Source organism: Streptomyces sp. CB00316 (assembly GCF_001905595.1).
Lineage (GTDB): Bacteria > Actinomycetota > Actinomycetes > Streptomycetales > Streptomycetaceae > Streptomyces.
Window position 1 is genome coordinate 855,020 of the sequence record NZ_LIXI01000002.1, and the last position, 41,086, is coordinate 896,105.

The following is a 41,086-nucleotide window of genomic DNA, read 5'->3' on the forward strand; positions in this document are numbered from 1 at the left end:
TCGTCCTTGTTGTAGCGATCCGCGTACTGTGCGTACGGGTCATCTTCCTCGTCGTCGTCCTCGAACGGCTCGGCGTTCGGTGGCTGACTCGAAGGCGATGCGCCCAGCTCATTGGCCAGACGTGACAGGTCCGTCCCGCCGCTGCTGTACTTCAGCTGGCGGGCGACCTTGGTCTGCTTGGCCTTTGCCCGGCCGCGCCCCATGGCTCGACCCCCTCGGTGACGGGGCTCGACGGCCCCAGAGTCTTGACACGCGTTCATGTTTCAGGACGGACTCTCGACAGAGAGACCGCGCCCGTAGGGCTTTAACGGTACCTGCTTCCGTGGCCATACGGTACGCCGCCCGCGTCTTGCGCCCCGGTGCAGGGCCAGTGAGGAGCCCCGTCCCCGCTGGTCAACTGCGATTTTAACCTCTTCTGCACGCACGACCCGCCGACCGGCGTGAGCCTTGTCTCCCGCCGGCCCGCGAGTCGTGCGTGCGCGCCTCAGCGGCCGCGCGCCTCGGCCATGCGCTGCTCGGCGATCCGGTCGGCCGCAGCGGCGGGCGGAATCCCGTCTGCCTTCGCGCGTGCGAATATTTCCAGCGTGGTGTCGAAGATCTTCGCCGCCTTCGCCTTGCACCGGTCGAAGTCGAACCCGTGCAGCTCGTCGGCGACCTGAATCACGCCACCGGCGTTGACCACGTAGTCCGGGGCGTAGAGAACCGACCGGTCGGCCAGGTCCTTCTCGACGCCCGGGTGGGCCAGCTGGTTGTTGGCCGCGCCGCAGACCACCCTGGCGGTGAGCACCGGCACGGTCTCGTCGTTCAGGGCGCCGCCCAGCGCGCAGGGGGCGTAGATGTCGAGGCCCTCGGTGCGGATGAGCGCCTCGGTGTCCGGGGCCACGGTGACCTCGGGGTGCAGCTCGGTGATCCGGCGCACCGACTCCTCGCGGACATCGGTGATCACGACCTCGGCCCCGTCGGAGAGCAGGTGCTCGACCAGGTGGTGGCCCACCTTGCCGACCCCGGCGACACCGACCTTGCGGCCGCGCAGCGTCGGGTCGCCCCACAGGTGCTGGGCCGAGGCCCGCATGCCCTGGAAGACACCGAACGCGGTGAGGACGGAGGAGTCGCCGGCGCCGCCGTTCTCGGGGGAGCGGCCGGTGGTCCAGCGGCACTCCCGGGCGACGACGTCCATGTCGGCGACGTAGGTGCCGACATCGCAGGCGGTGACGTACCGGCCGCCGAGCGAGGCGACGAACCGGCCGTAGGCCAGGAGAAGTCCCTCCGTCTTGATCTTCTCCGGGTCGCCGATGATGACGGCCTTGCCGCCACCGTGGTCGAGCCCGGCCAGGGCGTTCTTGTACGACATCCCGCGCGACAGGTTCAGCGCGTCGGCGACGGCTTCGGCCTCGGTCGCGTACGGGTAGAAGCGGGTACCGCCGAGGCCGGGGCCGAGGGCGGTGTTGTGGAGGGCGATGACGGCCTTGAGGCCGGTGGCACGGTCCTGGCAGATCACGACTTGCTCGTGGCCCCCCTGATCCGAGTGGAACAGGGTGTGCAGGACGCCGTCAGTCACATCGGTCACTGTGGTGACTCCCAAGTACGAAGCGGCGGGAGGCCCTCCTAGGGGTGGGGAGGGCCCCGGGACCTGTCGTCGGACAGGCCTCGGACCGGCCGGCACGGCCGGTCCGATGGGCAAGAGCGTAAGTCCTCCGGCGGCGCGGATCTGCCCCCGTGCCGAGGATCACCCCAAGGGGGTGTACGCGCGTGGCACGATGCGCTGCATGTCGGTGGTGTCTTCGGTGCTCGTCCCTTACACGTCCTACCTCCGGGTGTACGAGCCGCTCGTCGCCTTCGCGGAGCCCGAGCGCAGTCACTGGGCCCGTTACGCGCAGCGCGCGGTGCTGCCCACCGCCCAGGACGAACTCCGCCGCTCGCTGGCCGACCTGGTGCCGACGCCGCCGGTCGGGGTGCCCGTGCACGAGAGCGGCGACGCGTTCGTGGTGGTGGTGGACGGGGTGGTGTGCGTCTGCCCGTGGCGGACCCGGCTGCGGGGGTGGCTCGCGCTGGAGGAACTGGAGGGGCCGGGCGGGCAGGGGGGAGTATTTCCGGCCAACGTGCTGGACGCCCTGCTGCCCGAGGTGGTGCGGGGGCAGGCGCGGGCGGACCGCGAGCGCTGGCAGCGCCGGAACCCGGACGCGCGGCCGTGGATCCGTACGACGGTGTGGCAGGTTCCGGTGCGGTGGTTCGTCCTCTTCCGGGACGCGGAGCGGGAGTACGCGGCGGCCGGCGGCGAGGGCGGGGAGCCGGTGCTGCGCTACCGGACGCCGATGGTGGAGGCCCGGCGCCGGCTGGCCCGGGGGCTGCGGACGCTGCGCGGACACGTCGCCGACGGCGCCCTCACCGAGGGGCTGGTGGACGTGGGGCGCTGGCTGGAGGAGTTCCATCCGCGCTCGCTCGTGGAGCTGGACTACGGGGGCCTGGTGCACGCGCTCCCCGCCGGGCACCTCGCCGGGGACCGGTCGGCCGCGGATGTGGCGGAGGGCCTCGCCGCGCTGGGGAACGGTGACAGCGAGCGCGCCGGGGAGGCGTACGCGCGCCTCGCGGAGCGGTGGCGGGCAGTGCGGGACCGCCAGTTCGCCAATTGACGTGAAAAGACCCACAGCGGCATCAACGTGATGGAACCGGGGCATCCTTCATCCAGGACGGACCGGAAGCACGAGCGGGCGGGAAGGGGGAGGAGCGGCAGCCCGGCGAGGAAGCCGGCCGGAGCGCCTGGGTGGGGGCCGTGAAGGGGAACTGACGGGTCGTGAACCTGCGTCCCGTGGGACACGTGGGGTGGGTGAGGCGGCAGCGTACGCCTTCTGACCCAGGACCTACGTCCCGAACCGGGCCTTTGCCTCAAGCGTGATGGATAGCACTAACGGGGCCCTTGCGCTCATCCCTACTCCTCGTGCCAAAATAGGACAAGGAGTCCGGGGAGGGCTCCTTCTGTCCAAGTAAGGGCGGAATACTCAGCATTGCACGCTATGGGGGGTCTGAGAACTCCTGATCGCTCTGTGACTGATCGTCACGGTGGTGTGACTGTCCGCTATGGCATGGTCCATCGGCTTCCGTCGCTGATGAACACCTGGGAGGGCAATTCCATCGGTTTGGCCGACGCGGCTGGACGGATGGTGTAGTTGTAGTGCCGAGGACAAGCCGTTCGTCCTATAACCGACTCGGCCCGCGTCCGCCATTTCGGGCAACGCGGGTCAAGGTGCAGAATTTAGAGGAAAGAACCGAGAAGGTTCGGTTCTCCCGAGGAGGCCGCTCATGACCGCTCGCACCCCTGATGCCGAGCCGCTGCTGACCCCGGCTGAGGTTGCCACGATGTTCCGCGTGGACCCGAAGACGGTCACCCGTTGGGCCAAGGCTGGCAAGCTCACGTCCATCCGCACGCTCGGTGGACATCGCCGGTACCGCGAGGCAGAGGTCCGCGCACTGCTTGCGGGGATTCCGCAGCAGCGCAGCGAGGCCTGACACACCCCTGCCGCGCAGCTCGACAGCAGCACAGCATCTCAACCGGGCAGCCGCCAGGTCCCCCAACCCCAGGCCGCCCATACATAGCTCCACTCGACGGACGCCTGCCCCAACGGGCGTCATACCTGTGTACGGGTGCGTCGTTTTTGATCGCGCTGGACTCCGCCGGGTCCAGCGCGATCTTTTTTTGTGGGGCACCCCTGTGCCGGCAGCGCTCCGCCGGGGCTCTCGTGCCCCGGTAGGCCGCTCCTACACCCTCTGAGCGGCTCCTGGACGGATGACCGAATAACCGGGTGGTCGGTCGGCTTCCGGGCCTTCCGTGGGCCGCCCGACGGACCACCCAGCCGTCCGTCCCGGCGCCCTTCGTGGGTCTGTGAGCGGGTCTGTGGGGGAGTGTGGGTGAGCGTCCCGGACTTGGTGGGACAGCCCCGGACGGAACGGTCCGGGCGAAGGGCCGACCCGGTGCAATTGCACATATTAAATTCGCCAGTTGTAGGGGAGGCGTAAAGTGCCCCGGTCTGAAAACTCTTTCGGTGACACCCGTCACACCGCCTGATGCTTGCCAACTCCGAGCTTGCCACTGTCCGGACGCGGAGTCATCCGGCCGATGGTCACGGAGCGGCGGGCCTTTCGTCCCCGTCCCCTTCCAGGGGTACGGCGGCGCTCTCCGGGTCCGCGGGGCTTCCGGCCCGGTTCCGGGGCTCCTGCGGCTCGTGCGGGGGCTCCGGGGCCGCTCCGGGCTCCCGCACCTCCCGCGCGCCGTCTCCCGGCTCCATGGCGAGGCGCAGCAGCCGGTGGCAGACCGGACAGTGGCGGGTGAGGTGTCCGTAGCCGTAGGCGGCCGCCAGATGGGCGCGGAGCAGTGCGCGGGTCTCGTGTCGTGCTGTGGACGCGGACATGTGAGCCACCTCCCGGTGGGCCCGGCCGCCCCTCGCCGAGGGAATCAGGGACAGCCTCGTCCCTACGGGGTACCCGCAGCGGAAGGCGCCGTCAAGACGCACGAAAGCCCGGATCGAAACGATCCGGGCTTTCGTCACTGCGGTCCTGACGGGATTTGAACCCGCGGCCTCCACCTTGACAGGGTGGCGAGCACTCCAAACTGCTCCACAGGACCAGGTTTTCGCTGCTGCCTTGCGGCTTGCTGCGAAACCAGACTGTACAGGAGGTGGGAGGCCCAGGTCGACTTCACTCCTGGTGGTGAGACCGTCACCGCCTCACCACCCCTGTTTCAGGGCGCCAGAGCGTCGATCGCCTTCACGATCCGCTTGTCCGAGACGGGGAACGCCGTGCCCAGCGCGTGCGCGAAGTAGCTGACCCGCAGCTCCTCGATCATCCAGCGGACGTCCAGCACCTCCTGCCCCACCGGCCGTCCCTGCGGGAGCTGTTCGAGCAGCCACGCGTACTCGTCCTGCATCTCGTGGACCTTCGCCATCCGCGTGGTGTCCCGCTGGACGGCCGTCGGCATCTGCTGGAGCCGCCGGTCGGCCGCCACCAGGTACCGCATCAGGTCGGGCAGCCGGCGCAGTCCGGTGGCCGTAACGAAACCGGGCGGTACGAGACGGGTCAGCTGCTCCCGTACGTCGGTGACGTTGGCGACCAGCGTCAGGCTGTTCGTGGACTTCAGCCGCCGCTCGCACGCCTGCCAGGCGGCCAGGATCTGCTGCACCTGGTCGATCGTGCGGACGGTCAGGTCCACCAGATCGGCGCGCACCTTGTCGTACAGCGTCCGGAACGCCTTCTCGTCCCATGCCGGCCCGCCGTGCGCGGCGATCAGCCGGTCGGCGGCGGCGGTGGCGCAGTCCTCGAAGAGGGCCTGGACCGAGCCGTGCGGATTGCGGGAGAGCGCGAGCTTCTGCTGGTTGGTGAGCCGGTCCGAGGCGAACTTCGCCGGGTTGACCGGGATGTTCAGCAGGATCAGCTTCCGCGTCCCGCGCCACATCGCCTGCTGCTGCTCGGCCTCGGTGTCGAAGAGGCGTACGGCGACGGTGTCGCCCTGGTCGACGAGGGCCGGATACGCCTTCACCGGCTGTCCGGCACGCCTGGTCTCGAAGACCTTGTTCAGCGTGCCGATCGTCCAGTCCGTGAGGCCCGAGCGCTCGATGGACTCGCCGGAGGGCCCGGCGGTCGCCGCGGCGGCCTGGGAGAGCGCCTGGCGGGCCTTCGGGCGCAGCTGGATCTTCAGCGCCTCCAGGTCCTTGTCCTCGGCCACCTTGCGGCGCCGCTCGTCGACGATCCGGAACGTGATCTTCAGGTGGTCCGGAACGCGGGAGAGGTCGAAGTCGTCGGCCGTGACCGGGACGCCGACCATCCGCTGGAGCTCCCGCGCCAGGGTGAACGGCAGCGGCTCCTGGAGCGGGACCGCCCGGTCCAGGAACTTGTCCGCGTAGTTCGGCGCGGGGACGTAGTGCCGTCGGATCGGCTTCGGCAGCGAGCGGATCAGCTCGGTGACGACCTCCTCGCGCAGCCCCGGGATCTGCCAGTCGAAGCCCTCGGACGTGACCTGGTTGAGCACCTGGAGCGGGATGTGGACGGTCACCCCGTCCGCGTCCGCGCCGGGCTCGAACTGGTACGTCACCTTGAACTTGAGCTTCCCCTGCCGCCAGGAGTCCGGGTAGTCGTCCTTGGTGACGGCCCCGGCCTTCTCGTTGATCAGCATGGAGCGCTCGAAGTCGAGCGCGTCCGGCTCCTCGCGCTTCTTGTTCTTCCACCAGGAGTCGAAGTGCGCCCCGGAGACGATGTGCTCCGGAATGCGCTGGTCGTAGAAGTCGAAGAGCGTCTCGTCGTCCACGAGGATGTCGCGGCGCCGGGCGCGGTGCTCCAACTCCTCGACCTCGCCGAGGAGTTTGCGGTTGTCGTGGAAGAACTGGTGGTGGGTGCGCCAGTCGCCCTCGACCAGGGCGTTGCGGATGAACAGGTCCCGCGAGGCCTCCTGGTCGATACGGCCGAAATTGATCTTGCGCTGGGCGATGATCGGCACCCCGTAGAGCGTGACCCGCTCGTACGCCATCACCGCGGCCTGGTCCTTCTCCCAGTGCGGCTCGCTGTAGGTGCGCTTCAGCAGGTGCTGGGCCAGCGGCTCGATCCACTCGGGCTCGACCTTGGCGTTGACCCGTGCCCAGAGGCGGGAGGTCTCCACCAGCTCGGCCGACATCACGAACCGCGGCTGCTTCTTGAAGAGCGCCGAACCGGGGAAGATCGCGAACTTGGCGCTGCGCGCGCCCAGGTACTCGTTCTTCTCGGTGTCCTTCAGCCCGACGTGCGAGAGCAGCCCGGCCAGCAGCGAGGTGTGCACCGCCTGCTCGGGGATGGAGGCGTCGCCCTTGGGCTCCTCGACGGCGATGCCCATCTGCTTCGCGACCGTACGCAGCTGCGCGTAGATGTCCTGCCATTCGCGGATGCGCAGGAAGTTCAGATACTCCTGCTTGCACATCCGGCGGAACGAGGACGAGCCACGCTCCTTCTGCTGCTCGCGGACGTAGGCCCAGAGGTTCAGGTACGCCAGGAAGTCGGATGTCTCGTCCTTGAACCGGGCGTGGTTCTGGTCGGCCTGCGTCTGCTTCTCCTGGGGCCGCTCACGCGGGTCCTGGATGGAGAGCGCTGCGGCGATGACCATGACCTCACGGGCGCAGCCGTTCTTGTCGGCCTCGATGACCATCCGGGCCAGGCGCGGGTCGACGGGCAGCTGGGAGAGCTTGCGGCCGAGGGGGGTGAGGCGCTTCTTCGGATCCTTCTCGCCGGGATCGAGCGCCCCGAGCTCCTGGAGGAGCTGCACACCGTCGCGGATGTTGCGGTGGTCCGGCGGGTCGATGAAGGGGAACTTCTCGATGTCGCCCAGCCCGGCCGCGGTCATCTGGAGGATGACGGAGGCCAGGTTGGTCCGCAGGATCTCCGGGTCGGTGAACTCCGGCCGGGTGACGAAGTCGTCCTCGGAGTAGAGCCGGACGCAGATGCCGTCCGACGTACGGCCGCAACGGCCCTTGCGCTGGTTGGCGCTGGCCTGGGAGATCCGCTCGATGGGCAGCCGCTGGACCTTGGTGCGGTGGCTGTAGCGGGAGATACGGGCGTTGCCGGGGTCGATGACGTACTTGATGCCGGGGACGGTCAGCGAGGTCTCGGCGACGTTGGTCGCGAGGACGATGCGGCGTCCGGTGTGGCGCTGGAACACGCGGTGCTGCTCGGCGTGCGAGAGGCGCGCGTAGAGGGGGAGCACCTCGGTATGTCGGAGGTTGCGCTTGTTCAGCGCGTCCGCCGTGTCCCGGATCTCGCGCTCGCCGGAGAGGAAGACCAGGACGTCACCGGGGGCCTCGTGGCTCAGCTCGTCGACGGCGTCGCAGATCGCGGTGATCTGGTCGCGGTCGGAGTCCGCTGTGTCTTCGTCGGCCCCCTCCAGTAGTGGCCGATACCGCACCTCGACGGGGTACGTCCGCCCGCTGACCTCCACGATCGGTGCCTCGCCGAAGTGGCGCGCGAACCGCTCCGGGTCGATGGTCGCCGAGGTGATGACGACCTTCAGGTCCGGACGCTTCGGCAGCAGCCGGGCCAGATAGCCGAGCAGGAAGTCGATGTTCAGCGACCGCTCGTGAGCCTCGTCGATGATGATCGTGTCGTACGCCAGCAGTTCGCGGTCCGTCTGGATCTCGGCGAGCAGGATGCCGTCCGTCATCAGCTTCAGATACGTCGACTCCGGGTTCACCTGATCGGTGAAGCGGACCTTCCAGCCGACCGTCTCGCCCAGCGGCGTCTTCAGCTCGTCCGCCACCCGCTCCGCGACTGTACGGGCGGCGATCCGACGGGGCTGGGTGTGCCCGATCATGCCCCGGACGCCGCGCCCCAGTTCCATACAGATCTTGGGGATCTGCGTGGTCTTCCCGGACCCCGTCTCACCGGCGACGATCACGACCTGGTGGTCGCGTATCGCCTCCAGGATCTCGTCCTTCTTCTGGCTGACCGGCAACTCTTCCGGGTACGACAGGGCCGGCAGCCGGGCCGCGCGCGTCGCGAGCCGTTCGGCCGCCTTGCCCGCCTCGGCCGCGATCTCGTCCAGCACGGACTGGCGGGCCTCGGGCTTGCGGATGCGGCGCGCGCCTTCGAGGCGCCGGCCGAGCCGGTTCGCGTCACGGAGCGAGAGCTGTCCGAGCTGGGACTGGAGATCGGCAAAGGAAGTAGACATACGGATCCCAGGATCTCACCCGGGCGTCAGGAGTGGCGACCTCATTTCGCGCGGACTGCGTCACGCGGAGGGAGCGGGGGTGGGGAGCGGAGGCGCGGGCGACCGGTGACCGATGCGGCGGGCGCGGTCACGGCACGTACCATTTCGGGCAGTCGAACGCTCAGCCCCATACTCCTTCGTGCCCTTGTGCCCTGTGCCGCTGTGAGAAAGGCCCGTCCCATGTCCCGTACGCAGTGGTGCTGCCTGACGGCGCTGCTCGCGATCGTGATGGGACTGCTGTGCGGGCCGGTGGGCGCGGCTCCTTCCTCTGCCGACGCGTCACCCTCAGAGGCTGCCACGGTCACTGTGGGGCAAGCCGTGACGACGACCGCCGCGGAGGCCGCCCCGCCCGCCGTCGTGGAGGCCTTCGACGCGGGCACCCCGGTCCCCGGCTGCGGGCAGCCCGGCGACCACGACAGCGAGCCCGCGGTCCCGACCCGGGCCCGCGCCGCGTACGACCAGGCCCCCGGCCTGGCCCCGTGGGGGCCGCCCGCCGCGACGGGCGCCCAGCCGGCCGAGCCGCCGTCGGGGATACGGGTCCGGGCCCCGAGGCCGGCCACACCGACCCCCGTAGAGCTCTCCGTGTTGCGGGTGTAGGCCGGGCCACCCGCCCGACCCGCACCTTTCCCCTGCCTTCCGCACCACCACCACCACGGAGTGCCGCATGCCCACGCCCCAGAAGCCCCTGCCCAAGAAGTCCACGTCCGGGTCGAAGAAGCCCCTCGTCTACGGCGCCGTGATCGTCGTCGCCGCCGGCCTCCTCGGCTTCGCCTCCTACAAGGCCACCGCCCCCGGCAGCTCCTCGACGAACACGTCCACGACTCCCGCCGCCGAGGTCTCCGCCGACCCGCAGGCGGGCATCTACCCCGAGCTCGCGAAGCTGGCCCGCCGCGACGCCGGAGACAAGCTGGCGGTCGGCCGCGCCGACGCGCCCGTCGTCCTGATCGAGTACGCCGACTTCAAGTGCGGCTACTGCGGGAAGTTCGCCCGGGACACCGAGCCCGAGCTGATCAAGGAGTACGTGGAGGACGGGACCCTGCGCATCGAGTGGCGCAACTTCCCGATCTTCGGCGAGGAGTCCGAGAACGCCGCACGCGGAGCCTGGGCCGCCGGGCAGCAGGACCGCTTCTGGGAGTTCCACGCGGCCGCCTACGCCGAAGGGGCGAAGGAGAAGGGGTTCGGCAAGGACCGGGTCAAGGCCCTCGCACAGCAGGCAGGGGTCAAGGACCTGGCCCGGTTCATGGAGGACCTGGACGGCGAGGCCGCCCGCGCCGCCGTCGCGAAGGACCAGGAGCAGGCGTACGGCATCGGCGCCACGTCCACCCCGTCGTTCCTGATCAACGGCCGCCCGATCGCGGGAGCCCAGCCGAAGGAGACGTTCACGCGGGCGATCGAGACGGCCGCGCGGCAGGCGAAGACCACCAGCGGCAAGGCGGGCAGCGACGCGACTGAGGGCGCCGGGGACTCCACGGGCTCCACGGGCTCCGCCAAGTGACCCCGGACATCGGCTACTTCGCCGCCTTCCTCGGCGGACTGCTCGCCCTGGTCAGCCCGTGCAGCGCGCTGCTGCTCCCGGCCTTCTTCGCGTACTCCATCGACTCCACCTCGCGTCTGCTCGCCCGAACCGGCATCTTCTACGCCGGGCTCGCCACCACCCTCGTCCCGCTCGGCGCCGCCGGCTCGTACGCGGGCCGCCTCTTCTACGGACACCGCGACGCCCTGGTGACGGGCGCGGGCTGGCTGATCATCGCGCTCGGTGTCGCGCAGATCGTCGGCCTCGGCTTCGCCTCCCGTCGTATGGCCGCGCTCAGCGGCCGCATCCGCCCGACCACCGCCTTCTCCGTCTATGCCCTGGGCGCGGTCTACGGCCTCGCGGGCTTCTGCGCGGGCCCGATCCTCGGCAGCGTCCTGACTGTGGCGGCGGTCAGCAGCAGCCCGGCCTACGGCGGGCTGCTGCTGGCGGTCTACGCGCTCGGGATGGCGGTCCCCCTCTTCGTACTCGCCGTGCTCTGGGAGCGGTTCGACCTCGGCCGCCGCACCTGGCTGCGCGGCCGGACCGTCCAGCTCGGCCGATTCCGGCTGCACACGACATCGCTGCTCTCGGGCCTGTTCTTCGTCGGCCTGGGCGCGCTCTTCCTCGTCTACGACGGGACGACCGCGCTGCCGGGCCTGCTCGGGGTCGACGCCTCGTTCGCGGTGGAGCAGTGGGCGCAGAAGCTGGGCGAGCGCGTGTCGGACGCGGTGCTGCTGGGGGCCGTGGTGCTGGTGGTGCTGCTGGCCCTCGGCGTACGGACCTGGCGGCGACGCGACACCGACGAGGAGGCCGACGAGGAGACGAGGGAGACCGAGAAAGTGTGAGAACGGCGAAGGCCCCGTCCACTGGACGGGGCCTTCGAGAGGTGGCTGGGGCCGGGATCGAACCGGCGACCTATCGCTTTTCAGGCGATCGCTCGTACCAACTGAGCTACCCAGCCACGCAGCCGCTGGGGCTGCAGCGGTCCTGACGGGATTTGAACCCGCGGCCTCCACCTTGACAGGGTGGCGAGCACTCCAAACTGCTCCACAGGACCAAGCAATGTGCGAAACAAGTCTCGCACACGGTGAAACGTGCCCCCAACGGGATTCGAACCCGTGCTACCGCCTTGAAAGGGCGGCGTCCTGGGCCACTAGACGATGAGGGCTATTGGCCCGCCTGTTCGCTTTGCAGCGCGTCGGGGACGTGAGAAGCATATGGGATGGGTGGAGCTATCGCCAAAACGGTTTACGGCGAGGGCGTCGGCCGCGTCGGAGAACCCGTCGGGGACGGGCTGGGAGAGGGCGAGGCCGGGGCGTCCTTCTTCAGGTTCTCCTCCGGGAGATGGCGGCTGACCTCGGCGGTCGTCAGTCCGAGACCGCCGAGCGTGATCTCGTCCCAGGCCTGGAGGCGGCGGGTCGAACGGTCCAGGTAGAGCACGGAGGCGCGTACCTTCTCGGGCTTGTCGTTCTGCACCGCGCGCAGCCCGCCGCCGCCCGTGGAGCCCTCCACCTTGAGCCGCGTACCGCCCTTCAGCTGTTCGTTGATCCGGTTGTGGAGGTGGCCCGCGAGGACCAGCGGGACGGTGCCGTCGGTCTGCCGGGCGGTGTTCGGGTCGTGGGCGACCGCGATGTCCACCGGGGTGCCGGCCTGCTCCTGGTCGCGGAGGGCGGACGCCAGGCGCATGCCCTCCAGCTCGGCGGCCGCCTTCCCGCCGACCGGCTTGGTGCGGTCCGGGGTGAACGAGACGTCGCCGGTGCCGGCGATCCGGAGTCCGGCCACGTTCACGGTCCGGCCGTTGTCCAGGACGCGCACGTTCCGGAACTTCTCCAGGTACGCCTGCGTGACCTTCGAGTCGTGGTTGCCGCGCACCCAGACGTACGGGGCCCCGAGGTCGCGGATCGGGTCGAGGAAGCCGTTCTCCGCGGCCGAGCCGTGGTCCATCGTGTCGCCGGAGTCGATGATCACGTCGATCTCGTACTGCTTCACGAGCGAGGCGATGATGTGCCAGGCCGCCGGGTTCAGGTGGATGTCGGAGACGTGCAGGGCGCGGATGGTCCCGGGGTCCGGCTGGTAGACGGGGAGCGTGGAGGTGGCGTCGTACAGCCGGGTGACGTTGGTGACCAGGCGGGCCAGCTCCTGCTGGTAGATGTCGAACTCGGTGACGATCGACCGGGCGTCGCCGACGAGGGACGGGGCGCTGGAGAGCAGCCCGGAGAACTTGGGCTCCAGGACGGACTTCGGGTTCCAGGTGGCGTACGCGCTGACGCCCGACGCGGCCAGCAGGGTGAGGGCGAGGCCGCCGGCGGCCAGGGCGCGGCGCGGGCGGCGGTAGACGACGAGGCCGAGCGCGGTCGCCCCGGAGATCACGGCGACGCAGGAGCGCACGGCCAGCTCCCGGGTGCCGGCGGCGACGTCCCGGGTGACCTCGTCCTGGAGGCCGGAGAACCGTTCCGGCTGGTCCACCAGGGCCTGCGAGCGCACGGGGTCGAGGCGGTCCACGTCCACGTCGAGGCGGAGCGGGGCGATGTGCGAGTCCAGCTCCAGGGCGCCGAGCGGGGACACGTTGATCTTGCTGCCGCCGGTGAGGGACGGGCGCAGGGTCATGTTGGTGTCCATGGGGCCGACCGGCGTACGGATGGACCCGACGGCGAGCAGCCCGAGCCAGGCCCCGAGCACGACGACGGCGAGCGTCGACAGGGCGCGTACGTACGGCTTCGGGGCGGTGGTGCCCATCAGGTCGCCGGAGGTACGGGTGGGGGTGCGGGCGGCGGACTTCGGGCGGGTGAACCGGGTGAGGCGGTGCCGGACGCGGTCGGCAGCGGCACGGAACGGGGCGCGGACCATTGGGCGCGTATGCCCCGGTACGGCTCCGCCCATGCGGGGTCTCGGCAGTGAAGTGGATCAGGGGCGGCCGCCACCTGCCCGTGGCGGGTCCCGGTGCGTGACAATGGCGGGGTGCTGGAGATGACGCGGGAGCAGTTCGAAGAGCTGGTGAGCCAGGCACTTGACCGGATTCCGCCGGAGCTGATGCGGCTGATGGACAACGTGGCGGTCTTCGTCGAGGACGAACCCGAGCCCGGCGACCCCGACCTGCTCGGGCTCTACGAGGGCACCCCGCTCACCGACCGCGGGGAGTGGTACGCCGGGGTGCTGCCGGACCGGATCACCATCTACCGCGGCCCGACGCTGCGGATGTGCGAGTCCCACGAGGACGTCGTGGCCGAGACCGAGATCACCGTCGTGCACGAGATCGCCCACCACTTCGGCATCGACGACGAACGGCTGCACGCCCTGGGCTACGGATGAGCGAGCAGGCGCCGGACGAGCTGCCGGAGCCGGGGCCGCCCGCCGCTCCGCAGGCGCGGGTGCTGGGCGCGGTCGCGGCGGGCGGCGCACTGGGAGCCGTCGCGCGGTACGGGGCCCTGGTGCTGTGGCCTGCCACCGAGGGCGGCTTCCCGTGGACGGTGGCCGTCGTCAATGTGAGCGGCTGCGCCCTGATCGGCGTCCTGATGGTGTTGACCGTCGAGCGGGGCCGGGTGACACACCCGCTGGTCCGGCCCTTCCTCGGGGTCGGCGTACTCGGCGGGTTCACGACCTTCTCGACGTACGCGGCCGATGTCTCGGGCCTGCTGGTGCGTCAGGAACTCCTCACGGCGGTGGCGTACATGGCGGTGACGGTCGTGGCGGCGTTGGCGGCTGTGTGGGCCGGGGCGGTGGTGACGCGGCGTCTGCTGGACCGGGGCGAGCGGTCCGTGGAGCGGGGGCGGGCCGCGTGAACTGGCTGCTGGTGGTCATCGGCGGGGCGGTGGGCGCGCCCCTGCGCTATGTGACGGACCGGGTGGTCCAGGCGCACCAGGGGCGGGGTGTCGCGTACGTCTTCCCGTGGGGCACGTTCACGGCCAACGCGGCGGGCAGCCTGATCCTCGGGGTGCTGACCGGGGCCGCGGTCTCCGCGCCGGCGCACGCCCTGCTGGCGACGGGGCTGTGCGGGGCGTTGACGACGTACTCGACGTTCTCCTACGAGACCCTGCGCCTCGCCGAGACGGGCCGGACCTTCCTCGCCGCGGCCAACGTGGTGGCGTCGCTGCTGGTGGGGCTGGGGGCGGTGTTCCTGGGGGCGGAGCTGGCGGGCGGGTTCGGGGGGTAGGGCGGGGGCTTCCGGAAGGGGCCTCCGGTCGGGGCCGAGGCGCGGGGCCGGGCTCGCCGGAAGGGGCCTACGGCCCGGGCCGAGGTGCCGGGCGGGGCGGGGCCGGCGGGTGCCTCGGGCCGGGGCGGCTCGGGCGGTCGGCGCTTCAGGCGTGTCTCCGGCGGGGTCCGGGGAGTTGGGCACGGCAACCGCCACCGCGTACGGCGTGCTCCGCGCCGTACAGCTCGCCCGGCTCCCCCCGCCCCCTCTCCGTCCCGCTCTCCCCGCCCCGGAGGTGCCACCCGTGCGCACACTGTCCGTCCCTGCCCGTTGGGCAGCCGTCACCGCGTTGACGATCGCCGCGTCCACCGGCTGTATGAGCGTCGGCGACGACGGCGCCAGGCCGGGGCCCTCGGGCTCCTCCGACTCGAAGGGCCGGGCCGTCGAGCCGAACGGTGAGACGGTGGCCGGATCCGGCGGCGCCGGGCACCGCGGCGGTGACGCCCACACCCACTCCGACGCCGCCGCGGACGCCGACCGGAAGAAGTCCAAAGGCACGCCGAGCCCGGAGGTGTCCGGCGCTGTGCCGTCGGCCACACCGAAGAGCGCCGGCCCCCGCCCCGAGCCCGGCGCCCCGCAGCCCTCCCGCCCTGGCCATCCGCCGGCCCCGACGCCCTCCACGCCGGGCCCGGGGGAGCCGCCGCCGCCGGTCGTCCCGGAACCGCCGGCCCCGCCGCCCGCCCCCGACCCGGACCCGGAACCCCAGCCGGAGCCCACCGAACCCCCCGAGCCGCCCCCCTCGGCGTCGCCCGCCGCGCAGCTGCGGACGCAGGCGATGGGCGGTGCGGAGGAGAGCCGACCGCTGCGGACGCCGGAGGCATCACCGCAGGTGGGGCCGGTGTAGCAGGGGGTTCGGAGGGGCCGGGTTGCGCAAAGTGGGCAGGAGTGCGTATGGTAGTAGATCGTTTGATCCCATTGCCCGGCGCCGACACAGAAGAGCGCCGTGTGGCGCGTACTCTCCCTTGCCGTGGCTGGACCGCATTGAGGCGGTCGAAATTGCGAATCACGGAGTTACGGGCGCGTGCCGAGACTCCGGAAGGTTTCGCATTTCGCATGTCAATTTCCAGTTCTGACCACACCGTCATGCCCGAGAACATCGACAACGCCGAGCTCACCGAGCTCGTCGAGGCCGCTGTGACCGAGGCCCCCGCCGGCGCCACCGCCGCAGCCGCCGTATCCGACGAGAAGGCTCCGGTGGCCGAGAAGTCCGTCGCCGACTTCATCGCCGAGGACAAGCCGGCCGATGCTCCCCAGGCTTCCGCCGAGGTCGAGACCGACGCGGCTCCCGAGGCCGGGGCCACGACCGAGGCTGCCGGGGCCACGACCGAGGCTGCGGACGAGGCCCCCGAGGCCGACGCCGAGCCGACCGTCACCTTCGGCTCGCTGGGCCTGCCCGACGGAATCGTCCGCAAGCTCGCGCAGAACGGTGTGACCGCCCCCTTCCCGATCCAGGCGGCGACCATCCCGGACGCCCTGGCCGGCAAGGACATCCTCGGCCGCGGCCGTACGGGCTCCGGCAAGACGCTCTCCTTCGGCCTGCCGCTGCTGGCCACGCTCTCCGGTGCCACCACCGAGAAGAAGAAGCCGCGCGGCATCATCCTCACCCCGACCCGTGAACTCGCGATGCAGGTCGCGGACGCGCTGCAGCCGTACGGCGACGTGCTCGGCCTCAAGATGAAGGTCGTCTGCGGCGGTACGTCGATGGGCAACCAGATCTACGCGCTGGAGCGCGGTGTCGACGTCCTCGTCGCCACCCCGGGCCGTCTGCGCGACATCATCAACCGCGGCGCCTGCTCGCTCGAGAACGTCCAGGTCGCCGTCCTCGACGAGGCCGACCAGATGTCCGACCTGGGCTTCCTGCCCGAGGTCACCGAGCTGCTCGACCAGATCCCCGGCGGCGGTCAGCGGATGCTCTTCTCCGCCACCATGGAGAACGAGATCGGCACGCTGGTCAAGCGCTACCTCTCCAACCCGGTGACGCACGAGGTCGACAGCGCCCAGGGCAACGTCACGACCATGTCGCACCACGTCCTCGTCGTGAAGCCGAAGGACAAGGCGCCGGTCACCTCCGCGATCGCCGCCCGCAAGGGCCGCACGATCATCTTCGTCCGCACCCAGCTGGGCGCGGACCGCATCGCCGAGCAGCTCATCGAGTCCGGCGTGAAGGCCGACGCGCTGCACGGCGGCATGACCCAGGGTGCCCGTACGCGGGTTCTGGAGGACTTCAAGAAGGGTTACGTCAACGCGCTCGTCGCGACCGACGTGGCCGCCCGCGGTATCCACGTGGACGGCATCGACCTGGTCCTGAACGTGGACCCGGCCGGTGACCACAAGGACTACCTGCACCGCTCGGGCCGTACCGCCCGTGCCGGCAAGTCCGGTGTCGTCGTCTCGCTGGCGCTCCCGCACCAGCGCCGCCAGATCTTCCGCCTGATGGAGGACGCGGGCGTCGACGCCTCGCGCCACATCGTCCAGGGCGCGGGCGTCTTCGAGCCGGAGGTCGCCGAGATCACCGGCGCCCGCTCGCTCACCGAGGTCCAGGCCGACTCCGCGAACAACGCCGCCAAGCAGGCCGAGCGCGAGGCCGCCGACCTGACGAAGCAGCTGGAGCGCGTCCAGCGCCGCGCCGTCGAGCTCCGTGAGGAGGCCGACCGCCTGGTCGCCCGTGCCGCGCGCGAGCGGGGCGACGACCCGGAGGCGGCGGTGGCCGAGGTGGCCGCCGAGGCCGAGGCCGCCCTCGTGGCAGCCGTGTCCGTGCCGGAGCAGCCGGCCGCCCGTGACGAGCAGCGCCGCGACGAGCGGGGCAACTACGAGCGCCGCGACAACCGCGGTGGCGACCGTGGCGGCTACCGCGGCGGCAACGACCGCCGTGACGACCGCCCGTCCGGTGGTTTCCGCGCCGGTGGCGGCGGCGACCGTCGTGACGACCGTGGTGGCCGTCCGTTCGAGCGTCGTGACAACGACCGCCCGGCGTTCAACCGCGACCGTCGTGACGAGCGCCCCTCGGGTGGTTTCCGCTCCGGTGGCGGCGACCGTCGTGATGACCGTGGTGGCCGTCCGTTCGAGCGTCGTGACAACGACCGCCCGGCGTTCAACCGCGACCGTCGCGATGACCGCCCGTCCGGTGGCTTCCGCTCCGGCGGCGGCGACCGCCCCTCGGGCGGCTTCCGCTCCGGTGGCGGCGGCGACCGTCGTGACGACCGTGGTGGCCGTCCGTTCGAGCGTCGTGACAACGACCGCCCGGCGTTCAACCGCGACCGTCGTGACGAGCGCCCGTCCGGTGGCTTCCGCTCCGGCGGCAGCGACCGCCCGTTCAACCGTGACCGTCGCGACGACCGCCCCGCGGGCGGCTTCCGCTCGGGTGGCACCGACCGCCCGACCGGCCGTCGGGACGACCACCGCGGCGCCAACACCGGCACCAACACCGGCACCTTCGGCCGCCGCGACGACAAGCCGCGCTGGAAGCGCAACGGCTGACCACCGCCCAGCCGCGGACCAGCGGCTGAGCACGTCCGCCTGACAGACCGGCAGGGCCCGTACGTCACCGAACCGACTCGGTGACGTACGGGCCCTGTTGCTGTTCCCCAGGGGGCGCTCCCAGCTCCCAGGGGCTCGCCTCCCCGGCGCGCAGAGGGGCGCACCAAGGGCGCAACCCGGAGCGAAAGGGACACCGCGGGAGGCGTGACAGGGCCCGACACGGATACCGGATCGGCTGCCGGGACCGGGCGGGCTATGCTCGGGGGTGATGTCGCAGGGGCCGTTAGCTCAATTGGTCAGAGCAGCGGACTTTTAATCCGTTGGTTGTGGGTTCGAGTCCCACACGGCCTACCCGACGCGGGGCCGGACGTACGCCCGTGACATGCGAGGAAGCGCCCCCACCCGGCCGAAGCCGGGTGGGGGCGCTTCGACGTTCTCAGCCCCACGCCCGGTGCAGGAAGTCCGCGATCAGCGGTGCGATGGCGGGCAGTTGGTGCTCCAGGGCGAAGTGGCCCGTGTGGAAGAGGTACATCACGAAGCGGGTCAGGCCGAGCCGTTCCACGAAGCCCTCGGTGATGTCGGCGAGGCGGTGGGCGCGCTCGACGGCGAGGATCTGGCCGAGCTCCACCGCGTACGGGAGTACGTCGCCGCCGCCCTGTACGCCGCCCGGGACGGCAAGTCGCCTCCGCCCGAGGCCGTCGAGGGCATCAACCGGGCGATGGCCGCCGCCCCGCTCGTCCGTGAGCTGGTCCGGGATGGTGGGGAGGGGCTCGTGCTCGTGCCCGGCGGGAGGGGGCCCCCGGGGTGCGGCTGGCCGCGCTCTTCGCCGAGGACGCCGCCGCGCTGCTGGCCGGGCCGGCCGGGGGTCGGGTGCGGGCCTGCGCCGCCGAGGAGTGCGTGATGCTGTTCGTGCCCGCGCACCCCAGCCGCCGCTGGTGCTCGCCCGCCCGCTGCGGCAACAGGGCTCGCGTCGCCCGCTGCTACCAGCGGCATCGGGGTGACTGACGCCGCAAGGGTGTGGTCGGAGCGGTCGCTCCGATGGCGTACAGTTGTGTTTACCGACGCGGGGTGGAGCAGCTCGGTAGCTCGCTGGGCTCATAACCCAGAGGTCGCAGGTTCAAATCCTGTCCCCGCTACTGAAGATCCGGGCCCGGCACGCACAGCGTGCCGGGCCCGAGTCGTCTTCCGGTGTTTCCGGCTTGACCTTGACGCAACGTAAAGATCTAGCGTTTCCGGCATGGAGTGGTCCATCCAGGAAATCGCCAGAAAGGCCGGCACCACGAGCCGCACGCTCCGCCATTACGGAGACCTCGGTCTCCTCGCGCCGAGCCGGCTCGGGAGCAACGGTTACCGCTACTACGACCAGGACGCCCTCGTCCGGCTGCAGCGCATCCTGCTGCTGCGGGAGCTCGGGCTCTCGTTGCCCGCGATCAAGGACGTACTGGAGGGGCAGCGGGACACAGCCGTGGCGTTGCGGGCCCACCTGCGCCTGCTCGAACAGGAACAGGAGCGCATCGGGCGGCAGATCGCCTCGGTGCGGACCACTCTCCACAAGACGCAGGAGGGGATGGAACTCATGGCCGAGGAAGTGTTCGACGGTTTCGACCACACCGCTCACGAGCGGGAGGTGACCGAGCGCTGGGGCCGCGAGGCGTACGAGGAGGGCGACCGGTGGTGGCGCTCGCTCGGGGAGGCCGAGAAGAAGGCCTTCCAGGACGAGCACGAAGCCATCGCGCGGGACTGGGGGCGGGCCAGGCAGGCCGGGGTCCGTGCCGACAGTGACGCAGCGCAGGAGATCGCGCGGCGGCACTGCGCGTGGCTGTCCACGACGGTCGCGCCGAGCCGGTCGTACGTCATCGGGCTCGGCGAGATGTATGTCGCCGATCCGCGCTTCGGAAAGAACTACGATCGCCACGGGGACGGCACCGCCGCCTTCGTACGGGATGCACTGACGATCTACGCGGAACACCGGCTCTCCGACTGACCGATCGGAGCGTGGGGTTCCGGGCCGCTTCCCCCTATTTGGCCGATGACGAGTCGCCGCACGGCGCGGCTCCGGGAAGCCTGGACGGGGCGCGGTACCGTCCGCAGCCGTGGCCGGACCGGGCAGGAGTGCACAGGTGGGGATGGCGGAGAAGGGGCGCGGACGCGTGACGGGAGGCTTCGGCGTCCCGGGGCGCGGGCTGTCCGGCTCCACCGGTCGGGCCAGGTCCGGTTCCACGGGCCGGGGGAAGCCGGTGGTGGCGCGGAGCGCCGGCACCCGGCGGTTCGTCCGGTTGCTGCCGGTGCTGCTCATCGGCGGCGGGCTCCTCTTCGACTGGCTCGCGCCGCCCAACTTCACCGCCGTCCCCCTGTTCGTGGCCGCGCCGCTGATCGCCGCCCCCTTCTTCTCGCTCGCCAGCACGATCCGGACGGGCGTGGCCTCGGTCCTCTCCGTCATCGCGATGCGGCTCTCCGACGGCACGTCCACCCAGGTCGTCCCGGTCATCGAGATGATCACGGTCCTCACCGCCGCGGCCCTGGCCCTCGTCATCAACGGGGTCGTGCGTCGCAGCAACGAGCAGCTGGCCTCGGCGCGCGTCATCGCGGAGACCGCCATGCGGGCCGTGCTGCCGACCCCGGCGGAGCGGATCGGCGGGCTCCAGGTGGCCGCGCGGTACGAGGCGGCGCAGGCGGACGAGTTCGTCGGCGGGGACCTGTTCGCGGTGGCGGACACGCCGTACGGCGTGCGCCTGGTCGTCGGCGACGTGCGTGGCAAGGGGCTGGACGCCGTGGAGGCGGTGGCCGTGATCATCGGGGCGTTCCGGGAGGCAGCCGAGCAGGAGCGGTCCCTGGAGGGCGTGGCCCAGCGGCTGGAGCGGGCGCTCGCGCGGGAGGGGACGCGGCGGTACGGGCTGGACGCCATGGAGGGGTTCATCACCGCCGTACTGGCCGAGATCCCGCCCGGTTCGGCCTCGCTGCGGCTGGTCAACCGCGGCCACCCCGAGCCGATCCTGCTGCACGCGGACGGGGACCTGGAGGTTCTCGCGCCGAGCGTGCCCGCCATGCCGCTGGGGATGGACCTCGGGGTCTGGCCCGACCGGTCCGACGAGTGGGAGATGCCCCCGGGGTCGACGCTGCTCGCCTTCACGGACGGCCTCTCCGAGGCGCGGGACGCGAGCGGGGTCTTCTACGACCCGGCGGCCCGGCTGCGCGGCCGGATCTTCCCCGGCCCCGAGGAGCTGCTCTCGGCGCTCACCGACGACGTACGGCTGCACACCGGGGGCCGGACGACGGACGACATGGCGCTGCTCGCGGTCAGCCGGCCGGCGGAGGGGCAGCCGCCGCGACGGACGACGGTGAAGATCGTGGGCCGGGGTGATGGCACGGTGCGTAATTGAAGGGCACCGCTCCGCATAACAGTTGACACACCATCAGAAAAAGAGGTGTGGGCGAGGGGTCGTCAAGTCGCCCGATTCACACCGCTTGTGGGTGGTAAGTCCCTGTCGGGGACGTTAATGATCAACAGGAACAGCTTGGAATCGAGCCCGTCTGTCTATTAACGTTCGATAACGCAGCGCGGTCGTCCCAGCCGTCGTCAGAGACGGCGCCGTGCGCGAGCGCCGAATCCCGCAAGGGAACCGGGGAACCACCTACATGGGGTGAATCGGACGCCTGCGTCTCGTGAGAGACGGAGGGGCCCGTAGGAGACCTTCCTGCTCCGAACCCGTCAGCTAACCCGGTAGGCGAGAAGGAAGGAAAGGAGTGCGCCCACGTGGCGTCCAACAAGCCTGCCCCTGAGGCCCCGTCACCCTTCACTGCCGATGGCCTCGGTGGCCCGGAGCGGACGTGGGAGGAGTGGAACCCCACCGCGGAGTCCATCCGTCCCGTGCGCGGCAAGCACCGCGTGGCCAAGCAGCGGGGTCTCGCCCGTAGCTCCACCGTCCTCGGGGTCGGCGTCATAGCGGCCGTCGGTGCGGGTGGCATGGCCACCGCCCAGAGCAAGCCGCCGGTCTCCATCTCTCTTCCCGATTCCATCGCGGACAACCTCCCCGACGCCAAGTCCCTTCCCGGCGTCGGGTCCCTCATGTCCGACGAGGCCGAGGCCGCACCGGTCACCGCCGCGCCGCTCACCACCGCGGGCATCACGACCGCCGAGGCCGACCAGGGCACCACCGACGCCGGCGAGGCCCTGCGCGCCCGCATCCTCCAGCAGGCCGAGCAGCAGCAGGCCAGCGCCGACGCCGAGGCCAAGGCCGCCGAGGAGAAGGCCGCGGCCGAGCAGGCCGCCGCCGACGCGAAGAAGCAGCAGGACGAGGCCGAGGCCGCGGTCAAGGCCAAGATCGCCGCCGAGAAGAAGGCGGCCGAGGAAGCGGCGGCGAAGAAGGCCGAGGAAGAGCGCCTCGCCAAGCTCCGCGCCAGCTACACCCTGCCCGTCTCCTCGTACACGCTCACCTCGACCTACGGTCAGTCCGGTGCGATGTGGTCCTCCGGCCAGCACACCGGCCTGGACTTCGCGGGGGCGGCCGGTTCGCCGCTCAAGGCCGTGCACAGCGGCACGATCACGGCGGCCGGCTGGTCCGGTTCGTACGGCTACCGCACGGTCCTCCAGCTGGAGGACGGTACGGAGATCTGGTACGCCCACCAGTCCTCGATCGACGTCTCGGTCGGCCAGCAGGTCAGCACCGGCGAGACCATCGGCCGCATGGGCGCCACCGGCAACGTGACCGGCGTCCACCTCCACCTGGAGGTCCGCACCGCCGGCGGCTCGGCGATGGACCCGACGGCCTGGCTGAACAGCAAGGGCCTGCCTGTCTGAGGCTCCCGCGCCCGTTCGAGGGCGCACGCACCGCCCCGAAACCCCGGCAGCCCTGACGCTCACCCCCCGACGTCAGGGCTGCCGGTCTGTCCGGCGAGGGGGCGGGCATGGAATACGCGGTTCCGACGCGGAATACGGCTCCGGCACAAGAGCGCCCGCTCCGCGGAGGCGGGCGAGTACCTGGAGTCGGAGCGCGGCCGCACGGTGCTCGCCGCTCTCGGCAAGGTCGCCACGGTCGCCCTCGCCTGGCTCGCCGCCCGCCCGACGGTCGCGGCCCCGATCGCCTCGGCCCGCACGGTCGAGCAGCTGCCCGCGCCGCCGGCCGTCGGAGACCTGGAGCCGACGGAGGCGGAGCTGGCGGCGCTCACGGAGGCGTCGGCCTGAGGTGGGTCGCGTAGGTCACCGGGGAGGCGGGGCGGGTCCGCCGTACGGGCCGTGGGGGTGAGGGCCGTAGGGGAGTCGGTACGGGGGCGGGGTGCCGTACCCGGTCGGGTAACCCTGCCCCTGCTGCCCTTGCCCCTGTGCGTACCCGTACCCGTAGCCCTGGCTCTGCCCGTACCCGTATCCGTATCCATAGGGCATAGGCGGGCGCGGATACGGGCGCGGGCCCCTGCCGGTCATGTCCGCCGCGTGGGTGAGGGCCGGGGCCGCGATGGTCCGGCGCTGCCAGAGGTGGTGCAGCAACTCCCGTTCCCGCTCGGCGAAGTCCGGGCCCACCGCGTCGTGGCGGGCGCGGCGGCGCAGGCCGGCCAGGGTCGTCGCGAACGACTCGTACTCGGCGACCGCGCGGGCCGCCGCCCGGCCCCGGGACCGGTCCTGCTTGCCGTGCCAGTGGCGGGCCAGGTCCCGGGCCACGCCCCGGGTCCGCATCGAGGAGAGGGCCAGGGGTTCGGCCGGGGTCAGCCAGCCGGCTGTGGCGTACGCCGGGAGTTCGGCGGCGAGTGTCCGAAGCTCCCGCCGGCGCCACCAGACCGCCAGCCAGGTCACCAGCGCGAACACCGGGACCATCACCACCCCGTACACCGCGTAGAAGCCGTACGGGCCGAAGGCCGACGAGCCGTTCCACAGGGCGTGCAGGCCCATCGCGAACAGCAGGCCGAGCACCGGCAGCGCGATCCGGCGGACCCGGTGGTGGCGGGCGCTGATGGCCGCGAAGCCGAATCCGAGGCCGGTGAGGACCGTGAACAGCGGATGCGCGAACGGCGACATCACGATCCGTACGAAGAACGTCCCGGCGGTCACCGAAACGATCCCGGAGCTGCCCAGCTGCTGGTCCTCGTCGAAGGCGTTTCCCAGGTAGAGGATGTTCTCGGTGAAGGCGAAGCCGGTCGCGGTGAAGCCGGCGACCACGATGCCGTCGACCACGCCCCGGAACTCCCGCCTCCGGAAGATGAAGATCAGCAGGACGGAGACGGCCTTGGCGCTCTCCTCCACGACCGGGGCGATCACCGTCGCCCCCAGCGTGTCGGCGCTCGCCGGGTCGGCCGTCGCGGTGGCGATCCAGCGCACCGCGAACGAGTTGGCGATGATCGCGACGAGTGCGGCGGCGCACGCGCCCCAGGCGAAGGAGAAGATCAGGTTCCGCCAGGGGCCCGGTTCGACCCGGCCCAGCCAGCGGAAGGCGGCCAGCAGGAGCGGCACCGGAAGCACCGCCAGGCCGAGGCCGACCAGGAACCCCTCCGGGCCCGTCTGCTGGCGGACCAGGGCCAGGATCACCAGCCAGCACAGCGCGAGCGCCACGATCACCGTCCCGGCGCGGAACACCTTGCTGCGCCACACCACGCCGACGCGGCGCGGCCGCCAATTCCACCGGCCGCGCTCCGGCACGGCGCCCACCGCCTCCTCGAACCGCTGCTCGTGGAGGACCGGGACCGCCGGCTGGCGCTGCTGGTACTGCACGGAACCGTCGGACACCCCTCGACCCTAACGAGGAGCACCGACACCCGGCGACGGTGCATCCGGCCAGGACGGCTCACCGTTCAGCCAGAGGTGGCCGTTTGCAGGGCGGTGCGTCAGGTGTCGTCTCGGATACGGGCGAACAGCAGGTCGTGCACGACGTGGCCCTTGTCCAGGCCCTGGCCCTCGAAGCGGGTGAGCGGCCGGAACGCCGGGCGCGGCGCGTATCCGCCGTCCGCCGCCGTGTTCTCGAAGCGGGGGTGCGCGGTCAGCACCTCCAGCATCTGCTCCGCGTACGGCTCCCAGTCCGTCGCGCAGTGGATGATCGCGCCGGGCTTCAGGACCGGGGCCACCAGGTCCAGGAACTCGGGCTGGATCAGCCGCCGCTTGTGGTGGCGGGCCTTGGGCCATGGGTCGGGGAAGTAGACCCGCAGGCCGTCGAGCGAGGCGGGGGCGAGCATCTCGCGGAGCAGGATCACCGCGTCGCCGTTGGCCACCCGTACGTTGGTGGAGCCCGCCTTGTCCGCGAGGCCCAGCAGGTTGCCCTGGCCAGGGGTGTGGACGTCGACGGCGAGGATGCCGGTGCCCGGGTCGTCGGCCGCCATCTGCGCGGTGGCCTCGCCCATGCCGAACCCGATCTCCAGGACGACGGGCAGACCGTCGAAGAGCTGGTCCAGGTCCAGGACGCGCTTGCCGTCGATGTCCAGGCCCCACTTCGGCCACAGCCGCTCCAGGGCGTCCTGCTGGCCGGTGGTGACCCGGCTGCGGCGCGGCTGGAAGCTGCGGATCCGGCGCTCGTGGTGCGAGCCGGCCGGGTCCGCGGCGGGGCCGCCGGGGAAGCGGGGCTCCTGGCGCAGCCGGCGCGCGCGCTCGAAGGAGGCGGCCCGCAGCGCGGCGGCTTCGTCGGCCGACGTGGAGCCGGTCGCGGAGCCGGTCACGGTGGCGGCCGCCCCGGGCTCGGGGGCCGCGGCGGTGGTGGGGTTCAAGGGCTGCTCAGACACAATGACCCGATTCTACGGCGGGCGGCCTCCACCCCGTCTCCTGAGCCCGGCGCAGCGCCCGCCGCGCCACCTCCCGCCCGATCGGCAGGCATGCCGTCGCGGCGGGTGAGGGGGCGTTGAGCACATGCACGGTGTGCGGGGCCTCGCGGATCAGGAAGTCGTCGACCAGCGTGCCGTCCTTCAGCACCGCCTGGGCCCGGACCCCGGCGGGTGACGGGCGCAGGTCCTCCTCCCGCACCGCGGGGAGCAGCCGTCGCACGGCCTGGGTGAAGGCGGACCTCGAGAGCGAGCGGTGCACCTCGCCCGCTCCGTACCGCCAGTGCCTGCGGGCGATTCTCCAAGTGCCCGGCCAGCTCAGCGTGGACAGCAGTTCGGCGGGGCGCACCACCGGCCAGCCGTACCCCTCGCGGGCCAGGGCGGGGACCGCGTTCGGCCCGAGGTGGACCGAGCCGTCGAACCCCCGGGTCAGGTGGACGCCGAGGAAGGGGAAGGCCGGGTCCGGCACCGGGTAGACCAGGCCGCGCACCAGCTCGGGGCGGGCCAGCTCGTAGTACTCACCCCGGAACGGCACGATCCGCACCCCCGGGTCGTCGCCCGCGAGCCGGGCCACCCGGTCGCAGTGCAGCCCGGCGCAGTTGACCAGGGTCCGGGCGCGGACGACCAGCCCGTCCGCCGTGCGCACCGCCACGCCCCAGGCGCGCCGGTCTATCGCGGTGACCTCCGCCCCGTACCGCACGATGCCGCCGGCGGCGGTGACCTCGGTCGCGAAGCGGGCGGCGACGGCGGTGAAGTCGCAGACGCCGGTCGTGCCGACCCGGATCGCCGCGAGGCCCCGGACCTCGGGCTCGTACTCCGCGATCTGCGCCGGGCCCAGCTCCCGCACGGGCAGTCCGTGCTCGCGGCCGCGCTGGACCAGGCTGTGCAGCCGGGGCAGCTCGGAGCGCTCGGTGGCGACGATCAGCTTGCCGGTGGTGGCGTGGGCGATGGAGTGCTCGGCGCAGAAGTCGGCCAGCTCGGCGGAGCCGCGCAGCGCGTACCGCGCCTTGAGCGAACCGGGGCGGTAGTAGATCCCGCTGTGGATCACTCCGCTGTTGCGGCCGGTCTGGTGGCGGGCGGGGCCGTGCTCCTTCTCCAGGACCGTCACCCGGGTGCCCGGTGCGGTCCTCTGCAGCGCATACGCGGTCGACAGACCGACGATCCCGCCGCCGATCACCAGCACATCGCAGTCGTACGCCGCGTGCGTCATCATCACGCCACCTCCCACCCCGATAGTGCACTGACCCACTGACAACGGGCTCAAACCCGATCCGGGCAGGGCGTGGCGCACACTCCGCCCGGGCACGCTTCCGGCCCGGGCGGCTCAGACCTGGGTCACCAGCAGCGGGCGGGCCCGCTCCCGCAGCTCGGCGACGCGCGGCTCGTCCCCGTACGGCTCCAGGCGGTGGAGCAGATCGCGCACGTACTCCGTGGTGCGCGCCGAGGAGATCCGGCCGGCCACCTCGACCGCCCGGGTGCCCGCCGCGCAGGCCGCGTCCAGGTTCCCCGACTCCAGCTCGGCGACGGCCGAGACGACGAGCCGCAGTCCGTGGCTGCGGACGAACTCGTCGGTCGGCCGGGAGAGCGCCTGCTCGGTGAAGCGCCGCACCTGGCGGGGCGCCTTGAGGTCGCGGTAGCACTCGGCGGCGTCCGCGGCGAACCGGTCGTAGCTGTAGAAGCCGAGCCAGGGCGGGTCGGCGTCACCCGCCCGGGACCGCTCCAGCCAGCTCTCGGCGCCCTTGAGAGCGGCCCCCGCGGCCGGTGCGTCGCCGGCCTTGGCATGGGCGCGGGCCTCCACCAGTCGGAAGAAGCTCATGGTGCGGGAGGTGGCCAGGCCACGGTTGCGCTCCACGGCGGCCTGGGCGAGGTCGACGCCCTCGTCGGCGAAGCCGCGGTAGGTCGCCTGGAGGGACATCGAGGCGAGGACATAGCCGCCGAGCGGTACGTCGGCGGCGGCGCGGGCCAGGCGCAGGGCCTGGATGTAGTAGCGCTGGGCGGCCTCCTGCTGGCCGGTGTCGAACGCCATCCAGCCCGCGAGCCGGGTCAGCTCGGCCGACGCGCCGAACAGGGCGCGGCCCACCTCGTCGGTGTACGAGCCGAGGAGCAGGGGTGCCGCGTCGACGCGTAAGCACTCGGGGACCATGGAGGAACGCCAGTCGCCGCCGCCGTACTTGGAGTCCCAGCGCCGGGCGTCCTGGGCCGCCTCGCGCAGCTTCATCACATCGCTGTGGCCCACCCGCAGCGGCGAGGCGTCCGCGACGGACTCCGGGCCGGGCTGGACGGGCACGGAGCCGCTCTGCGTGCCCCCGGGTGTGTGCAGGGTGTGTGCGCCGCGGCCGTCCGGTGCGCCCCGCGGTCCGCGGGGACCGGGCGCGCCGCCGCCGTCCCGGCCGCCGCTCCGGGCGCCGAGGATCGCCGCCTGTGCCGCCGTCGGGTCGCGGGCGACCGACGGATCGGCGGGGGTTATCAGCCAGCGGGACGCGGGGGTCGCATAGGCGCTCACCGCGAACGAACCGGCCAGCGACTGCCAGATCCCGCCGCCCCCCCTGCGCCCGGCCAGATCCAGCCGGTACAGCTCGGTCGCCGACCTGACCGCCTCGCCCACGTCCCGGGGGAAGGCGAGGCCGACCTCCGGCGCGGGGTCCGCGTCGGCGAGACCGATCTCGTGCAGCGGGACCGGCCGGCCGAGCTTGGCCCCGATCGCCGCCGCGATCAGATGAGGCGCCGCACCCTGCGGCACCATCCCCTTGGCGACCCACCGGGCCACCGAGGTCTTGTCGTAGCGAAGTGTCAGACCGCGCTGTGCTCCGAGGTCGTTGACCCGCCGGGCGAGCCCGGCGTTACTGATTCCCGCGAGGGCGAGAACCGTGCCGAGCTTCTCGTTCGGCCCGCGTTGCTCCCTGGACATGCGCCACCCCTCGACACACAGACAGCCGCCGCGTCACCGAGGACGGCGCGCGGCATTCGTACCGATGCTCCCCAGGTTCGAACCCCCGCACTCCGCCTGCACACGCATGTGGCCGAGCCCCGAGGAATATGCCCCCTGCTGAGAACACCAGTAAACACAGCGTAGTTCTCCCCATCCCTACCGTTAAGGGGCAGACGTCCGTATGGCGGGATTGTTGTCCGTGCGGGTGGCGGGGTCCGCGCTCCGGGGGTGCGCGTGCCGAGGTGGGGCGTGCCCCTGGCGTGTGGCCGTGCGCCCGGCCGTGCGCTCTGGCCCGGCCCGTACGGGAGGGGCTTGGCTGGGTATCGCGTGGGTCGGCTCACTGCACTGGACTCAGTGGGCTGGGGGATACCGCCGCTCCATTCCCCGCGGGCGGCGGACCGGTCCGGGAGGTGAGGCCCACCTCCCGGACTGTGCGTGGAAGGGTCCGCCGCGGGGAGCGCGGACGGGTGTGCGCGAGCGGCGGAGCTCGATGAGAATGGCTGAATATCGACTCTCCGGTGATGGCCTGGCCAACGGTCCGGCTATGGCCGGATTTCGACCGCTCTCCCGGGCCGGCGGCCCCTCTTCCGCTTCCTTCTCCGATGCGCCTTCGCGCGAGGCCGGGCCGTCTGCGGTGCCCCCTTAACTCCCGGAATCGGTACTTCCGTTGCCGGTGATGCGGTGAAGACGGCGGCGAGGCGGGGGCCCGGCCTTTGCCAGGGGCGCATGCTCATCCGGCGTGCGCCGCCCGTACCCCCTCTCCTGCGGCCCTGTCGTGGCAGCATGTCCCGCAGCGGCGATGCGACTCGGTACGGTGCGCCGTTTGTCCACAGCCTGTGGAGGCGGCGATGCGTTGGTTGGTGGGATGGAGCAGTATCGCCGCGAGCTTCGGCACGGTAGGGGCCGTCGGCAACGGCGATGAGGGGCGCACGGTCCACCCGGTGGGCTCCCAACTCCTGTGGGGCGACCCGGATCCGCTCTGGGCGGTCGGCGACTGGCGCCCCGACGAGATCCGCGTCATCGGGGTCGCCACGCCCGAAGGCGCTCCCACCGCCCGCCTCGCCGTACTCGGCTGCTGCGGGGCCACCGACGAGCAGCTGCGCGTCGGGCTGCTCGCCGCGCGGGGCGGGGCGATGCGCCACCTCACCGCCTGGCCGGGCAGTTACACGGCCGTCGTCCAGATCGGCCGCCGCATCACCGTCGCGGGCGACCTGGCCGGCGCCCGGCCCGTCTTCCACACCCCGTGGGCCAACGGCACCGCCTACGCCACCGCCGCCCTGCCCCTGGCCGACCTGATCGAGGCCCAGCTCGACATCGGCCACCTCGCCGCCCTCCTCGCCTGCCCGGAGAGCCCGGAGGCGCTCGGCGACGGCACACCGTACGCCGGGGTGAAACGGGTCCCGCCGGGCCACGCGCTCATCCTGCGGGAGGGCTCGCGGGAGATCACCGGGTACGAGGCCGTCGCCTCCCTCGCCGTCGCCGCGCCCCAGGCCGACCCGGTGCACGCGGTGGAGGGGGTACGGGACGCGCTCGTCGAAGCCGTACGCGCCCGGCTCACCGCGCCCCGGCACGCCCCGGAGACCCTGCCGCCGGACCCGGGGCCCGTCCCCGGCATGGGCCCCGCCGACCGGCGCGCGGCCCGGGGCGCCCCCGTGGCCGGAATCGGCGCCGACCTCTCCGGTGGCAGCGCCTCCGCCACCCTCGCCCTGCTCGCCGCCGGGCTGCCCGGACTGCCCGGCACCCTCCTCGGCCACGGCACCGGGGCGGGGGAGCGGCTGCTCGCCGTCACCTTCAACGACCTCACCACCCGCGGTCACGAGGACGAGCTGGAGCGCGCCCGCGCCATCGCGGCCAACCCGCGCCTGCACCACGTGGTCGTCGCGGCGGGCGAAGAGGCCCTCCCGTACGCCTCGTTGGGTACGGGAGCGCTCACCGATGAGCCGGGCCCCTCCCTCGTGGTCGCCGAACGCCACCGCCGCCGCCTCGCCGCGGGCAGCGCCGACCACTTGGTGGGGCACGGCGCCCGGCAGGTCCTGGACGCCCATCCGGCCCGCCTCGCCGACCTCCTGATGGACCGGCGCAGACGCCACCTCCTGCGCCCGGTCGCCGCCCTCACCAAGGCCGAAGGCCCCACGGCGCACTCCCTGTTCGTCCCGCTGACGCTCTACCGGGCCGCCCGCCGCCTGGCCCGTACGTCGTACCGCACCGGCCTGGAGACCGCCGCCGGCCTCCTCCCCGACGCCAACCGGTACGCCCCCGACCTCGCCACCCCCGCCGACGCCTCGCTGGCCGCCCTCGCCTGGTCGCGCCCGGGACCGGCGGCCCGCTGGCTGACGGGCGAGGCACTCGCCGAAGTATCGGTTCGCCTCCAGGAGGCGGCGATCCGGCCCACCTCCGTCCAGCGCCCCGGAGAGGCCCGCGCCCGCGCCGCCCTCGCCCGCAGCGCCGCCGACCACCGCATCCTGGAGCAGGCGGCGGAGATCCGCAGCCAGCGCCTGCACGCCCCGTTCCTCGACAACCAGGTCGTACGGGCCGCCCGCGCGCTGCCCGAGTCGCTCCGCGTCCAGCCGGGCGCCCGCGCCGCGATCCTGCGCCGGGTACTGGGAGGGGCGGGCATCCACGACCTGCCGCCCGGCTGGGGCACCCCGTCCCAGGCCACCTCCACCGCCGTCACCCGCATCGGCCTGCGCACCGCGCTGCCGGACCTGATGGCCCTCTTCGACGCGCCGCTCCTCGCCGACGCGGGCCTGGTCGAGGCCCGCGTCGTACGCAAGGCCCTGCGCGCCGCCTCCGAGGGCGAGCCCCTCCCGCTGGACGGCCTGGCGGAACTGGCGTCCACCGAACTGTGGCTGCGCCGGCTGCTGGCCCGCCGGGGCACCTGCTGGACGGGTACGGCGGCGCCGCGCCAGCGCGCGGTGGCGGGCGGCGTGGTCCCGTCCCGGCGCACGCTCCAGCCGTGAAGGGCAACCGGGTCCGCGAGGCCGGGCTCGGGCACCACGGCACCGGGCTCAGGCGCAGCTGATCCGGGACTCCGCCCAGTCGGCCAGGGCCACCCCGCCGAGCGGCCCCTCGGGCTCCACCACGAGCCGGATCGACGACTGCCCGGCGATGCCGACGCTGACCGGGACGGCGGGCGCCCCGCCCGCCATCACCGGGGAGCGCCACAGTCGCGTCCCGTCCCCGTCGTAGACGGAGAAGCGGACCGCCCCGAGCCCCATCGTCAGGTCGTCCACGCCGACCATCGCCTCGTAGCGGGTGCACGGGCGGTTCAGCTGGATGGTGACGGAGGACCGGGCGTGCACGGTCACGCCGTGCGCGTACCGCGTCCGGGCGATCGCCACGTTCGTACGCTGCCAGATCCAGCTGCTCCGCCCTGTGACTACCTCCGGCTCGGTGTGGTCGCCGAGCAGGGAGTACGCGAGCACGCTGACCTGGTAGACGGTCGGGGCGGGCGGCGGGGGCGGCTTCGGGCTCGACGCGGGCTGCGGGGACGGCGGAGGACTGGGCGCGGGCGGCGCGGGCTCGGGCGGCTCGGGGGAGCGCGGGGGCTCGGCGCTCGGTGGCGGGGTCGGCTCGGGCTCCGGCTCGGGGGGCGCCGGTTCCGGCTCCGGCTCGGGGGGCGGGGCGGGCGACGCGGGCGGTACGGGGTCGGATGCGGGCGCGGCCGGAGGTTCCGGTTCCGGCGCGGGCGGCTCCGGCGCCGGTACCTCGGGCGCCACCGCCGGGGGCTTCGCGACCGGCTTGGCCTCCGGCTTCGGCTGGTCGTCGCCGACGAGCGCCCACACCAGACCGGCGGCGGCCGCCACGGCGACGGCGGCCGCGATCCCGGCCTTGGCGGGCGCGCCGAGCCCTTCGGAGGCGGCGGCACCCCCGGCGGAGCCCGAGGAGGGCCCTGCGGCGGAGCCCCCGGCTGCGGCACCGGTGGTGCCCGATCCGGTGGCCGCGGCGGCGGCTCCCGCCCCGGTGGCGCCCGCGGCACCGCCCGCCACGACACCCGCGGCCTTGAGCGAGTACCCGGCGGCGAACCAGCCGATGACCGCGATGGGCAGCAGCGCCGGAATCCCGGCGTTCACATGCTCCAGCTCGCCGGCCGCCACCCGGCACTTGGCGCACTCGTCGAGGTGCTTGCGCAACCCGCGCTCGGCCCGCATCCGCAGCCCGCCCCGGGCGTAGGCGCCGAGCCGGTCGGCGTACTGCGCGCAGTTCCCCCCGGTGGTGAGCGCCTGGCTCACGTGGGCTTGGAGATAGGCCTGCTTGAGGCCTTCGCGGGCCCGACTGGCCAGTACGGCGGTGGCGTTGGCGGTCAGTCCGAAGAGCGGGGCGATCTCGCTGGGCGACTCCTCCTCCACCGTGGTGTGCCAGAGAACCGCCTGCCAGCGCTCCGGCAGGCTCCGGAACGCCTCCATCGCCATGGACTGCTCGGCCTCGTGCATCGCCAGCACATCGGCGCCGAGGTCGAGGGTGTCGCCGTCGGAGAGCTTCGAGGTGCGCGAGGCCTGCGCGGCGAACACCGCGAAGTCGTCGACCAGGTGCTCCCGTCCGGCACTCTTCGTCCAGGCGGCGGCGACATGGCGGACGGCGGTCATCAGGTAGGCCCGGACGGCCTCCTGGGGCCCCTTGCCACCCCGTACGGCCTGGAGGGTGCGCGCGAACACCTCGGCGGTCAGGTCGTCGGCGGTGTGCCCGTCCCGGCAGCAGGTTCGGGCGTACCGGCGGACCGCGCCCGAGTGGCGCCGGAACAGCTCCTCGTAGGCGAGGTCGTCCCCCTCGCGCATGCCCTGGATCAGCTGGGCGTCGGAAGGGCCGGTGTCGGGAGACCCGCCGCGGCCCTCGCGCTGCGAGGGCACGGCGTACGCACCGACCCCGCCGGAGGCGTCGTCCCCGGAGCTGCCCCCGGCCTCGGCGACGGACGGCCACGGCCCGGGCAGGACGGTTCCGCCCCCGGCCTCGCCATCCGAACGGTCCGAACCGTCCGACGGTCTACGCCCCGCCTGGGCGGGCACGTGCCCGGAGGACATCCCGTCGGCCTTCGTGCCCCCGCCCGCCGCGGCGATCTCGTCGAGCGGCTCTTCCTGCTGCTCGTTACCGCTCATCGCGGAAGCCCCCGTAATACACCCTCGGACCCGAATACCGGCCAAGAGTGCCACATGGCTCAATCGCGATGGCCCCTCAGTCCTGCCAACCACTCATCCGGGGAGCTTTCTCGAATGCGAGTGCTGGGGAACCCCTCTCCAGGGGAATGACACCCGGTTGTTTCGCCTACCGGAACCCGCTCGCCGTTCACCGGTACGAGCGGGCTCCGGACGGTGACATCAGACGGCGGGCCGGGACCGCAGCCCCTCCAGCAGGATGTCCAGCAGCCGGGCCGAGGCCGCCGCCTGCTGGTCGGCGTCCGGCAGAGACGGGGCGGCCGTGGCGATGACCAGCAGCACATCGGCCACCGTCACATCCCCGCGCAGCTCGCCCGACTCCCTCGCCCGGTCCACCAGCCGGCCCACGACCTCCAGCAGCTCGCCCGCGCCCGAGTCCTCCCCTAGGCCGCGGAGCTCGTCCCCGCCCCCGGTGCGTTGGCCGACGACGCGGAAGTCGGCCTGGGCCGCGCCCTGCCGCTGCTGCGGGACGCGGGTCTCGTCCCCCGCGTCACCCTTCACCGGCGCATCCGTCTCCTCCGCGTCGACCCCGACCCGCAGCACCTGCGGGGGCAGCAGCCTGCCCGCCCCCGACGCCACCGAGGTCCGCAGGAAGCGGGAGAGCGCCGACCAGGGCTCCTCCTCCTGCCCCAGAGCCGTACGCGCCTGCTCGGTCAGCCGGGAGGTCTCCTCCTCGGCTATCCGCCGCACCAGCACGTCCTTGCTGGGGAACCGCCGGTAGACGGTGCCCACTCCGACCCGGGCGCGGCGTGCCACGTCCTCCATCGGAGCGCCGTACCCCAGCTCACCGAACACCTCACGCGCGGCCCGCAGCACATGCTCCAGATTGCGCTGCGCGTCGACGCGCAGCGGAGCCGAACGCGTGGAGACCGCGGGTGAGGTGGGTGCCGGCCCGCTCGTGGCGGGACCGGCCGGAGCCACTCCTGTCGTGGGCGCTCCGATCGCCGCGGCGCTCATCGCCGCCGCGGAGCGCACCGCGTCGGCCGAGCTCATGACACCGAGCGCTCCCACGGAGCCCAGACGCCCGTGGTCCTTGGACGTGTGCGTGCGCGCGGACTGCCCATGCGAATCCTGAATCTGCATAACTTCCCCCGGTTATGACGTCTCCCCCCGGAGACTTCCCCGCCGTGTCAGCCGGTGAGTGAGCACAACGAAATCCGCACCCGACTCCCGACGGGTTACGAACATAGTTGAGCCTGCGTCAATTCAGAAGGGGGAAGTTCCGCATGGTGCGCCCCCCGATCGGAGCAGGAGCGCGCCGATCCCCTGCCCGCCCCCGCCCATTCGCCCCCCGCACAGTGCCTGACCTGCACCGCTTCCCTGCCGCCCGGCCGACCGGCCGGAACTTCCCCGCCGTGCCCGCCGGTCACACAATTTGCCGGGCCTGTGGACAAACCACCGACTCCGTTGCGTCATGGGGTGGTGATGGCTCCAGATTCCCGGGGGACGACCCCCGGCACCCGGCCAGGTGTGCGCATTCTCGTCGTCGGCGGCGGCTACGTCGGGATGTACACAGCGCTGCGTCTCCAACGGAGGTTGAAGCAGAGACTCAAGAGCGGGGACGCCGAGATCGTGGTCGTCACGCCCGAGCCGTACATGACGTACCAGCCCTTCCTCCCCGAAGCGGCCGCCGGCTCGATCTCGCCGCGCCACGTGGTCGTGCCGCTGCGCCGCGTCCTGAACCACTGCACGATCCTCATCGGCGAGGCCGGACGGATCGACCACGCCAAGCGTACGGCCACCGTCACCACCCTGGCCACGGCGGAGGACGGCACCGGCGCCCTGGAGATCGGGTACGACGAGATCGTCATCGCCCCCGGATCCGTCTCGCGCACCCTCCCCGTGCCCGGCCTCGCCGACTTCGGCATCGGGTTCAAGACCGTCGAGGAAGCCATCGGACTGCGCAACCACGTCATCGAACAGATGGACATCGCGTCCGCCACCCGCGATCCCGCGATCCGCGAGGCGGCCCTCACGTTCGTCTTCGTCGGCGGCGGCTACGCGGGCGTGGAAGCGCTCGCCGAGCTGGAGGACATGGCCCGCTACACCGCGCGGTACTACCACAACATCAAGGCCGCAGACCTGAGATGGATCCTGGTCGAGGCCGCCGACCGCATCCTCCCCGAGGTCGGCGAGGCCATGGGCCGGTACGCCGTCGGGGAACTGCGCGGCCGAGGCGTCGACGTACGCCTGGGAACCCGCCTCGACACCTGCGAGGACCGCGTCGCCGTCCTGAGCGACGGCTCCCGCTTCCCCACCCGCACGCTCGTGTGGACCGCGGGCGTCAAACCGGCGCCGCTCCTGGCCGCCATTGACCTGCCCCTCACCGAACGCGGCCGGCTCCGCTGCACCGCCACCCTCGGCGTCGAGGGAATGCCGCACGCCTGGGCCGCGGGCGACGCCGCCGCCGTCCCCGACCTCACCGCCGCCGAGCCCGGCAAGGAGACCGCGCCCAACGCCCAGCACGCCGTCCGCCAGGCGAAGGTCCTCGCCGACAACGTCCTCGCGACGATCGAAGGGCACCCGCCGAAGGAGTACCGGCACAAGAACGCGGGATCCGTCGCCTCCCTGGGCCTGCACAAAGGCGTCGCCCACGTCTACGGTCGCAAGCTCAAGGGTTACCCCGCCTGGCTGATGCACCGTACGTACCACCTCAGCCGGGTGCCGACGTTCAACCGGAAGGCGCGCGTCCTTGCCGAATGGACCCTGGCCGGACTCTTCAAACGGGAGATCGTCTCCCTCGGCTCGCTCGAACACCCCCGGGCCGAGTTCGAACTCGCGGCCGGTGGAGGCTCGGTGGCCCCGCAACGCCCCGGCACCCTGCCCCGCCCCGACGAGAGCCCGGAGGACCCACCGGGCGGACCGCCGCCCCGGCCCGCCCGCTGACCACGGCCTCGTCGCCGACGGCACCGACCGCAGCGACGGAACCGACCGCACCGGCGTAAGCCGTTTCGGATGCCGCCAGGACGTCGTTCGGACGCCGCCTGGACAGCGACCGGACTGCGACTGTCAGTACGGTCGGTCACACTGGACGTGTGACCATAGGTGGGCCCACACCTGCACAGAGTGACCCGGCCGGCAGTGACCGACAGTGACCAGCAGCGACGCACCGAACCGACACACGAGGCCAGAAATTCCGTGAACTTCACGCGTTGGAGCGCCCGCCTTCCCGGAACGCAGCGTCGAGCCGCCGCGCGGGACGACCGCAGCCCCGTCCCCGCGGCCCGGGCCGAGTACGCCCAGGCGCAGGCCGCGGCCACCCTGCCGGACGGCGCGCTTCCGGTACCCCCCGACACCGCCCCCGCCGCCCCCGGGCCCGCCCTGGACGACCTCTCCGCCCGCGAGATCCTCGGCCGCCTCCCCGCCGCCGTCGCCCTGCTGCACGGCCCGGACCACCGTGTCGCCTACGTCAACGAGGCGTACGAGACCGCGTTCGGCCCCCGCCCCTCCGGCGTCCCCGCCGCCGAGGCCCTGCCCGAGCTCGCCGAGCTGAGCGTGCTGCCCCTGCTGGACCAGGTCCTGCGCAGCGGCACCGCCCGTACGGCCAAGTCCCGCAGAACGGCCGGTGGCGGTTCGTACACCGTGACCTGCACGCCGGTCGCCGCCTGGGACGGCACGGCGGACACGGATCACGAGAAGGCGGGCGAGAAGGACAAGGAGAACAGGAGCGAGGGCGGCGTCCTCGTCTACGCGGCCGACGTCACCGACCACGCCGAAGCCGCCGAGCGCCTGCGCAGCAGCGAGCGCCGCCACCGCGAAACGGCCGTCACCCTCCAGCGCTCCCTGCTCCCGCAGGAGCTGGAGCAGCCCGACGACCTCCGTATCGCCGCCACCTACCAGCCCGGCGGCACCGACGCGGCCGTCGGCGGCGACTGGTACGACGTGATCACCCTCGGCGCCGGCCGCACCGCCCTGGTGATCGGCGACGTCATGGGCCGGGGGGTCCGCGCCGCCGCCGTCATGGGCCAGCTCCGCACCGCGGTCCGCGCCTACGCCCGGCTCGACCTCCCGCCGCACGAGGTGATCCAGCTGCTTGACGGCCTCGCCTCCGAGATCGACGCCAGCCAGATCGCCACCTGCGTCTACGCCGTCCACGACCCGAACGAGGGACAGCTCGTCTACGCCTCCGCGGGCCACCTCCCGATCCTCGTCTGCGACGAGGACGGCACGGTCCACCGCGCCGCCGAACCCACCGGACCGCCGCTCGGCACCGGCGGCTGGGTCCACACCTCGGGCACGATCGCGCTGCCGCCCGGCTCCACCGCGGTGCTCTACACCGACGGCCTGGTCGAGCGCCGCAGCGAGGACATCGACGAGGGCGTCGCCTCCCTCGCCCGCGCCCTCTCCGGCGCCAAGGGATCACCGCAGGTGGTCTGCGACCGGCTGATCCGCTCCCTGGGGGTGACCGCCGAGCACGACGACGACGTGGCGGTCCTGGTGGTCCAGCACCCCGCCCGTACGGGGACGAGCGCGGAGCTGTTCCACAACGCCGCGCTCGACCTCCTCGGCGGCATCGAGGCCACCCCGCGCGCCCGCGCCTTCGCCACCGGGGTCCTGACCTCCTGGCGCTTCCCGGTCGAGCTCCGCGACCTCGGCGTCCTCGCCGCCAGCGAGCTGGTCGCCAACTCGCTCCAGCACGGCACCCCGCCGATGCGCCTGGGCCTGCGCCGCACGGACCGGCGGCTGATCATCGAGGTGACCGACGGCGACGACCACCTGCCACGCCGCCGCCAGGCCGAACCGGCCGACGAGGCGGGACGCGGCATCGAGATCATCGCGTCGATCGCCACCTCATGGGGCAGCCGCCGCACCCCGGGCGGCGGCAAGGCGGTCTGGTGCGAGTTCGCCCTGTCCCGCTGACGCGGAACAGGGCTCTGCGACCCGGTGACCGGGTGAGTCCGACCGGGAGCCGGGCTCAGCGACCGGCGGTGGCGGCCATGGCCGTCGGCGCCGTGACCGAGACGGCCCGGCCGGCCGCCTCCGCCCCGCTCTCCCCACCCTCGGGCAGCGACACGGCCACCACCCGCGAGGGGGCGGGGGCCAGCGACGGCTGATCCTGTACGGGGGTGAGCCGGCGCCCCAGCCGCAGCGCGAGCACCGTGATGCCCAGCGAGAACAGCACGAACGTCACGATGTACGGACCGTGCAGCGAGGCCCCCATCGGCCCGCCGACAGCCGGGCCGACCGCGAGCGCCAGCTGCTTGCACAGGGCGAACGCCGAGTTGTACTGCCCGACCATCGACTCCGGTGCCAGATCCGCGACCAGCGGCGCCACGGTCGGGGACAGCATCGCCTCGCCCAGCCCGAACAGCGCGTACGTCGAGATGAACGCGGCCGTCGCCATGGTCTGGCTGCCGTGCCCGAGCCCCGCGTACCCGGCGACGATCCAGGCGAAGGCCCAGATCAGCCCGACGGCCGCGATGACCCGGCTGCGCCGCCGCCGCTCGACGAGCCGCAGCACGACGAACTGGGCGATGACGATGACCGCGGTGTTGGCGGCCAGCGCGAAGCCGAGCGTCGAGGGCTGGATCCCGGCGGCCTCGGTGCCGTACGCGGCGAGCCCTGACTCGAACTGCCCGTAGCAGGCGAAGAAGAGCACGAACCCGAGCACGCACAGCTGGACCATGGCCCGGTGCGAGAGCAGCGCCCGCATCCCGCCCTTGGCGGAACCGTCAATCGGACGGGCTCCGCCGATGGACGCCGTACGGGGCATCCGCACGGTCACCGCAACGACACCGAGGACCACGAACATCACGGCCTCGATCAGGAACAGCATGGTGAAGCTCGCGGGCCGGCTCACGTCCACGAGCTGCCCGCCGACCAGCCCACCGAGCCCGAGGCCCAGGTTCTGCAGGAAGAACTGCATGGCGAAGGCGCGCGTACGGGTGGCGGTGCTGGAGCACCAGACGAGCATCGTGGCCAGGGCGGGCTGCATCACGGCGGTGCCGGCACCGAGGACGGCGGCCGACAGCACGGCGGCCGGCACGCTGCTCGCGTAGCCCAGAGCGGCGGCGCCCACGGCGGCCAGGCCTGCGGCCACCACCAGCACGGGCAGCGGCCCCCGCCGGTCGATGGCCCGCCCGGTGAACGGCAGAACGGCCAGCGCGGCCATCGCGAAGACCGCCAGTACGACTCCCGCCGTACCGGCGCCCAGATCCCGCACCTGCGCCACGTAGACGTACAGATACGGGACGGTGAACCCGAGCCCGAACGCGCTCAGCGCGCTGCCCAGCTGGATCCGCCGCAGCGCTGCGCCCATCTCCCTGGTCACACTCACCTACCTCAAGGTCTAGAAGGTCAGAAGCTCAGAAGCTCAGAAGGTCCGAGTCGCCCAGGGACACCCCAGGCGAACTCAGACTCGAAGACTTTAGCACTAAACTTAGAAGGTGAAAACTACAGCCTGAAGGACTTCAAGGGGGATGAGGGCGTGCCATACTGCCCGCCATGTCTGAGAGCACCGAGGAGCCCGGCCCCCACGAGCCGAGCCTCGACGAACAGATCGCCGCCTATCAGCGCGAGTTCCGCGACCTCGACCCCCAGGTCGAACAGGTCGTCTCCGCGCTGGGCCGCCTGAACCGCCGGATGAACGTCGCGTACGGGAGACAGGTCGCCGCCCTCGGCATCAGCAACGCCGAGTGGGAGGTCCTCAAGACCCTCGTCCTGTCGGGCGCCCCCTACCGCCTGGGCCCCGGAGAGCTGGCGAAGCGCCTCGGCCTCACCCCGGCCGCCATGACCCACCGCGTCGACCGGATGGCCGGCGAGGGCCTGGTCACCCGGGACCGCGACGAGAACAACCGGGTCCGCGTCATCGTCGAGCTGACCGACGAGGGCCGGACGAAGTGGCTGGAGGCGATGCGCATGGCCTCCGACTTCGAAGAGGACCTCCTCCAGGACCTCTCCGGTGACGAACGTGGGGTCCTCGGCGAACTACTGGTCCGCCTCCTGCGCCGCGTGGAGCACGCCCAGCCGGACGCCGGCGGCCGCCTCACCGACCTGGACTGATGTCTCCGGAGCCGAGGCTGGGGCGGGGTTGACACGCCCCAGCCCGATCCGTAGAGTTCTTCGAGTTGTCACGGGGCCGGACGGTTCTGCGACAGCCATCCCGCCGCACGCGCGGCAACCAAACTTCAGCACAGCCTCCCAGCCGGGAGAATTTCGGGATGCCGGAATTCATTTCGAAGGCTCGATTATGAGCCGCCGGGAGAATCCGCTAGAGTTTGAGCGTCGGAACGGCCCAACGGCCGGGAAGACAAGCCCCGCCGACCGGGAGTCAGGCCCGAAAGGATCTGATAAAGTCGGAATCGCCGGAAAGGGAAATCGCGAAAGCGAAGAACCTCGAAAGTGAAAAACAGCAGGACCGCTAGACCCGCTTCGACCGGGAATC

At 72.3% G+C, this 41,086-nt stretch carries 32 protein-coding genes, 6 tRNA genes, 1 pseudogene and 1 riboswitch (1 of these 40 only partly in view); of the genes and pseudogenes, 22 read left to right on the forward strand and 17 right to left on the reverse strand.

Features of this window, described 5'->3' with window-relative positions:
* A protein-coding gene (locus AMK21_RS07950) for a DUF3073 domain-containing protein (RefSeq protein WP_073875479.1) crosses the window boundary here: on the reverse strand, positions 1-203 show its 5' portion. It extends 55 nt beyond the left edge of the window; the window shows 203 of its 258 coding nt (coding positions 1-203); the start codon lies at positions 201-203; its stop codon lies beyond the left edge, outside the window.
* A 281-nt stretch (positions 204-484) separates the two neighbouring features.
* Positions 485-1,567: a Leu/Phe/Val dehydrogenase gene (locus AMK21_RS07955; RefSeq protein ID WP_079181096.1), complete on the reverse strand. Its 1,083-nt coding sequence runs from the start codon at positions 1,565-1,567 to the stop codon at positions 485-487.
* A gap of 199 nt (positions 1,568-1,766) precedes the next feature.
* Here AMK21_RS07955 and AMK21_RS07960 point away from each other — a divergent pair, with 199 nt between their 5' ends.
* Positions 1,767-2,630: a hypothetical protein gene (locus tag AMK21_RS07960; RefSeq protein ID WP_073875690.1), complete on the forward strand. Its 864-nt coding sequence runs from the start codon at positions 1,767-1,769 to the stop codon at positions 2,628-2,630.
* 667 nt (positions 2,631-3,297) lie between these two features.
* Entirely contained in the window at positions 3,298-3,504 is a 207-nt protein-coding gene (gene bldC / locus AMK21_RS07965; RefSeq protein ID WP_003949541.1) for a developmental transcriptional regulator BldC, read from the forward strand.
* A 611-nt stretch (positions 3,505-4,115) separates the two neighbouring features.
* On the opposite strand, the gene AMK21_RS07970 is transcribed toward bldC, so the two are convergent.
* The 3 genes from AMK21_RS07970 to hrpA form a co-directional block, all read right to left on the reverse strand.
* A complete protein-coding gene (locus tag AMK21_RS07970; RefSeq protein WP_073875483.1) occupies positions 4,116-4,403 on the reverse strand; it encodes a DUF6274 family protein in 288 nt (95 codons plus the stop codon).
* A 140-nt stretch (positions 4,404-4,543) separates the two neighbouring features.
* A tRNA-Asp gene (locus AMK21_RS07975) sits at positions 4,544-4,618 on the reverse strand.
* 114 nt (positions 4,619-4,732) lie between these two features.
* Positions 4,733-8,674 carry an ATP-dependent RNA helicase HrpA gene (gene hrpA / locus AMK21_RS07980; RefSeq protein WP_073875485.1) on the reverse strand — a complete coding sequence of 1,314 codons (3,942 nt, stop codon included), beginning with the start codon at positions 8,672-8,674 and terminating at the stop codon, positions 4,733-4,735.
* 219 nt (positions 8,675-8,893) lie between these two features.
* Between hrpA and AMK21_RS07985 the strand changes: the two genes are divergently transcribed.
* The 3 genes from AMK21_RS07985 to AMK21_RS07995 all read left to right on the forward strand — a co-directional run bounded on the left by AMK21_RS07985 (position 8,894) and on the right by AMK21_RS07995 (position 11,071).
* A complete protein-coding gene (locus AMK21_RS07985) occupies positions 8,894-9,310 on the forward strand; it encodes a hypothetical protein (RefSeq protein ID WP_073875487.1) in 417 nt (138 codons plus the stop codon).
* 67 nt (positions 9,311-9,377) lie between these two features.
* The gene (locus AMK21_RS07990; RefSeq protein WP_073875489.1) at positions 9,378-10,208 is read left to right on the forward strand and encodes a DsbA family protein; all 831 of its coding nucleotides are present in this window, start codon (positions 9,378-9,380) and stop codon (positions 10,206-10,208) included.
* A complete protein-coding gene (locus AMK21_RS07995; RefSeq protein WP_073875491.1) occupies positions 10,205-11,071 on the forward strand; it encodes a cytochrome c biogenesis CcdA family protein in 867 nt (288 codons plus the stop codon). Before AMK21_RS07990 ends, AMK21_RS07995 begins: the two co-directional genes overlap by 4 nt.
* 42 nt (positions 11,072-11,113) lie before the next feature.
* Here AMK21_RS07995 and AMK21_RS08000 read toward each other — a convergent pair.
* The 4 genes from AMK21_RS08000 to AMK21_RS08015 form a co-directional block, all read right to left on the reverse strand.
* Positions 11,114-11,187, reverse strand: a tRNA-Phe gene (locus AMK21_RS08000).
* A gap of 21 nt (positions 11,188-11,208) precedes the next feature.
* A tRNA-Asp gene (locus AMK21_RS08005) sits at positions 11,209-11,283 on the reverse strand.
* Between the two features lie 38 nt (positions 11,284-11,321).
* Positions 11,322-11,394: transfer RNA gene (locus AMK21_RS08010), tRNA-Glu, on the reverse strand.
* Between the two features lie 80 nt (positions 11,395-11,474).
* Positions 11,475-13,073, reverse strand: a complete 1,599-nt coding sequence (locus AMK21_RS08015) for a metallophosphoesterase family protein (protein ID WP_073875493.1) — start codon at positions 13,071-13,073, stop codon at positions 11,475-11,477.
* Between the two features lie 111 nt (positions 13,074-13,184).
* On the opposite strand from AMK21_RS08015, the gene AMK21_RS08020 reads away from it, so the two are divergent.
* The 6 genes from AMK21_RS08020 to AMK21_RS08045 all read left to right on the forward strand — a co-directional run bounded on the left by AMK21_RS08020 (position 13,185) and on the right by AMK21_RS08045 (position 18,243).
* On the forward strand, positions 13,185-13,535 hold the full coding sequence (locus AMK21_RS08020; RefSeq protein WP_199863126.1) for a metallopeptidase family protein: 351 nt from the start codon (positions 13,185-13,187) through the stop codon (positions 13,533-13,535).
* Complete coding sequence (locus AMK21_RS08025) at positions 13,532-14,005, forward strand: FluC/FEX family fluoride channel (RefSeq protein ID WP_073875495.1); 474 nt, start codon at positions 13,532-13,534, stop codon at positions 14,003-14,005. Before AMK21_RS08020 ends, AMK21_RS08025 begins: the two co-directional genes overlap by 4 nt.
* Positions 14,002-14,376, forward strand: a complete 375-nt coding sequence (crcB, locus tag AMK21_RS08030; RefSeq protein ID WP_073875497.1) for a fluoride efflux transporter CrcB — start codon at positions 14,002-14,004, stop codon at positions 14,374-14,376. The genes AMK21_RS08025 and crcB overlap by 4 nt, the downstream gene beginning before the upstream one ends.
* A 283-nt stretch (positions 14,377-14,659) precedes the next feature.
* Complete coding sequence (locus tag AMK21_RS08035) at positions 14,660-15,259, forward strand: hypothetical protein (protein ID WP_073875499.1); 600 nt, start codon at positions 14,660-14,662, stop codon at positions 15,257-15,259.
* A gap of 239 nt (positions 15,260-15,498) precedes the next feature.
* Entirely contained in the window at positions 15,499-17,892 is a 2,394-nt protein-coding gene (locus tag AMK21_RS08040; RefSeq protein ID WP_073875501.1) for a DEAD/DEAH box helicase, read from the forward strand.
* 277 nt (positions 17,893-18,169) lie between these two features.
* Positions 18,170-18,243 (forward strand) — tRNA-Lys (locus tag AMK21_RS08045).
* Between the two features lie 85 nt (positions 18,244-18,328).
* On the opposite strand, the gene AMK21_RS35325 is transcribed toward AMK21_RS08045, so the two are convergent.
* Positions 18,329-18,520: a hypothetical protein gene (locus tag AMK21_RS35325; protein WP_073875503.1), complete on the reverse strand. Its 192-nt coding sequence runs from the start codon at positions 18,518-18,520 to the stop codon at positions 18,329-18,331.
* Between AMK21_RS35325 and AMK21_RS37045 the strand changes: the two genes are divergently transcribed.
* From AMK21_RS37045 to AMK21_RS08085, 7 genes and pseudogenes are all read left to right on the forward strand, one after another.
* Positions 18,482-18,793 (forward strand): ABATE domain-containing protein, encoded by a 312-nt coding sequence (locus tag AMK21_RS37045; protein ID WP_073875505.1) that lies wholly within the window; start codon positions 18,482-18,484, stop codon positions 18,791-18,793. The two genes, AMK21_RS35325 and AMK21_RS37045, sit on opposite strands and share 39 nt — an antisense overlap.
* Positions 18,697-18,897: a CGNR zinc finger domain-containing protein gene (locus AMK21_RS35845; protein WP_234421861.1), complete on the forward strand. Its 201-nt coding sequence runs from the start codon at positions 18,697-18,699 to the stop codon at positions 18,895-18,897. The genes AMK21_RS37045 and AMK21_RS35845 overlap by 97 nt, the downstream gene beginning before the upstream one ends.
* Before the next feature lie 57 nt (positions 18,898-18,954).
* A tRNA-Met gene (locus AMK21_RS08065) sits at positions 18,955-19,028 on the forward strand.
* Positions 19,029-19,129: 101 nt separating this feature from the next.
* On the forward strand, positions 19,130-19,876 hold the full coding sequence (locus AMK21_RS08070; RefSeq protein WP_073875507.1) for a MerR family transcriptional regulator: 747 nt from the start codon (positions 19,130-19,132) through the stop codon (positions 19,874-19,876).
* Between the two features lie 142 nt (positions 19,877-20,018).
* A complete protein-coding gene (locus AMK21_RS08075) occupies positions 20,019-21,272 on the forward strand; it encodes a PP2C family protein-serine/threonine phosphatase (protein ID WP_079181098.1) in 1,254 nt (417 codons plus the stop codon).
* Between the two features lie 210 nt (positions 21,273-21,482).
* A riboswitch (cyclic di-AMP (ydaO/yuaA leader) is annotated at positions 21,483-21,635 on the forward strand.
* An 11-nt stretch (positions 21,636-21,646) separates the two neighbouring features.
* The gene (locus AMK21_RS08080) at positions 21,647-22,690 is read left to right on the forward strand and encodes a M23 family metallopeptidase (RefSeq protein WP_073875509.1); all 1,044 of its coding nucleotides are present in this window, start codon (positions 21,647-21,649) and stop codon (positions 22,688-22,690) included.
* Between the two features lie 147 nt (positions 22,691-22,837).
* Positions 22,838-23,074: pseudogene (locus AMK21_RS08085) on the forward strand (aldo/keto reductase); the annotation flags it as partial.
* A gap of 15 nt (positions 23,075-23,089) precedes the next feature.
* Here AMK21_RS08085 and AMK21_RS08090 read toward each other — a convergent pair.
* The 4 genes from AMK21_RS08090 to AMK21_RS08105 all read right to left on the reverse strand — a co-directional run bounded on the left by AMK21_RS08090 (position 23,090) and on the right by AMK21_RS08105 (position 28,531).
* Positions 23,090-24,604: a PrsW family intramembrane metalloprotease gene (locus AMK21_RS08090; RefSeq protein ID WP_073875511.1), complete on the reverse strand. Its 1,515-nt coding sequence runs from the start codon at positions 24,602-24,604 to the stop codon at positions 23,090-23,092.
* 98 nt (positions 24,605-24,702) lie between these two features.
* The gene (gene trmB / locus AMK21_RS08095) at positions 24,703-25,587 is read right to left on the reverse strand and encodes a tRNA (guanosine(46)-N7)-methyltransferase TrmB (RefSeq protein ID WP_073875513.1); all 885 of its coding nucleotides are present in this window, start codon (positions 25,585-25,587) and stop codon (positions 24,703-24,705) included.
* Positions 25,580-26,836, reverse strand: coding sequence for an L-2-hydroxyglutarate oxidase (lhgO, locus tag AMK21_RS08100; protein ID WP_073875515.1), 1,257 nt, complete (start codon positions 26,834-26,836; stop codon positions 25,580-25,582). Before lhgO ends, trmB begins: the two co-directional genes overlap by 8 nt.
* Positions 26,837-26,947: 111 nt before the next feature.
* Positions 26,948-28,531, reverse strand: coding sequence for a sporulation protein (locus AMK21_RS08105; RefSeq protein ID WP_073875517.1), 1,584 nt, complete (start codon positions 28,529-28,531; stop codon positions 26,948-26,950).
* A gap of 869 nt (positions 28,532-29,400) precedes the next feature.
* Between AMK21_RS08105 and AMK21_RS08110 the strand changes: the two genes are divergently transcribed.
* On the forward strand, positions 29,401-31,512 hold the full coding sequence (locus tag AMK21_RS08110) for an asparagine synthase-related protein (protein WP_107429878.1): 2,112 nt from the start codon (positions 29,401-29,403) through the stop codon (positions 31,510-31,512).
* Positions 31,513-31,560: 48 nt separating this feature from the next.
* Here the strand turns inward: AMK21_RS08110 and AMK21_RS08115 are convergent, their stop codons facing one another.
* Together AMK21_RS08115 and AMK21_RS08120 are read right to left on the reverse strand one after the other, a co-directional pair.
* Entirely contained in the window at positions 31,561-33,645 is a 2,085-nt protein-coding gene (locus AMK21_RS08115; protein ID WP_073875519.1) for a sigma-70 family RNA polymerase sigma factor, read from the reverse strand.
* Positions 33,646-33,864: 219 nt separating this feature from the next.
* Positions 33,865-34,785 (reverse strand): TetR/AcrR family transcriptional regulator, encoded by a 921-nt coding sequence (locus AMK21_RS08120; protein ID WP_079181099.1) that lies wholly within the window; start codon positions 34,783-34,785, stop codon positions 33,865-33,867.
* Between the two features lie 342 nt (positions 34,786-35,127).
* Between AMK21_RS08120 and AMK21_RS08125 the strand changes: the two genes are divergently transcribed.
* On the forward strand, positions 35,128-36,588 hold the full coding sequence (locus AMK21_RS08125) for an NAD(P)/FAD-dependent oxidoreductase (protein ID WP_107429889.1): 1,461 nt from the start codon (positions 35,128-35,130) through the stop codon (positions 36,586-36,588).
* A 252-nt stretch (positions 36,589-36,840) separates the two neighbouring features.
* Positions 36,841-38,562 (forward strand): ATP-binding SpoIIE family protein phosphatase, encoded by a 1,722-nt coding sequence (locus tag AMK21_RS08130; protein WP_073875523.1) that lies wholly within the window; start codon positions 36,841-36,843, stop codon positions 38,560-38,562.
* A gap of 55 nt (positions 38,563-38,617) precedes the next feature.
* Here AMK21_RS08130 and AMK21_RS08135 read toward each other — a convergent pair whose 3' ends face one another.
* The gene (locus tag AMK21_RS08135; protein ID WP_073875525.1) at positions 38,618-39,961 is read right to left on the reverse strand and encodes an MFS transporter; all 1,344 of its coding nucleotides are present in this window, start codon (positions 39,959-39,961) and stop codon (positions 38,618-38,620) included.
* Between the two features lie 185 nt (positions 39,962-40,146).
* Here AMK21_RS08135 and AMK21_RS08140 point away from each other — a divergent pair, with 185 nt between their 5' ends.
* Positions 40,147-40,704 carry a MarR family winged helix-turn-helix transcriptional regulator gene (locus tag AMK21_RS08140; RefSeq protein ID WP_073875527.1) on the forward strand — a complete coding sequence of 186 codons (558 nt, stop codon included), beginning with the start codon at positions 40,147-40,149 and terminating at the stop codon, positions 40,702-40,704.
* The last annotated feature ends 382 nt before the right edge of the window (positions 40,705-41,086 follow it).

Bases quoted from the DNA above. Each gene is read 5' to 3' on its own strand.
- AMK21_RS08120 (WP_079181099.1), bottom strand. From the start codon at position 34,785: ATGCAGATTCAGGATTCGCATGGGCAGTCCGCGCGCACGCACACGTCC.
- AMK21_RS08115 (WP_073875519.1), bottom strand. From the start codon at position 33,645: ATGAGCGGTAACGAGCAGCAGGAAGAGCCGCTCGACGAGATCGCCGCG.
- bldC (WP_003949541.1), top strand. From the start codon at position 3,298: ATGACCGCTCGCACCCCTGATGCCGAGCCGCTGCTGACCCCGGCTGAG.
- AMK21_RS08125 (WP_107429889.1), top strand. From the start codon at position 35,128: ATGGCTCCAGATTCCCGGGGGACGACCCCCGGCACCCGGCCAGGTGTG.
- AMK21_RS07970 (WP_073875483.1), bottom strand. From the start codon at position 4,403: ATGTCCGCGTCCACAGCACGACACGAGACCCGCGCACTGCTCCGCGCC.
- AMK21_RS07960 (WP_073875690.1), top strand. From the start codon at position 1,767: ATGTCGGTGGTGTCTTCGGTGCTCGTCCCTTACACGTCCTACCTCCGG.
- AMK21_RS08070 (WP_073875507.1), top strand. From the start codon at position 19,130: ATGGAGTGGTCCATCCAGGAAATCGCCAGAAAGGCCGGCACCACGAGC.
- AMK21_RS08025 (WP_073875495.1), top strand. From the start codon at position 13,532: ATGAGCGAGCAGGCGCCGGACGAGCTGCCGGAGCCGGGGCCGCCCGCC.
- lhgO (WP_073875515.1), bottom strand. From the start codon at position 26,836: ATGATGACGCACGCGGCGTACGACTGCGATGTGCTGGTGATCGGCGGC.
- AMK21_RS08105 (WP_073875517.1), bottom strand. From the start codon at position 28,531: ATGTCCAGGGAGCAACGCGGGCCGAACGAGAAGCTCGGCACGGTTCTC.
- AMK21_RS08015 (WP_073875493.1), bottom strand. From the start codon at position 13,073: ATGGTCCGCGCCCCGTTCCGTGCCGCTGCCGACCGCGTCCGGCACCGC.
- AMK21_RS08110 (WP_107429878.1), top strand. From the start codon at position 29,401: ATGCGTTGGTTGGTGGGATGGAGCAGTATCGCCGCGAGCTTCGGCACG.
- AMK21_RS08040 (WP_073875501.1), top strand. From the start codon at position 15,499: ATGCCCGAGAACATCGACAACGCCGAGCTCACCGAGCTCGTCGAGGCC.
- AMK21_RS08140 (WP_073875527.1), top strand. From the start codon at position 40,147: ATGTCTGAGAGCACCGAGGAGCCCGGCCCCCACGAGCCGAGCCTCGAC.
- AMK21_RS08075 (WP_079181098.1), top strand. From the start codon at position 20,019: ATGGCGGAGAAGGGGCGCGGACGCGTGACGGGAGGCTTCGGCGTCCCG.
- AMK21_RS07985 (WP_073875487.1), top strand. From the start codon at position 8,894: ATGTCCCGTACGCAGTGGTGCTGCCTGACGGCGCTGCTCGCGATCGTG.
- AMK21_RS07990 (WP_073875489.1), top strand. From the start codon at position 9,378: ATGCCCACGCCCCAGAAGCCCCTGCCCAAGAAGTCCACGTCCGGGTCG.
- hrpA (WP_073875485.1), bottom strand. From the start codon at position 8,674: ATGTCTACTTCCTTTGCCGATCTCCAGTCCCAGCTCGGACAGCTCTCG.
- AMK21_RS08135 (WP_073875525.1), bottom strand. From the start codon at position 39,961: ATGGGCGCAGCGCTGCGGCGGATCCAGCTGGGCAGCGCGCTGAGCGCG.